Source organism: Caballeronia sp. A2-2 (assembly GCF_057612605.2).
Window position 1 is genome coordinate 115,343 of the sequence record NZ_JBVFIR010000004.1, and the last position, 57,671, is coordinate 173,013.

Annotated in this window: 52 protein-coding genes, 2 pseudogenes and 1 riboswitch (2 of these 55 running past the window's edge); of the genes and pseudogenes, 34 read left to right on the plus strand and 20 right to left on the minus strand. The window is 61.0% G+C overall.

The genetic code is table 11. The features are described from left to right. Positions 1-449, plus strand: the end of a protein-coding gene (locus tag ACZCWR_RS31455) for an amidohydrolase family protein (RefSeq protein WP_487306592.1). Its footprint begins 487 nt before the window's first position; the window shows 449 of its 936 coding nt (coding positions 488-936); its start codon lies off the left edge, out of view; its stop codon occupies positions 447-449. Here the strand turns inward: ACZCWR_RS31455 and ACZCWR_RS31460 are convergent. The 5 genes from ACZCWR_RS31460 to ACZCWR_RS31480 form a co-directional block, all read right to left on the minus strand. Further along, positions 446-2,020 carry a tetratricopeptide repeat protein gene (locus ACZCWR_RS31460; protein ID WP_487306593.1) on the minus strand — a complete coding sequence of 525 codons (1,575 nt, stop codon included), beginning with the start codon at positions 2,018-2,020 and terminating at the stop codon, positions 446-448. The genes ACZCWR_RS31455 and ACZCWR_RS31460 overlap by 4 nt on opposite strands. Positions 2,021-2,237: 217 nt before the next feature. Continuing rightward, positions 2,238-3,626: a tetratricopeptide repeat protein gene (locus ACZCWR_RS31465; protein WP_487306594.1), complete on the minus strand. Its 1,389-nt coding sequence runs from the start codon at positions 3,624-3,626 to the stop codon at positions 2,238-2,240. A gap of 364 nt (positions 3,627-3,990) precedes the next feature. Then, entirely contained in the window at positions 3,991-4,935 is a 945-nt protein-coding gene (locus ACZCWR_RS31470; RefSeq protein ID WP_487306595.1) for a 2-hydroxyacid dehydrogenase, read from the minus strand. Positions 4,936-4,937: 2 nt separating this feature from the next. Next, entirely contained in the window at positions 4,938-6,245 is a 1,308-nt protein-coding gene (locus ACZCWR_RS31475) for an MFS transporter (RefSeq protein ID WP_487306596.1), read from the minus strand. Positions 6,246-6,283: 38 nt separating this feature from the next. Then, positions 6,284-7,228, minus strand: a complete 945-nt coding sequence (locus ACZCWR_RS31480) for a dihydrodipicolinate synthase family protein (RefSeq protein WP_487306597.1) — start codon at positions 7,226-7,228, stop codon at positions 6,284-6,286. 54 nt (positions 7,229-7,282) lie between these two features. On the opposite strand from ACZCWR_RS31480, the gene ACZCWR_RS31485 reads away from it, so the two are divergent. Next, positions 7,283-7,558 (plus strand): hypothetical protein, encoded by a 276-nt coding sequence (locus ACZCWR_RS31485; RefSeq protein ID WP_487306598.1) that lies wholly within the window; start codon positions 7,283-7,285, stop codon positions 7,556-7,558. 668 nt (positions 7,559-8,226) lie between these two features. On the opposite strand, the gene ACZCWR_RS31490 is transcribed toward ACZCWR_RS31485, so the two are convergent. Then, positions 8,227-9,987 (minus strand): IlvD/Edd family dehydratase, encoded by a 1,761-nt coding sequence (locus ACZCWR_RS31490; RefSeq protein ID WP_487306599.1) that lies wholly within the window; start codon positions 9,985-9,987, stop codon positions 8,227-8,229. Positions 9,988-10,092: 105 nt separating this feature from the next. Continuing rightward, positions 10,093-10,998, minus strand: a complete 906-nt coding sequence (locus ACZCWR_RS31495) for a LysR substrate-binding domain-containing protein (protein WP_487306600.1) — start codon at positions 10,996-10,998, stop codon at positions 10,093-10,095. 100 nt (positions 10,999-11,098) lie between these two features. Between ACZCWR_RS31495 and ACZCWR_RS31500 the strand changes: the two genes are divergently transcribed. Further along, positions 11,099-12,229, plus strand: a complete 1,131-nt coding sequence (locus ACZCWR_RS31500) for a mandelate racemase/muconate lactonizing enzyme family protein (RefSeq protein ID WP_487306601.1) — start codon at positions 11,099-11,101, stop codon at positions 12,227-12,229. On the opposite strand, the gene ACZCWR_RS31505 is transcribed toward ACZCWR_RS31500, so the two are convergent. Further along, entirely contained in the window at positions 12,226-12,936 is a 711-nt protein-coding gene (locus ACZCWR_RS31505) for a response regulator (protein ID WP_487306602.1), read from the minus strand. The genes ACZCWR_RS31500 and ACZCWR_RS31505 overlap by 4 nt on opposite strands. 156 nt (positions 12,937-13,092) lie before the next feature. Here ACZCWR_RS31505 and ACZCWR_RS31510 point away from each other — a divergent pair, with 156 nt between their 5' ends. The 4 genes from ACZCWR_RS31510 to ACZCWR_RS31525 all read left to right on the plus strand — a co-directional run bounded on the left by ACZCWR_RS31510 (position 13,093) and on the right by ACZCWR_RS31525 (position 16,446). Beyond that, the gene (locus ACZCWR_RS31510) at positions 13,093-13,821 is read left to right on the plus strand and encodes a response regulator (RefSeq protein ID WP_487306603.1); all 729 of its coding nucleotides are present in this window, start codon (positions 13,093-13,095) and stop codon (positions 13,819-13,821) included. 5 nt (positions 13,822-13,826) lie between these two features. Continuing rightward, positions 13,827-15,182 (plus strand): ATP-binding protein, encoded by a 1,356-nt coding sequence (locus ACZCWR_RS31515; RefSeq protein WP_487306826.1) that lies wholly within the window; start codon positions 13,827-13,829, stop codon positions 15,180-15,182. Positions 15,183-15,192: 10 nt separating this feature from the next. Next, on the plus strand, positions 15,193-16,038 hold the full coding sequence (locus tag ACZCWR_RS31520; protein WP_487306604.1) for a tyrosine-protein phosphatase: 846 nt from the start codon (positions 15,193-15,195) through the stop codon (positions 16,036-16,038). 267 nt (positions 16,039-16,305) lie between these two features. After that, a complete protein-coding gene (locus ACZCWR_RS31525; protein ID WP_487306605.1) occupies positions 16,306-16,446 on the plus strand; it encodes a hypothetical protein in 141 nt (46 codons plus the stop codon). Positions 16,447-16,514: 68 nt separating this feature from the next. On the opposite strand, the gene ACZCWR_RS31530 is transcribed toward ACZCWR_RS31525, so the two are convergent. Next, positions 16,515-17,399, minus strand: coding sequence for a GNAT family N-acetyltransferase (locus ACZCWR_RS31530; RefSeq protein WP_487306606.1), 885 nt, complete (start codon positions 17,397-17,399; stop codon positions 16,515-16,517). 216 nt (positions 17,400-17,615) lie between these two features. Between ACZCWR_RS31530 and ACZCWR_RS31535 the strand changes: the two genes are divergently transcribed. The 11 genes from ACZCWR_RS31535 (at position 17,616) to ACZCWR_RS31585 (ending at position 30,040) form a co-directional block, all read left to right on the plus strand. Next, positions 17,616-19,094 (plus strand): aldehyde dehydrogenase family protein, encoded by a 1,479-nt coding sequence (locus tag ACZCWR_RS31535; protein WP_487306607.1) that lies wholly within the window; start codon positions 17,616-17,618, stop codon positions 19,092-19,094. A 174-nt stretch (positions 19,095-19,268) separates the two neighbouring features. Beyond that, positions 19,269-19,937 (plus strand): haloacid dehalogenase type II, encoded by a 669-nt coding sequence (locus ACZCWR_RS31540; protein WP_487306608.1) that lies wholly within the window; start codon positions 19,269-19,271, stop codon positions 19,935-19,937. A 27-nt stretch (positions 19,938-19,964) separates the two neighbouring features. Continuing rightward, complete coding sequence (locus ACZCWR_RS31545) at positions 19,965-21,239, plus strand: NAD(P)/FAD-dependent oxidoreductase (RefSeq protein ID WP_487306609.1); 1,275 nt, start codon at positions 19,965-19,967, stop codon at positions 21,237-21,239. Positions 21,240-21,315: 76 nt separating this feature from the next. Further along, the gene (locus ACZCWR_RS31550) at positions 21,316-22,938 is read left to right on the plus strand and encodes an ABC transporter substrate-binding protein (protein ID WP_487306610.1); all 1,623 of its coding nucleotides are present in this window, start codon (positions 21,316-21,318) and stop codon (positions 22,936-22,938) included. Positions 22,939-23,021: 83 nt separating this feature from the next. Continuing rightward, positions 23,022-23,978 (plus strand): ABC transporter permease, encoded by a 957-nt coding sequence (locus tag ACZCWR_RS31555; protein WP_487306611.1) that lies wholly within the window; start codon positions 23,022-23,024, stop codon positions 23,976-23,978. Further along, complete coding sequence (locus ACZCWR_RS31560; RefSeq protein ID WP_487306612.1) at positions 23,975-24,925, plus strand: ABC transporter permease; 951 nt, start codon at positions 23,975-23,977, stop codon at positions 24,923-24,925. The genes ACZCWR_RS31555 and ACZCWR_RS31560 overlap by 4 nt, the downstream gene beginning before the upstream one ends. A 1-nt stretch (position 24,926) precedes the next feature. Then, entirely contained in the window at positions 24,927-26,768 is a 1,842-nt protein-coding gene (locus ACZCWR_RS31565) for an ABC transporter ATP-binding protein (RefSeq protein ID WP_487306613.1), read from the plus strand. Further along, positions 26,765-27,079: a (2Fe-2S)-binding protein gene (locus ACZCWR_RS31570; RefSeq protein WP_487306614.1), complete on the plus strand. Its 315-nt coding sequence runs from the start codon at positions 26,765-26,767 to the stop codon at positions 27,077-27,079. Before ACZCWR_RS31565 ends, ACZCWR_RS31570 begins: the two co-directional genes overlap by 4 nt. Continuing rightward, complete coding sequence (locus ACZCWR_RS31575; RefSeq protein ID WP_487306615.1) at positions 27,064-28,455, plus strand: FAD/NAD(P)-dependent oxidoreductase; 1,392 nt, start codon at positions 27,064-27,066, stop codon at positions 28,453-28,455. The genes ACZCWR_RS31570 and ACZCWR_RS31575 overlap by 16 nt, the downstream gene beginning before the upstream one ends. Next, complete coding sequence (locus ACZCWR_RS31580; protein WP_487306616.1) at positions 28,452-29,615, plus strand: NAD(P)/FAD-dependent oxidoreductase; 1,164 nt, start codon at positions 28,452-28,454, stop codon at positions 29,613-29,615. The genes ACZCWR_RS31575 and ACZCWR_RS31580 overlap by 4 nt, the downstream gene beginning before the upstream one ends. A 2-nt stretch (positions 29,616-29,617) precedes the next feature. Next, a complete protein-coding gene (locus ACZCWR_RS31585) occupies positions 29,618-30,040 on the plus strand; it encodes a helix-turn-helix domain-containing protein (protein ID WP_487306827.1) in 423 nt (140 codons plus the stop codon). Here ACZCWR_RS31585 and ACZCWR_RS31590 read toward each other — a convergent pair. After that, positions 29,954-30,925 (minus strand): LysR family transcriptional regulator, encoded by a 972-nt coding sequence (locus ACZCWR_RS31590; protein WP_487306617.1) that lies wholly within the window; start codon positions 30,923-30,925, stop codon positions 29,954-29,956. The genes ACZCWR_RS31585 and ACZCWR_RS31590 overlap by 87 nt on opposite strands. Before the next feature lie 99 nt (positions 30,926-31,024). Here ACZCWR_RS31590 and ACZCWR_RS31595 point away from each other — a divergent pair, with 99 nt between their 5' ends. From ACZCWR_RS31595 to ACZCWR_RS31660, 14 genes and pseudogenes are all read left to right on the plus strand, one after another. Beyond that, positions 31,025-32,101, plus strand: coding sequence for an ABC transporter ATP-binding protein (locus tag ACZCWR_RS31595; RefSeq protein WP_487306618.1), 1,077 nt, complete (start codon positions 31,025-31,027; stop codon positions 32,099-32,101). A gap of 80 nt (positions 32,102-32,181) precedes the next feature. After that, the gene (locus ACZCWR_RS31600; protein WP_487306619.1) at positions 32,182-32,895 is read left to right on the plus strand and encodes an HAD-IA family hydrolase; all 714 of its coding nucleotides are present in this window, start codon (positions 32,182-32,184) and stop codon (positions 32,893-32,895) included. A 2-nt stretch (positions 32,896-32,897) separates the two neighbouring features. After that, positions 32,898-34,196, plus strand: coding sequence for an NAD(P)/FAD-dependent oxidoreductase (locus ACZCWR_RS31605; protein ID WP_487306828.1), 1,299 nt, complete (start codon positions 32,898-32,900; stop codon positions 34,194-34,196). Further along, positions 34,193-35,104 (plus strand): ABC transporter permease, encoded by a 912-nt coding sequence (locus tag ACZCWR_RS31610; RefSeq protein ID WP_487306620.1) that lies wholly within the window; start codon positions 34,193-34,195, stop codon positions 35,102-35,104. The genes ACZCWR_RS31605 and ACZCWR_RS31610 overlap by 4 nt, the downstream gene beginning before the upstream one ends. After that, complete coding sequence (locus tag ACZCWR_RS31615; protein WP_487306621.1) at positions 35,104-35,910, plus strand: ABC transporter permease; 807 nt, start codon at positions 35,104-35,106, stop codon at positions 35,908-35,910. The genes ACZCWR_RS31610 and ACZCWR_RS31615 overlap by 1 nt, the downstream gene beginning before the upstream one ends. Positions 35,911-35,929: 19 nt before the next feature. Continuing rightward, on the plus strand, positions 35,930-37,357 hold the full coding sequence (locus ACZCWR_RS31620) for an aldehyde dehydrogenase family protein (protein WP_487306622.1): 1,428 nt from the start codon (positions 35,930-35,932) through the stop codon (positions 37,355-37,357). A 127-nt stretch (positions 37,358-37,484) separates the two neighbouring features. After that, positions 37,485-39,947 (plus strand): annotated as a pseudogene (locus ACZCWR_RS31625) (DUF6531 domain-containing protein); the annotation flags it as partial. A gap of 164 nt (positions 39,948-40,111) precedes the next feature. Further along, a complete protein-coding gene (locus tag ACZCWR_RS31630; protein ID WP_487306829.1) occupies positions 40,112-40,831 on the plus strand; it encodes an RHS repeat-associated core domain-containing protein in 720 nt (239 codons plus the stop codon). 8 nt (positions 40,832-40,839) lie between these two features. Beyond that, positions 40,840-41,223, plus strand: a complete 384-nt coding sequence (locus ACZCWR_RS31635; protein WP_487306623.1) for an Imm50 family immunity protein — start codon at positions 40,840-40,842, stop codon at positions 41,221-41,223. A 226-nt stretch (positions 41,224-41,449) separates the two neighbouring features. Then, positions 41,450-41,632 (plus strand): annotated as a pseudogene (locus ACZCWR_RS31640) (RHS repeat-associated core domain-containing protein); the annotation flags it as partial. Positions 41,633-42,116: 484 nt separating this feature from the next. Beyond that, the gene (locus tag ACZCWR_RS31645; protein WP_487306624.1) at positions 42,117-42,407 is read left to right on the plus strand and encodes a hypothetical protein; all 291 of its coding nucleotides are present in this window, start codon (positions 42,117-42,119) and stop codon (positions 42,405-42,407) included. Positions 42,408-42,465: 58 nt separating this feature from the next. Next, on the plus strand, positions 42,466-43,011 hold the full coding sequence (locus ACZCWR_RS31650; RefSeq protein ID WP_487306625.1) for an RHS repeat-associated core domain-containing protein: 546 nt from the start codon (positions 42,466-42,468) through the stop codon (positions 43,009-43,011). Positions 43,012-43,127: 116 nt separating this feature from the next. Then, positions 43,128-43,523, plus strand: coding sequence for a hypothetical protein (locus ACZCWR_RS31655; protein WP_487306626.1), 396 nt, complete (start codon positions 43,128-43,130; stop codon positions 43,521-43,523). Between the two features lie 297 nt (positions 43,524-43,820). Next, entirely contained in the window at positions 43,821-44,225 is a 405-nt protein-coding gene (locus ACZCWR_RS31660; protein WP_487306627.1) for a hypothetical protein, read from the plus strand. A gap of 34 nt (positions 44,226-44,259) precedes the next feature. Here ACZCWR_RS31660 and ACZCWR_RS31665 read toward each other — a convergent pair whose 3' ends face one another. The 10 genes from ACZCWR_RS31665 to ACZCWR_RS31710 form a co-directional block, all read right to left on the minus strand. Next, on the minus strand, positions 44,260-45,936 hold the full coding sequence (locus ACZCWR_RS31665) for a GMC family oxidoreductase (protein WP_487306628.1): 1,677 nt from the start codon (positions 45,934-45,936) through the stop codon (positions 44,260-44,262). 17 nt (positions 45,937-45,953) lie between these two features. Further along, positions 45,954-46,991 (minus strand): ABC transporter substrate-binding protein, encoded by a 1,038-nt coding sequence (locus ACZCWR_RS31670; RefSeq protein WP_487306629.1) that lies wholly within the window; start codon positions 46,989-46,991, stop codon positions 45,954-45,956. A gap of 221 nt (positions 46,992-47,212) precedes the next feature. Then, positions 47,213-47,557 carry a cupin domain-containing protein gene (locus tag ACZCWR_RS31675; protein ID WP_487306630.1) on the minus strand — a complete coding sequence of 115 codons (345 nt, stop codon included), beginning with the start codon at positions 47,555-47,557 and terminating at the stop codon, positions 47,213-47,215. Positions 47,558-47,583: 26 nt separating this feature from the next. After that, the gene (locus tag ACZCWR_RS31680; protein ID WP_487306631.1) at positions 47,584-48,561 is read right to left on the minus strand and encodes a M14 family metallopeptidase; all 978 of its coding nucleotides are present in this window, start codon (positions 48,559-48,561) and stop codon (positions 47,584-47,586) included. Beyond that, on the minus strand, positions 48,558-50,030 hold the full coding sequence (locus tag ACZCWR_RS31685) for an NAD-dependent succinate-semialdehyde dehydrogenase (RefSeq protein ID WP_487306632.1): 1,473 nt from the start codon (positions 50,028-50,030) through the stop codon (positions 48,558-48,560). Before ACZCWR_RS31685 ends, ACZCWR_RS31680 begins: the two co-directional genes overlap by 4 nt. Positions 50,031-50,048: 18 nt before the next feature. After that, entirely contained in the window at positions 50,049-51,113 is a 1,065-nt protein-coding gene (locus ACZCWR_RS31690; RefSeq protein ID WP_487306633.1) for a tartrate dehydrogenase, read from the minus strand. Between the two features lie 97 nt (positions 51,114-51,210). After that, the gene (locus tag ACZCWR_RS31695; protein WP_487306634.1) at positions 51,211-51,708 is read right to left on the minus strand and encodes an Lrp/AsnC family transcriptional regulator; all 498 of its coding nucleotides are present in this window, start codon (positions 51,706-51,708) and stop codon (positions 51,211-51,213) included. 52 nt (positions 51,709-51,760) lie between these two features. Beyond that, entirely contained in the window at positions 51,761-53,179 is a 1,419-nt protein-coding gene (locus tag ACZCWR_RS31700) for an aminotransferase class III-fold pyridoxal phosphate-dependent enzyme (protein ID WP_487306635.1), read from the minus strand. A 139-nt stretch (positions 53,180-53,318) separates the two neighbouring features. Next, on the minus strand, positions 53,319-54,245 hold the full coding sequence (locus tag ACZCWR_RS31705; RefSeq protein WP_487306636.1) for a 2-hydroxyacid dehydrogenase: 927 nt from the start codon (positions 54,243-54,245) through the stop codon (positions 53,319-53,321). Positions 54,246-54,249: 4 nt separating this feature from the next. After that, positions 54,250-55,104 carry a GNAT family N-acetyltransferase gene (locus ACZCWR_RS31710; protein WP_487306637.1) on the minus strand — a complete coding sequence of 285 codons (855 nt, stop codon included), beginning with the start codon at positions 55,102-55,104 and terminating at the stop codon, positions 54,250-54,252. A 232-nt stretch (positions 55,105-55,336) separates the two neighbouring features. Between ACZCWR_RS31710 and ACZCWR_RS31715 the strand changes: the two genes are divergently transcribed. Next, the gene (locus ACZCWR_RS31715; protein WP_487306638.1) at positions 55,337-57,091 is read left to right on the plus strand and encodes an FUSC family protein; all 1,755 of its coding nucleotides are present in this window, start codon (positions 55,337-55,339) and stop codon (positions 57,089-57,091) included. 160 nt (positions 57,092-57,251) lie between these two features. After that, a riboswitch (guanidine-I (ykkC/yxkD leader) is annotated at positions 57,252-57,367 on the plus strand. Between the two features lie 57 nt (positions 57,368-57,424). Further along, positions 57,425-57,671: the 5' portion of a putative urea ABC transporter substrate-binding protein gene (locus tag ACZCWR_RS31720; RefSeq protein WP_487306639.1), read on the plus strand. 818 nt of this gene lie beyond the right edge of the window; only the first 247 of its 1,065 coding nucleotides appear in the window; the start codon lies at positions 57,425-57,427; the stop codon falls past the right edge of the window.

Below are 57,671 nucleotides of genomic sequence, written 5' to 3' on the forward strand. Positions count from 1 at the left end.
TCGCGCCGATGGGTTGGCATGTTCAGGTGAATGCGCCGTCGGCGTTTTTGCTTCAGGCGCGCAGCACGTGGTACGACTTGCCGTGCCCTGTCGTGTTCGATCACCTCGCGCATGTGCCGGAGCCGGATGCGGTACATCAACCGGGCTTTCAGATGGTGGCCGACTTGCTGACGAGTGGCAAGGCGTATGTGAAGCTCATCGGCTTCTATAACGAAACACGCGTGGGGCCGCCGACGTATGCGGACAGCGTGGCGCTTGCCTCGGCATTTGCGAAGGTCGCACCGGATCGCATGCTGTGGGGAAGCGACTGGCCGCATCCGACTGAACAGCCGCTCAATAGGATTCCCGACGATGCATTGCTCACCGATCTCTTCGCGCAGGTGGTGAGCGACGAAGCGACGCGGAAAATGATTCTGGTGGATACGCCGGCGAAACTCTATCAATTCTAGTTTCTATCAAGAACTCGAGCTTGATTGAATTCGGTATGCTCCAACTCATTCAAGACGCGTGCAAGAACCTCATCCCAGTTGCCGCGTTCTTTCTGCGTGAAGATACACATGCCGGGATACCACGGACTGTCGTCGCGATTGCGAAGCCATCGCCAGCAGCCGGCAAACCGATTCAATAGCCAGATCGGTTTGCCCATTGCGGCTGCAAGATGAGCAACGGACGTGTCGACTGAGATGACGAGATCCAGACATTCGATAAGTGCCGCAGTGTCGGCGAAATCCTTCATCTCGTCCATCCAGTCGATGATGTTTGCGCGCTGGTGGGGCTTGAGTGCCTTCTCAGGGCTCTCTGCTTTCTGCAAGCTCACCCAGCAAGCGCCAGGCCATTCGAGCAGCACGCCTATCTGGTCGAGAAAAATGCTTCTCCATCTGTCCGCCTCGTGGCTTCCATGCCCGCCCGCCCACGCGAGTCCGATTCGTGGTTGCTTTGAATTGCAGATCTTTTCGAGGCGCGATGAAAATTTCTTGACGGTGCGACGCTCCGCGAATAAATAGGGTACCGCGGCCGGTATGCTTTCCAGATCGGTTTCGAATGCCCTCGGCAATGACATAAGTGAGATGTATCGATTCCACGCCCAGAAGTCGCTGGGCATATCGCCGAGAAAAACCAGATTGGGCCAGTGCTTGCTGAATGAGTCGACAAGTAAGCGTCTCAACGGTTTGGGACATACGAATCCTACCTCCGCGAACAACGCCGACACCTTCGGCAAATAGCGACAAAATTGAAGTGCGTCGCCATACCCTTGCTCGGCCACGACGAGCAAGCGTTGGCTACTGCAATCGGCGCGCGTGCCGTCCCACGGTCGTATTGGGAACGCTGGCGTCACATTCTGCTCCTTCCCGGATTCCGAAAGCATGCCGGCCCAGCGATGTTCGAAATGCGGCCATGCTTGCTTGAATCGGCCCAAGGAAAGCAGGGCGCGGGCGAAATTCAAGCGCGTTTTGCCTTGGCTCGGATCGATTGCGACCGCCTGTTCATAGTGTGCGATTGCCGCTTCGACTTCATCCTTCTGAGACAGATAAAAGCCCAGATGGCGATGCGCATCGGCGTGTTCCGGTGTCAGACGCAGTGCCTGTCTGTAGGCTTCTGCTGCCTCGTCGTTTCGCTCATCGAGGCGAAGGGCGTCGCCCAAGCTGGAGAACAAACCCGATCTGCTCTGCGGCGAAGTGTGTTCGATCGGGATGGCGAGTCCGCTGCGCGCGACGGTCGCTGCGCGCTCGAACTCTCCGCATTGCACGAGCGCCACCGACAGGGCCAAAAGAGCGTCGGCGCCTGGAATACCCTGAGCGACTTCCTCGAAGCATACTTTTGCATCCCGTGGACGCTCAGTCGACAGCGCGATCATTCCCTTGAGATATAACGCCTGCATGCGTTGCTCGATTTCGCTGCACTTTGCAAGGCACGCTTCCAGATGCGTTGAGGCAGAATCCGACAAGCCCTTTTGATATGCCTCGACCGACAGGCGGTAGTGGCAATGACCACTATCACTAGAGAATTTCAAAACATTCATACACACACCACTCGTACTATGGATTGTTCCAAAAGTCACTGGAGCATGGGTGCCCCAACGAAATTGCGCTTATTGAATGTAGCTGCAGCAATGTTTCTATTCGACGCGACTATTTAATTCAGAGATCTGGGCCTCGGTCAGTATCGTATTCGATGAAACGCAGTTGAGTGGCGACTCGGCATTCGCGCTCGACCAGACGCAATCATAGGGCGTCGTTTCAGTTCGAACTCCGATTGAATTCGGTATGCTCCAACTCATTCAAAACGCGAGCAAAAACCTCATCCCAGTTGCCGCGTTCTTTCTGCGTGAAGATACGCATGCCCGGATACCAGGGACTGTCGTCGCGGTTATGTAACCATCGCCAGCAGCCGGCAAACCTATTTAATAGCCACACTGGTTTGCCCATTGCGGCTGCCAGATGAGCAACGGACGTGTCGACTGAGATGACGAGATCAAGGCAAGCAATGAGCGCCGCGGTGTCCGCGAAATCCTTCATCTCGTCCATCCAGTCGATGATATTTTCGCGCTGTTGGGGTTTGAGTGCCTTCTCACCGCTATCTGGCTTCTGCAGGCTCACCCAGCAAGCGCCAGGCCATTCGAGCAGCTTGCCAATCTGATCGGTAGCAATGCTTCGCCATTGGTCTGCATTCAGGCCTCCGCGTCCGCCTGCCCACACGAGGCCGATTTTTGGGTGTTTCGGTATCCCGATCTTTGCAAGCCGGGATGCGAATCTCTTGACCGCGCGAGGCTCGGCGAATAGATAGGGAATGGCGGCCGGTACGCTTTCCACATCGGTGTCGAACGCCATCGGCATCGAAAGGAGCGAGATGGTGCGGTCCCAGGCCCAGCATTCCGTGGGTATATCATCCAGAAGAATGAGATTCGGGCAATGCTTGCTGAACGAGTCGGCGAGCACGCGTTTCAACGGTTTGGGACATACGAAGCCCACTTCCTCAAATAATGCCGATGCCGTCAACAGATAGCGGCAAAACTGAATCGTGTCGCCCAATCCCTGCTCGGGCAATACGAGCAAGCGTTGGCTACCGCAACCCTCAAGCGCGCCCTCCCATCTTTGTATGGGAAAGGTGTGTGCCGTACCCACGCGCTCCCCGGATGGCGAAACAACGCTGACCCAGCGATGTTCGAAGTGAGGCCACGCTTCCTTGAACCGTCCCGTGGCCAGTAAGGCATAGGCCAGGTTCGTGCGCGTGACGAGTCGGCTCGGATCGATCTCGACTGCCTGTAGATAGTGTTCGATGGCGGCCTGAATCTCGCCTTGTTGATGCAGATAAAAGCCCAGATGTCGATGCGCATCGGCGTGTTTCGGCGTCAGATGCAACGCCTGTCTGTAGGCATCTGCGGCTTCTTCGTATTGTTCGGCAAGGCGTAGCGCATCTCCCAGGCTAACGAAAAGTTCCGATCTGCCTTGATCCGAAATTTGTTCGTGAGGAATGGCAAGTCCGCTGCGTGCCACTGTTGCTGCGCGTTCGAACTCGCCACATTTCACCAGCGCCAAAGACAAGGCTAAAAGGGCATCGGCACTGGGAAAGTGTTGCGCGACCTGCTCAAGGCAAACCTTGGCTTCCTGACCACGCTCCAAGATCAACGCGAGCGTTCCTTTGAGGTATAGCGACTGAATGCGCTGTTGGACTTCGCTGCATGTCGAAAGGCACGCGTCTATATGTGTCCACGCAGAATCCCACGAACCCTTCTGATACGCATCGACGGCCGAACTGTAGTGGCAATTCTCACTATGGCTGGAACAATTAAAACCATTCATACACTTGCTAACCGTTGCTATAAATTGTTCCGGAAATCACCGGAGCATGGGTGCTGCAATGACATTACGTTTACCGGACGTTTTCAACGCAACTGTTTCAGCGCGTTGAATTGTCTTGGAGTCGATGAAAATCAACTGCGTGCCCGATCCAGCGGAATTATAGGCGGTTGTTTCAGTACTTGGATGCGCGTCAGCCTGTCACCGGCGTAAGCGCCTTCCCGCTTGCGAAGAACGCCACCACGTTATCCACCGTCAGCCGCGCCATCGCTATTCGCGTTTCATGCGTGGCGCTGCCGATATGCGGACTCATCACGACGTTTTCCAACTCACGCAAGGCCGACATGCCGAGCGGTTCGTGTTCGAACACATCGAGCGCGGCGCCTGCGATGGCGTGACGTTTCAATGCATCGACGAGCGCGTTCTCGTCCACTACCGAGCCGCGCGCGATGTTGACGAGAAATCCCTTGGGCCCGAGCGCATCGAGCACGGTCGCATCGATGAGATGCCGCGTCTCGCTTCCGCCCGGACAGCTTGCGATCAACACATCGGACCAGCGCGCAAGCTCCACGACTTGCGCGAACCACTCGTGAGAAAGCGCCTGTCGCGTGCGGCCGAAATACGCGATCTCGACATCGAAGGGCAAAAGGCGCCGTGCGATTTCCCGACCGATGCGGCCCATCCCCACGATGCCCACCCGCTTGCCCGCAAGACTCGATCCGAGCGCGAACGCGCCGCGTTCCCATGCGCGGTCACGGACGAATCGATCCGCGCGTGGCAGTTGCCGCAGCAACGCCAGCAGCAGACCGATAGTCAATTCGGCAACGGCCGCATTGAGCAAGTCCGGCGTATTCGTCACTTCGATACCACGCTCACGCGCAAAGCCCACGGGAATGCGATCGAAGCCGACACCGCTCGTCGCGATGATCCTGAGCGATGGCAAGCGCTCGATCAACGCGTGATCGATGTCGTAGTTCGAGCGCGTGACGATCGCGCCTATGCGTTGACGCAACGCATCGTCGGCATCGATATCTTCCAGCTTGAAAAGATTCAAGCGTTCTTCGATCAATGCATGCGCAATGGAAGGAAATTCGCCGATCCGCAATACAGGCGGCAAGATGAAATCGTCGTTGTGCATGATTATTTATTGACGAGCCGTGCCGGCACGAACACGAGTATGAGCAGCGCCGACAACGCAAGAGAAGCCGCCACCACGAAAAGCCCCGACGACAGTGAATGCGTCATCGTCTTGAGCCAGCCGATCACGGCGGGACTGATGAAGCCCGCCAGATTACCCGTGCAATTGATGAGCGCGATGCCCGCAGCCGCGCCCGTGCCGCCGAGAAACGCGGTAGGCAGCGCCCAGAACATCGGCAGCGCGGTGATGACACCTGCGGTTGCCAACGTCAGTCCCGCGACCGACATCGCGGAGGACGACCCGAACATCGCGCAGATCACGAACCCGCAACCGGCGAGCAATGCAGGTGCAGCGACATGCCAGCGCCGTTCGCGTGTCTGGTCGGCGTGTTTGCCGGTGACGATCATGGCGACGAGTGCCACGGAGTAGGGAATCATCGTCAGGAGTCCGATGATGAACGCGTCCTCGATACCCGTCGAGCGAAGAATCGTCGGCTGCCAGAAGCCGATGGCGTACGAACCCATCACGATGCCAAAGAGGATCAGGCACATGAGATAGACGCGCGCCGAGGTGAACACGGCGCGCACGGAGCCGTGCGTTTGCGTGGCCGTATCGGCGGCGATTTCATCGAGAATCACGCGCTTTTCCGGCTCGGAAAGCCATGTTGCATCGGCCACGCGGTCATCGAGATGACGCAGGATCAGAATGCCGAGCACGATCGACGGCACCGCCTCGATGATGAACAGCCATTGCCAGCCGGCGAGCCCGCCTGCATTGTGCATGGAATGCATGATCCAGCCCGATGCGGGACCGCCGATCAGCCCCGACACGGGATTGCCCGCCATAAGCAGCGCCACCATTTTCCCGCGCCGGTGCGACGGAAACCAGTACGTGAGATACAGCACCATGCCCGGAAAGAAGCCCGCTTCCGCCACGCCGAGCATGAAGCGCACGGCGTAAAACTCCATGGGCGTGGAAACCCAGGCGGTAGCCATCGACAAGAGCGCCCACGTAATCATGATGCGCGCAATCCAACGCCGCGCACCGATCTTATGCAACAACAAATTACTTGGTACTTCGAAGAAGAAATAGCCGACAAAGAAAAGCCCCGCGCCCAAACCATAAACCGCTTCGCTCAAATGCAATGCATTGAGCATCTGCAACTTGGCGAAGCCGACATTCACGCGATCCAGATACGCGACCACATAACCCACGAACAGCAGCGGCATGAAGCGCCATGCGACACGGCGAAAGAGTGAATCGGCCTCGCTCGATTCGATGGAAACAGGCAGTGAGGAACTGTCGGACAAGGTTGTCTCCGTGTTTATGTTTTTATATGGGGTGCTGCTCAGTGCGACGTTTCCGCGTGCAACGCAAGCCTGTCTGCATGTGGAATGCGAAAGCCGATCGCTTCCAGCGCGCTTTCGAGTTGAGCGCGCTGCGTGGCATCGAGTTCGACCAGCGGCGCGCGTAGGTTCGCCCACGCTTCGTCGCCCGATTGCCATGCAATGGCCGCTTTCATCGCGGCGATCATCGGAAAGCGCTGGAACACGGCGCGCGTTTCGTCGAGACGGCGTTGTTGCGCGGGTGCATCGACGGCTTGCCACTCACGCGCGAGCTTCGCGATGGCCGCTGCATTCACGTTGCCCGTCGCGGTAATGCAACCTGCGCCGCCCGCTTCGAGCGTGCGCAGCAAGAATGTCTCGCTGCCCGCGAAGACTTCGAAGCCCGCTTGCGCGAATGCATCGATCATGGCGGACGTGTTGTTCCAGTCGCCCGAACTGTCCTTGATGCCTGCAATGGTTCCCGGATAAGCCTTCAACAATCGTTCGATGAGCGAAAGACTCAAGGGCACCTGTGCGACGGGCGGAATGTGATAGAGATAGATCCTGAGACGGGCATCGCCGACGGCATCGATCACGGTTGAGAATGCGCGATACAGGCCTTCGTCGCTGACGCCCTTGTAGTAGAACGGCGGCAGCATGAGCACGCCGCCGCATCCGTTTGCGACTGCATGGCGCGTGAGTTCGATCGTGTCCGGCAATGCGCATGCACCGGTGCCGGGCATCATGCGTGTGGCGGGCAAGCCTGCGCCGATCAACGCATCGAGCAAGCCGCGCTTCTCTGCGACGGACAATGAGTTGGCTTCCGAATTCGTGCCGAAGACCGCGAGACCCACATCGTCGTCGAGCAAGGCGCGGCAATGGCGAATGAAACGCTGCGCCGATGGCGTGCCGTCATGCTCGAAGGGCGTGAGAACGGGCGATAAAGCGCCATGAAAGGTGGCGGACATGAGGGCGTCTCCCTTGATTTGTGGATGATCGCGCTCAGTATCGCTTTGGGTTGAATGGAGATGAATCGAGGGGGGCTTGCTTCAAAGGCAAAAAATTTTTATGTCTTGGAGGTGGGTTTGGGGGTGTTAGTCGATGCTTGGCCTTATCGGATCGCGTTGGGTGAGGTGTTGTTGACTTGTTATGGAAAGGGCTTCTGTTTTTTGTGCTTTTTGTTCAGTAGCCGCCTCCCCGGCGGGGGGGTAACTTTCTTTGCTGCTGCAAAGAAAGTCACCAAAGAAAGCAGCTTTTCAACCCATGCACGATGGCTGGAAAGTGTTGGTCTGGATTAACCCATACATTGGCCGCAATAGGACCTGCCACGCATGACAAGCCGCTTAGGCAACCTCGCGATTACGCGCTCCAACTCTCTAGTCTAAGTGGACCGCATTCATTCAATCGGCCATGCGCTGCGCGCGCCGAGAGCTTTAGAACGGAATCCCGCAGCGTATCAGCGCCCAGCCACATCACGCTTCTCCGCTCTTTTGCTATTCGGCCCTACCTTAGTCAGCACTTCGAGCAAAACCTAACGCTTTCGGTGTGCCGCTTTACGGAAGTGCTAACCAAGGTAGTGCCCGATGGGATGGGGGCGATGTAGTTTGATGTAGCTGGGCGCTCATACGCTGCGGGGTTCCGTTCTTACGTTCTCGGCGCGCGCAGCGCATGGCCGAAAGCATGAGCGCGGACCACTGAGCGTTGGTTATTTGAGCGCGTGATCGCTAGGTTGCCTAAGCGGCGAGTTATGCGCGAGAGGTTCTATCGCGGCCACCGCATGGTTAATTCAGACCACACTTTCCAGCCATCGTGCATGGTGTAAAAAGCTGCTTTCTTTGGTGACTTTCTTTGCAGCAGCAAAGAAAGTTACCCCCCCGCCGGGGAGGCGGCTACTGAATAAACAGCACAAAAACCAGCAGCCCCTTGCAAAAAAGCACAACCAAGACCAAATCGCCAAAAGAAAAACTCAACGCTTAGGCGTAACCCCACGCATCTCCACCGCACGCAAAAAATCAAAATCGACGCCTTTATCCGCTTGAGTAACCGTATCAAGAAAGAGCTTGCGATACCCACGCTCCGCTGTCGGAACAGAAACCGGACCCTGTGCCGCCCGCGCTGCGAGTTCTTCATCGCTAACTAAAAGACTAATGTCCCGCTTAGCCACGCTTAAACGAACACGATCACCACTCTGCACATAAGCAAGCGGCCCGCCTATGGCCGATTCCGGCGTCACATGCAGCACGATCGTGCCGAACGCGGTCCCGCTCATGCGGCCATCGGAAATACGCACCATGTCTTTAACGCCTGCGGTTGCGAGCTTGCGTGGAATGGGAATGTAGCCCGCCTCAGGCATGCCGGGCGCACCTTTGGGGCCGATATTCTTGAGCACGAGAACATCATCGGCGGTCACGTCCAACTCGTCGGAATCGATGCGCGCAGCAAGGTCCGCCGCATTCTCGAACACAACCGCACGGCCTTCGTGCTCCATGAGTTTCGCATCGGCCGCAGACTGTTTGATGATCGCACCACCCGGCGCAAGATTGCCTTGCAGCACCGCAATGCCGCCTTGCGGAAAGATCGGATTATCGAAAGGACGCACCACGTCCTGTTTGAACGCAGGCCCGGCCGCTTCGATTTCCTCGCCGAGCGTGCGGCCCGTGATCGTCAAAGCATCCAGATTCAGCAGGGGCTTGAGCTCACGTAGCAACGTGGTCATGCCACCCGCCTTATGAAAATCCTCCATGTAATGCGCGCCCGAAGGCTTCAGATCGACGAGCACGGGCGTCTCGCGTCCCATGCGGTCCAGCGCCTTCAGATCGACGTCATAACCCATGCGCCCCGCAATCGCCGTCAGATGTACGATGCCGTTCGTCGACCCGCCAATGGCAAGCAATACGCGCATGGCATTTTCAAACGCTTCCGCAGTCAAAATCTTGTCGATGCTCAAGCCGTCGCGCGCCATCTGCACGGCCTGCGTGCCGCTCATTTCCGCAATGCGCATGCGGTCCGATGTCACCGCCGGCGGCGATGCACCGCCCGGCATCGTCATGCCGAGTGCTTCCGCTATGCAGGCCATCGTGCTGGCCGTGCCCATCACCGAACATGTGCCCACGCTCGCCACGAGCTGATTGTTGACGGCGGCGATCTCCGTCTCGTCGATCTCTTCCGCGCGAAAACGTCCCCAGTAGCGGCGGCAATCCGTGCATGCGCCGACTCTTTCACCGCGATGCGCGCCCGTCAGCATCGACCCCGTTATGAGTTGAATGGCCGGAATGCCTGCGGAAGCCGCGCCCATCAATTGCGCGGGCACAGTCTTGTCGCAACCGCCGATCAGCACGACCGCGTCCATCGGCTGCGCGCGGATCATCTCCTCGGTATCGATCGACATGAGGTTGCGCAAATACATGCTGGTGGGCTGCGAGAACGATTCCGCAATCGAGATGGTAGGGAAGTCCATCGGCAGGCCGCCTGCGAGCATCACGCCGCGTTTGACGGCTTCAATAAGCTGTGGCGCGTTGCCATGACACGGGTTGTACGCGCTGCCCGTATTGACGATGCCGATCACCGACCTGTCCAGCGCGCTGTCCGTATAGCCCGCGCCTTTGATGAACGCCTTGCGCAAAAAAAGCGAGAAGCCGTTGTCTCCATAGCTCGTCAACGATTTGCGCAAACCGCCGGGTTGCGCGGCTTGTTCATCGTCGGGCTTCTTCTTGAATGTGTCGGTCATGATGCCGCCGTCTCCTGTGGGGTTGAGCGCATTATCGCGGCTGGCGCGTGCTCTCGCGACCCGCTCGCGCTTGCTTCAAAGCATAGAAGTTTTATTGTCCCAACGTCACGATCGCTTGAGTCTCGGTTGACCTTGACGCGCATGTTCGATGGATTCCGCCGCGCCCAGAAACGCCTGCACGAGCCGAATACGCGCGCACGACCGTCCCCATAACAAGCCAACGAGGCGTCTCGGCGCGATATGCGGCAAGCTCCATTTGCGCACGGAAATGCCCACATATTCGTTCGGCGCCCAGTCCGGCACGAGCGATACGCCGAGCCCGCGATCCACCAGCGTGGCGATGGCGGCCAGCCCGTCGAGTTCGCATCGCTGATGCGGCTTGATGCCGTGCTGACGCAAATACGCATCCGCAAGCTGCCCGCCCACGACATTACGATCGTAACGAATAAAAGGTTCTGACAGCAGCGTGGCATGAACATCGGTGACATGCATGGATGCAGGCGTGAGCAGCACGAGCGGTTCCGAGCGGAACGTGTGCCAGTCGCAACTCTTGGGCATGTTGAACAACGGTTGCGCGATGACCGCAGCATCGAGATCGCCGGTCGTCACCTTGCGATAAAGATCGAGCGATGTGCCCGGCTCCAGATAGAAATCCATCTGCGGATGACGGTCCAGCAGCACGGAAAGCGCATCGGGAATGAGGCTGCCCATCATCGTCGCCATGCCGCCCAGGCGCAGTTGCCCGGCAAGCTGACCCGTATCTTCGATATCCGAGCGCAGATCGCGTATATCGTGAAGCACGGCGCGCGCACGCGCCAGAATACGCTCGCCCGCTTCGGTCGCGCCGACCGTGCGGCCCGAGCGGCGCACGAGCGTGGTGCCGAGTTCGGCTTCGAGCATCTTGACGCGCTGCGCGACAGCGGCGGGCGTCAGATCGAGCCGGCGCGCGGCCTCCGCGATGGAACCGAGTTCGACGACGAACACGAAACTCTGCAGATAGCGCGAGTCCATCGATAAAAAAAGTTGGGTTTGAAGAAGCCAAAGGATACTTCTTCCAAGGCCTTCATGCCTGCACACTAGGGACATCCATAAGACGAAGGAGACGAACGTCATGCCCATCATCGAATCGATTGCTGTATGCACGGCCGCCGTGCCGCTGGATCGCGTCACGTCGTTTTCCACGCGCACCGTGTCCGAGCGTCACTACGGCTTAGTGAAAGTGCGTTCGACGGATGGCGTGGAAGGCATCGGGTTTTGTTATGTCGGCAGCGCAGCGGGCGAGTTGCTGACGATTGCCGTCGAACAATTGCTTGCGCCCGTGTTGATCGGCAAGGACTCGTATGCCGTCGAAGCGCTCTGGCAGGCGATGTACAACGAAGCCTTGCTGCAAGGTCGAGCGGGTACGGTCATGCGCGCGCTTTCGATTCTCGACATCGCGCTGTGGGATTTGAACGCGCGCACGCATAACGTGGCGCTGCATAAATACCTCGGCGCGAACGAACTCGAAAGCGTGCCCGGCTATGCAAGTGGCGGTTATTACCTCGATGGCAAGACGCCTGAAAAGCTCGGCGAGGAAATGGCGGGTTACGTCGAAAAGGGCTTTCGTGCAGTGAAGATGAAAGGCGGACGCCTCTCGCCGCAGGAAGAAGAACGCCGCGTGAAAGCCGCGCGCGAAGCCGTCGGTCCCGATGTAGAACTGATGATCGACATGAACAACGGCTGGACCGATTTAACGCAGGCCTTGCAGCACGTGCGCCGCTTCGAGCAATACGATCCGTATTTCATCGAGGAACCGTTTTCACCCGACGATATCGATAATCACGCGCGCCTCGCCAAAGCCACGCGCATTCCGGTGGCGACAGGCGAGATTGGTTACGGGCGCTGGTATCACAAGGAATTGCTGGACAAGAGCGCAGCAGCCATTCTTCAAACCGATGCGGCCGTGTGCGGCGGCATCACCGAATGGCGCAGGATTGCGGCGACGGCGGCGAGTTACGGTGTCGTGATGTGCCCGCACTGGTTCCACGATCTTCACGCGCCGCTCGTTGCCGCAACGCCGAATGCGCGTTACGTCGAGTTCTTCTGGGACGATCAGGTGCTCAACTTCCGCAAGCTCGTGGACCGGCAGCTATCGCACAAGAATGGACGCATCACGTTGCACGATGCGCCGGGACTCGGCTTCTCCTTCGATGAAAAACAAGTGTCGAAGTACGGGCAATGGAAGCAGGTCAAACGCGCTTAATGTCCCGTGTCGCCTAGCGGCACGAAGATATACCCTTGTCCCCACACCGTCTGAACATAACGCGGCTGCGACGGATCGGTTTCCAGCAAGCGACGCAGCCGCCAGATGGACACATCCAGACTCCGGTCACGATATGAATGGCTGCCACGCATGCGCTCGTTGAGTTGCGCACGCGTGAGCACCGTCATTTCGTGATTGATGAGCAACTTGAGCAGCGCGAATTCCGCCGAACGCAGCGGCACGCGCGCGCCATCGCGACGCATTTCCCGCGCGCTGAAATCCACCTCGAACGGACCGAAACGATAAGCCGGACGCAACTCCGGCGCAGCGAGCGCATCCGGCCGGCGCCGACGCAAAATCGAGCGGATGCGCGCATGCAGTTCGCGCGGATCGAAAGGTTTCGGCAGGTAATCGTCCGCGCCGAGTTCGAGGCCAATCACGCGGTCGATCACATCCGAACGAGCGGTCAGAAGAATCACCGGAATATCCTCGCCCGCCGCGCGTAATTCGCGCAGCGCGGTAATGCCGTCCTTGCCGGGCATCATCACGTCGAGCACGATCATCGAAGGCCGCTCGGTTTCGATACGGCTCTTGATTCCCGCACCATCGTGCAGCACCGACACGGCGTAACCGTGTTCCTGAAGATATTCGCGAACGTGGTCGCGCACCACGGGGTCGTCATCGACCATGAGCACATGTTGGTTCATGCGGCGCATTCTAGGGCGCTTCGCCTTACTTGCGCGATACGTCGAGGCTTCCCGAATCTTTCTACTTAACGCATCGTGACGCCTCGTAAGAAACGGTAATCGCCCGGCATTTCATTAGACGTGCGTGATACCCGCGCACGCCCTTACAATTTCAAGATGGCTATCTCCGTCCTTATCGTCGATGACGATCCCGTGGTGCGCGATCTGCTGCGCGGCTTCCTGCATGAACATGACATGCAGGTGTCCGTGTTGCACGACGGCAGCGGGCTCATGCGGCGGCTCGAACTGGAGCGGCCGTCCATCGTCGTGCTGGATATCATGATGCCGAACACGGACGGCCTGCGTGCCTTGCGCGAACTGCGCGCAAGCGGCGACGATATTCCTGTCATCTTTCTGACGGCGCTCGGCAGCGTGAACGACAAAATCGCCGGTCTGTCGCTCGGCGCGGACGATTACCTCGCCAAACCTTTCGATCCACGTGAATTGCTTGCGCGCATCGAGACGGTGCTGCGGCGGCGCGCGGTCGTACCAAGCAGGCCGGAGCGCGTCGCGCGCGAACGTATCGGGCGTTTCGAACTGGATTTCATGACGCGTTCGCTCGTGGATGGAGACGAGCGCATTCCGTTGCGCGACAGTGAATTCGCGCTGCTGAAGATTTTCATCAAGCATCCGTACAAGGTGCTGTCGCGCGTGCTCATTCACGATTTGCTGCGTGGCGGCGATATCGAATTCCGCGATCGCGGGCTGGATGTGCCGATCTGGCGTCTGCGCCGTCTCATCGAGGACGATCCTTCGAATCCGCGCCATGTTCAGACCGTGCGCGGGCAGGGCTACGTGTTCGTGCCGGATGGAGATGACGCCGTGTCCGATCCGCGCGTCGCGTGAATGCCATGACCGCGTTTTTGAGGTCGCTTAAACGTCGTCCCTCACGGTTCTTCAACACGTTGTTCGGGCGCACGGCGCTCATTTCCATCCTCGTGCTGCTGATCCTGCAACTCGGATGGTTCGCCATCCTGATGAGTCAGGGCCGCCGCAACGAAGCCGATGGTTACGCACGCGGCCTGTTGCTCGTGCTCGAAGCCGCGCACAGCGATATCGCGCTGGATGGGCGTCTTGCGCGCGCCATGCATGTGCATATCGTGCCGGAATGGAACATGCCGAAGTCCATCGTGCTGAATCCGCCGAGCGGGTCGCGTCACGCGCATCTTGCGCGTCAGCTTGCGGATGGTTTGCCCGCGGGCACGCGTATCGCCTTCGATACGGATGCGCAGCGCACGTCGCGCATCTGGGTGCGCTATCCGGCAAGCGATCTGTGGATCGTCGCGCCTATCGATGTGCCGCATCCCGCGCCCTTCGTGCCGGAATCCGTGCTCATGTTGCTCGGCGCGGTGCTGCTTTCGTTAATCGCGACATGGCAATTGCAGCGCCCGCTCGCGCGCGTGGCGCAGGCGGCGCAGCGTTTCGGCGATGGCGAGCGGCCCACCGCCGTGATCGAACGCGGGCCGCGCGAGTTGCGTGAACTCATCGGCGCGTTCAACCGCATGATGCGCCGCGTGTCGGATGCCGAGGACGAGCGCACCGTCATGCTCGCGGGCGTCGCGCACGATCTGAAGGCGCCGCTCACGCGTATGCGGCTGCGGGCGAGCGTGTCGCACGGCGAGGGCGCCGCGACCCGCGCGGACACGTTGCGCGATATCGATTCGCTTACCCGCATCGTCCAGCAATTTCTGGAATTCGCGGCGCGCACGCCGGGCGACAGCACGGACAGCGGCGTGGATGATTTCATCGCCGAACAGTTTCCCGCGCCGGACGAGGGCGGCGACGCGCTCTTTCTGCTGTCGCGCGGCGCGGGCGATGCCTTCCGTTTGCCGCGCACGTTCATCGACCGGCTGATGACGAACTTGGTGGACAACGCGCTCGAACACGGTGAGCCGCCGGTGGAGATACGCACGGCGCGCATCGACGACGAATGGCTGATCGAGGTGCGCGACCACGGTCCGGGCATTCCCGACGAGCGGATCGAGGACGCGCTGCGGCCCTTCGTGCGGCTCGATCCCGCGCGCAACGGCGACGGACATTGCGGGCTGGGACTCGCGATCGTCGCGCGGCTGGCGCGCGAGCGCAACGGGCGCTGCGAGATCGGCAATGCGCCGGATGGCGGGCTGATCGTGCGCATCTATGTGCCGGTTTTCGACCGGCATGCGCGCGTGTCGAACCGGCCAATCTCTTACATCGATGCCGCGTGAGCGACGAGACATGGCCCTCACCTCGTTATCGCGCCGGACGTTTCTGAGCACGATTCTATGCGCGGGTCTCGTGTCCGCATGCGGCGGCGCATCCGACAACGACGATACATCCGCGACGCCAACGCTTCACTCGGTCGAAAACTTTCGCGACATGGCGGGCACGGGCGACGGCTACCCGACCGCCGATGGCCGTCGCGTCAAGCGCGGCGTGTTCTATCGTTCCGGCGCACTGATCGCTGACGATGCGGATGCCATCGCGCTCTCCGCGCTCTCGCTTCGCACCGTCCACGATCTGCGCACGGCAAGCGAGGTCACGCTCGCGCCGGATCGCGTGCTGGCGGGCGTCATGCGCGAGACGCATCCCATCGCGCCCATCGATGCAACCGCCGCCACGCCCGCCGATACCTTCGACGCCAGCGCGTGGATGATCGATCAGCAACGCCACCTGATCGGCGATCCGGCCGCGCGTGCGCAGTTCGGCGCGCTGCTGTCGCGGCTCGCGCAGACGGCGGGGCGGCAGGTCGTGCATGGATCGACGGGGAAGGACCGCACCGGCTGGGCGGCGGCGTTGATTCTGGCGATTGCGCAAGTGCCGCTCGATGTCATCATCCAGGATTACTTGCTGACGAACGTCGTCGCGCAGACGCAGATCGATGCGCGCATCACGGCGCATGCGGCGCTGCTCGGTGTCTCGCGGCAGACGGTGACACCGTTGCATCAGGCGCAGAGCGCGACCATCGAAGCTGCCTTCGACGAGATGCAAAAGCGCTTCGGCACCCTGAACGACTATCTGACGCAAGGCCTCGGGCTGGGACCGGAGGATATCGGCATGTTGCGGGCGAAATTAGCATCGTAAAAAACGGCTCGCCACGACACTCGTAGCGAGCCGAAAACGAGGACGCTGCCAAAGGCCTGCGCAGGTTATCACCGTGCTCTCGCGCCGCGCGCGTGGGGAAAGGCCGCGAAAGGAATGCGCATAACGCGGCCCGGACGCTTTGCAAGTGATTGTGGACGGAAAGCGACACGAACCGCGCGATTGATGCATCCGTCAGACGACATTAACGTGCCCGTAAAGTCGGACTGTTACGATACCGGCTCGTTCATCCTCATAGTTACCGAACTCATGAAAAAGGTCGTCCTCGCAGCTCTGGTTGCTGGTTCCACGTTGTTCGCCGCCGCTTCGGCATTCGCAGCACCGCATCATCACCACCCGGTTTGCCACAAGGTGAAGGTGCATCATCATTGGGAAAAGCGCTGCCATTAAGCGGGTTGGCGATACAGAAAGGCCCCGTGCATCGGTGATGACGGGGCCTTTCGTTTATGCGGACCTTTCTACCAAACCGCCTGACTCGTCAGCGCAAATTGCGTCAACTCTTTCCCGCGTTCAGGCCGCCCGTTGCGCGCCATCTGCCCGATGCTATCGACCATCGGCAATCCCAGTCCTTCGAGCCACGCGGACAAGCCGTATTCCACAGGCGTATCCACGCGCACGAACATGCCCGCATTCGATGCCAGCCAATAGCTGATCAACGCCTTCGCGCGACTTTGATCGGGCGCATCCGGCGCGATCACGGGGCCAATTACATGCCCGTCGCCAAACCGGCGAAACAGCGCAAACCCGAGCAACTCGCCTTCGCGATCCAGCGCAATCCCGCTCGACACTTCCAGCAGCTTCGGAATCAATTCCCCGCGATCCAACCCGCTCGCCCGCGATGCCAGATCGACCAGACGCGGCGTATCTTTCGCGCCGATGGGCCGCAGCCGCTCTCCCGGCGGCAGAGAAACGAGCGGCGGCTGAAACGCCGCGCCCTGATGCTGGTTGATCGTGCCGATGGCGTCGAACCCGGCCTTCTGGCACATCGCGCGGCCATCGTCGGATGCGTGAATCAGCAGCAAACGCGAACCGCATTGCTCCGTCAACCGCTCCAAAAGCGCCCGTCCGATGCCGCGCCGCTGATACTCCGGCGACACGATGAACATGCCGAACGTCGCCGCCTGCGCACCGAAAGAAAACGCGAGCGCCGTGCCGATCAGCGCGCCGTTTGCATCGACGGCGGCGAAGCCCTTGCCCAGCCGCGCCGCGAAACGCCAGTCGTCCGCGCGATGCCGCCATTTCACCGACGCCGATAACGCGTGCGCCGCGGGAATGTCGTCGGGCGTGAAGGCGCGGTAGGTCACCGCAGCGGGGTTCACGCCGGTCTTGCTTGAGTCGGGCACGCCGGCCTCCTCGGGTTTCGACAGTTATCGTGACTCTGACATCGCCCGCGCCGCGTGGCTAGGACGATCCTCCTGTTTCGTGGTGCAACGCAAAAGCAGGCGTAAGCGCGTGCAGAACGCGCACATTCTGCTGTCCCGGCAATTTTGTCGGCGCAATATGCCGCGCCTTCGGACCTACGATTTCACCATGACATCGCATTCTGGAGACTCACGCACATGAACAAGTTCGATCCCGCGAGCATCGTCGTCAAGAGCGGGCATTTCATCGGCGGCGAACTGATCGATGCAGGCGCGTCGCGTATCGAAGTCACGCGCCCATCGGATGGCGTGGTGTACGCCTCCGTTCCCGTCGCCGACGAAGCGATGATCGATTACGCCGTGCAGAACGCGTGGAACGCCTTTAAAAAGAGCGACTGGGCACGCCGCGCCCCGCGCGAACGCGCCCGCGTATTGCGCAAATGGGCCGATCTCGTTGAGCAGGACGCCGCCACGCTCGCGCCGCTCGAAGCGCTCGGCTCCACGCGCCCGATTCGCGACGCGTTCAACTGGGACGTGCCGTTCACCGCCGAAGGCATCCGCTTCTATGCGGAATTCGCGGACAAGATCGGCGGCGAAGTGGCGGCGACGGATCACCGGCATCTGGGAATGACGATTGCCGAGCCGTATGGCGTGATCGGCGCCATTGCTCCGTGGAATTTTCCGCTGGTGATGGCGTCGTGGAAGATCGCGCCCGCGCTTGCCGCTGGCAACGCGGTCGTGCTCAAGCCTTCGGAGATGACGCCGTTTTCCGTGCTGCGCCTCGCGCAACTCGCCATCGACGCAGGCGTGCCGCCGGGCATCTTCAACGTCGTTCAGGGCGATGGCCGCATCACCGGTGACGCGCTCGTGCGGCATCCGCGCATCGCCAAGGTGACGTTCACCGGCTCCACGCGCACCGGCGCGGCGATCATGGCGGCGTGCGCGGAAACGGGCACCAAGCCCGTCACGCTCGAACTCGGCGGGAAAAGTCCGCAAATCGTTTTCGCCGATGCCCCGCGTATCGACGAAGTGGCACGCCGCATCGCGGGCGCGATCACGGGCAACGCGGGGCAAGTGTGCGTGGCGGGCTCGCGGCTTCTGGTCGAACGTTCGGTCGCGGATGCGCTGACGGATCGCATCGCGCATGCATTCGCCGAACTCAAGGCCGGACCGACATGGACCGAAGGCACGACGCTCCCGCCGATCATCTCGGAGACGCAGGCGCAACGCATCGACGCCATCGTGCAGCGGAGCGTCGCAGGCGGCGCGACGTTGCGCACCGGCGGCCGCCGCGCCGATGCCGCGACGCCCGGCGCGTTCTATGCGCCCACGCTCTTATGCGACGTCACGCCCGAGACAGACGCCGTGCGTCAGGAAATCTTCGGCCCGGTCCTCACCGTGCAGACCTTCGACACGGAAGAAGAAGCGCTCGCTTTGGCCGCGCACGCCGAATACGGTCTGGCGGCGGGCGTCCACACAGCCGACATCGGACGCGCCCTGCGCCTGGTACGCGGCATCGAGGCGGGCACCGTCTGGGTGAACCGCTACGGCCGCACCAGCGATTTCGTGATTCCCACGGGCGGCTACAAGCGCTCGGGCATCGGCAAGGATCTCGGCAAGCAAGCGTACGAGGCCAATCTGCGCTTCAAGAGCGTGCTCATCGATACAGAAAGCTGACACCGCATTTTGTGCTGCGGGCGGCCGTGAAAACGCATCGGATATGTCGCCCGCCCGCATGGATTCGACGCAAGCCGGTATTTTTGCCCTGTTCAAATTCTCTTAACGCAACGCGTTTTTCTCTTTCAGCCAACGAACTCCAATGCGGGTTCATTCAACGACAGGATAGACACCATGATCGATTTCGAGCCGAAGTACATCACGTTCGACTGCTACGGCACGCTGACGAAATTCCGCATGGCGGACATGGCGCGCGAGATGTACGGCGACCGTCTGCACGGCGCGGAACTGGAGCAGTTCGTCGCGTTCTTCGCGGGTTATCGCCGCGATGAAGTGCTTGGCGCGTGGAAGCCGTATCGCGACGTGATCGTCAATTCGGTGCGCCGTGCGTGTGCGCGCATGAACATCGAATTCAAGGAATCCGAAGCGGAACAGTATTACCTCGCCGTGCCGACGTGGGGGCCGCATCCGGACGTGCCGGAAGGTCTGTCGCGTCTGGCGAAGAAGTACAAGCTGGTGATTCTCTCGAACGCATCGAACGATCAGATTCAAAGCAACGTCGATAAGCTCGGTGCGCCGTTCCATCGCGTGTTCACGGCGCAGCAGGCGCAGTCGTACAAGCCGCGCATGCAAGGCTTCGAGTACATGTTCAACGAACTCGGCTGCAAACCGGAAGACGTGCTGCACGTGTCGTCGAGCCTGCGTTATGACCTGATGACCGCGCACGACATGGGCATCAAGCACAAGGCGTTCGTCAAGCGCGGCCACGAGCCGAGCACGCCGTATTACGACTACGTGGAAGTGGACACCATCGGCGATCTCGCCACGCAACTCGGTCTTTGATTCTCCTTCCCCACGCGAGCGACGCCGATGAAACTCGATTCCTACTGGCTCGATACCGCGCCCGCCATGACCTCGGCGTGCGAAGGCCCGGTGGAAGGACAAGCCGATGTCGCCGTGATCGGCGGCGGCTTCACGGGCCTGTCGGCGGCGCTCGCGCTGGGAAGACGTGGCGCGTCGGTGGTTGTGCTCGATGCGGGCCGCATCGGCGGCGGTGCATCCGGGCGCAACGGCGGCCAGTGCAATACCGGCGTCGCGCAGGATTACGCGGCGCTGCGCGCGCAGCTCGGCGTTCAGCGCGCGCAAGGCTGTTATCGCGCGTATGCGGCGGCGGTGGATACCGTCGAGCGGTTGATTCGCGAGGAGGGCATCGATTGCGATTACCTCGCGTCAGGCAAGCTCAAGCTCGCGGCGAAGGCGCATCACCTCGAACATATCGCGAAGACTGCCGAACTGATCCGGCGTGAAGTCGATCCGGATGTCGCGCTGCTCGACCGCGAACAGGTCCGCAGCGAAGTGCATAGCGATGTCTTTCACGGCGGCCTGCTGCAACGTCACGGCGGTCAGATGCACATGGGCAAGTTCGCCGTGGGTCTGGCGAAGGCGGCGGCGAGCAAGGGCGCGCGGCTGTACGAGCATGCGGAAGTCACGGGCATCGCGAAGGAAGGCGGCGGGTATCGTATCGACACGAAGCGCGGCAGCGTGCGCGCGAAGCAGGTGTTGATCGCGACCGGTCCGTCGAAACACGGCCCGTTCGCGTGGTATCGGCGCAGGCTGGCGCCGGTCGGGTCGTTCATCGTGGTGACGCAGCCCTTGCCCGAAGCGACGCTCGCGCAACTCGTGCCGAACCGCCGCTCGTACACCACGAGCCGCCTGATGCACAACTACTTCCGCGTGACGCCCGACTCGCGCTTGCTGATGGGCGGCCGCGCACGCTTCACCGCCTCCGAGCGCCCGTCGGATGCGAAAAGCGGCCGCATCCTGCAAGCCAATCTCGCGGCGATTTTCCCGAGTCTTGCGGATGCGCGCATCGACTATTGCTGGGGTGGTCTGGTGGATATCACCGCAGACCGCTTGCCACGCGCGGGCCAGCACGACGGCATCTATTACTCGATGGGCTACAGCGGCCACGGCACGCAGATGTCCACGCACATGGGCCAGGTCATGGCCGACGTGATGGACGGCAACGAAGCCGCGAACCCGTGGCGCGATTTCGACTGGCCCGCCATTCCGGGCCATACGGGCAAGCCATGGTTTCTGCCGCTGGTCGGCGCGTATTACTCGATCAAAGACGTTTTCTATTGAATATCGAAGCAAAAGAGAGGCAGCCGGAAAGCCCGAGCTGTCCTAACGAATCAGCCCCTTTGAAGCGGAGAAGTCCATGAGCATCGATCGATCGACTGAAGCAGTGGCCCACGCCGATGCCGGCACACGGCTCGAAGAACTGACGCGGCGCGGTGCGTCGCGTCGCAGTGTGCTGCGTGCGATGGCCGCGGGCGGCCTCATGTCGGTGACGGGCGCGGGCCTGCTGTCGGCGAGCGGCGCGGCGCTCGCGCAAGCCAAGCCGAAGCAGGGCGGCCGCATTCGCGTGGCGACGCAATCGTCATCCGCCGCCGATACGCTCGACCCGGCCAAGGGCGCGCTCGGCACCGACTACGTGCGCGGCTTCATGTTCTACAGCGGCTTGACGGAACTGGATTCGCACCTCGGCGCGAAGATGGCACTGGCCGATTCGCTCGACACGAAAGATGCCACCGTGTGGGTGGTCAAGCTCAAGAGCGGCGTGCAGTTCCACGACGGCAAGGCGCTCACGCCCAACGACGTGATCTTCTCGCTGATGCGCCATAAAGACCCGGCGATTGGCTCGAAAGCCAAAACGCTCGCCGACCAATTCAAGGAAATCAAGGCCACCGGCCCGAACGAAGTCACCATCACGCTGACAGGTGCGAACGCCGACTTGCCGGTGATTCTCGCGGATTCGCACTTCCTCATCATCAAGGACGGCACGACCGACTTCAAGACGGCGGTCGGCACGGGTCCGTTCAAGGTCAAGGAATTCACGCCGGGCGTGCGCACGGTCGGCGTGCGCAACGAGAAGTACTGGAAGCCGGGCATGCCGCATCTGGACGAAGTGGAACTGATCGGTATCGGCGACGAACCGGCGCGCGTGAATGCGCTGCTCTCCGGCGACGTGCAACTCATCAACGCGGTGAGCGCGCGTTCGACCGACCGCATCAAGGGCACGCAAGGTTTTGCCGTGCTGGAAACGAAGACCGGTCAGTACACCGACCTCATCATGCGCGATGAAGGCGGCATTACCGGCACCACGGATTTCCGTCGCGGCATGATGTACCTCATGGACCGCGAGCAGATGCGCAAGACCATCTTCCGTGGCTATGGCGCGATCGGCAACGATCAGCCGATCGATCCGACCAACAAGTACTTCATGGCGGGCCTGCCGCAGCGCGCCTTCGATCCCGACAAGGCGAAGTCGTACTTCCAGAAGGCGAAGATCGGCAGCGCGCCGGTGCAGTTGTTCGCCTCGCCCGCCGCCGAAGGTTCGGTCGAAATGGCGATGCTGCTCCAGCAAGTCGCGCCGCAAGCGGGCCTGAATCTTCAGGTCACGCGCGTGCCCGCCGATGGCTACTGGTCGAACCACTGGATGAAGCATCCGCTGGGCTTCGGCAACATCAATGCGCGCCCGAGCGCGGACGTCATCTTCACGCAGTTTTTCAAGTCCGATGCCCCGTGGAACGAAGCCAACTGGAAGAACACGCAGTTCGATCAGATGCTCGTCACCGCGCGCGGCGAACCGGACGACGCGAAGCGCAAGAAGATCTACGGCGACATGCAGCAACTCGTGCACGAAGACGGCGGCGTGGGCATCCCCATGTTCCAGAGTTCGCTCGATGCCTACACCAGCAAGCTCAAGGGCCTCGGCTCCATTCCGCTCGCCGGTCTGATGGGCTTCATGTTCGCGGAGAACGTGTGGCTGGAAGCCTGATCGCATGAAAAGACGCGCGCGGTGCGATGTGTGATTCGTGCCGCGCGCGATGTCGAAACCTCCCACGAAGGAGGCGATTCCCCATGAAAGCACACGCGCAAAGACTCATCCTCGCGCGACTGGGACTCACGCTGCTGACTTTGCTGATCGTGTCGGCGGTGGTGTTCCTGATCACTGGTCTCTTGCCCGGAGACGCCGCGCAACAGGCGCTGGGCCAGGCGGCCACGCCCGAACAGGTGACCGCGCTGCGTCATCAGTACGGTCTCGATCAACCGGCCGTCACGCGCTACGTCCACTGGCTGGTGCATGTGGTGAGCGGCAACTTCGGCACGTCGCTGTCGAACAACCTGCCGGTGAGCGATCTGATCGCGACGCGTCTGCCGAACTCGCTGGTGCTGGCCGGTCTCACGACCATCGTGTCCGTGCCGTTGGCGCTGGTGATCGGCATCGTCTCGGCGATGTATCGCGGCTCGCTGCTCGACCGCACGCTCAACGTGCTCACGCTCTCGACGGTGGCCGTGCCCGAGTTTCTCGTCGCCACCATCGCGGTGCTGATTTTCGCGGTGAAGCTGCGCTGGCTGCCCGCGCTGTCTTATCTCTCGGATGTGTCGTCGTTCGGCGCGCTGCTGCGCATCTACGCCATGCCGGTGATGACGCTGTGCTGCGTGATCGTCGCGCAGATGGCGCGCATGACGCGGGCGGCGGTGCTCGATCAGCTCGGTTCGTCGTATGTGGAAATGGCCTTGCTGAAGGGCGCGTCGCCGGTGCGCGTGGTCATGCGGCATGTGTTGCCGAACACCATCGGTCCGATTGCGAATGCGGTCGCATTGAGCTTGTCGTATCTGTTCGGCGGCGTGGTGATCGTCGAATCGATCTTCAATTATCCCGGTCTCGCGAGCCTCATGGTCGATGCCGTCACCAACCGCGACATGCCGCTCGTGCAGGGCTGCGTGATGGTGTTCTGCGTGGCGTATCTCGTGCTCGTGCTGATTGCCGACCTGTGTCAGATCGTATCCAACCCGAGGCTGCGTCAACGATGAACGACAACGTTACTCACGCCTCGACCGTGTTCTACGCGACCGACGAGGACAAGAAGCCCTGCTCCGACATGCCGCAGGAAGAACTGGCACAAGCGCCCGCAGCCGAACTGAAACGCGGCCCGGTCAGGCGCTTTCTGCGCCGCTTTTCCGTGCTCGGGCTGATCGGTCTTTTCCTTGTCGTGTTCTGGGTGCTGGTGGCCTTCGTCGGGCCGGTCGTCGCGCCGTATAAAGGCGGCGCGTTCACCTCGACGGAAGTGTTCGGCTCGTACAGCCCGGCGCATTTGCTCGGCACCGATTATCTCGGCCGCGACATGCTGAGCCGCATTCTCTACGGCACGCAGTACACGGTCGGCCTCGCGCTCGCCGCGACGGTGCTGGCGAGCGTCATCGGCACGTTCTTCGGGTTGCTCGCAGCCGTCTCGAACCGCTGGGTCGATGAAGTCCTGAGCCGCCTGTTCGATGCGCTCATCTCCATTCCGAGCAAGATTCTCGCGCTGGTGGTGATCGCCGCGTTCGGCTCGTCCATTCCCATGCTGATGATGGTCGCCGCGCTCGCCTACATTCCCGGCGCGTTCCGCATCTCACGTTCGCTTGCCGTCAATCTGATGACGCTCGAATACGTGCAGGTGGCCCGCGCACGCGGCGAAAAGCTGTTCTACATCGCACGCGTGGAAGTGCTACCCAACATGATTCATCCGATGCTCGCGGACTTCGGCCTGCGCTTCGTCTATATCGTGCTGTTGCTGAGCGGCCTGAGCTTTCTGGGGCTGGGCGTGCAGCCGCCGAACGCGGACTGGGGATCGCTCGTGCGCGAGAACATCGGCGGGTTGGCGGAAGGCGCGCCTGCCGTGCTGATGCCAGCGGTCGCCATCGCCACGCTGACGGTTGGCGTGAATCTCTTGATCGACAGCCTGCGCCGCCACGGTGCGCGCTCGCACGGAGGCTGACATGAACACCACGGCGAACATGATCGAAGTGAAGGGCCTGCGCGTGGTCGCGGGACGCGCGCCCGATCCGGTGATCGAGATCGTGAAGGGCGTCGATTTCTCGGTGAAGAAGGGCGAAGTGCTCGCGCTCATCGGCGAATCGGGGTCGGGCAAGACGACGATCGCGCTGTCCTTGCTGGGGCATGCGCGCGGCGGCTGTTCGATCGCGGGCGGTTCGGTGATGATCGGCGATGTCGATGTGCTTTCCCTCGATGAAAAAGGCCGTCGCGCGTTGCGGGCGCGCACAGTGGCTTATGTCGCGCAGAGCGCATCCGCAGGCTTCAATCCGGCGCGCACGATCATGGATCAGGTGACCGAGCCCGCGTTGTTGCACAAGCTCATGACGCCCGCTGCCGCGCGTGAGAAAGCCATCGGTTTGTTTCGTGCGCTGGCGTTGCCGTCGGCGGAAAGCATCGGCGAGCGGTATCCGCATCAGGTGTCGGGCGGGCAATTGCAACGGCTCATGGCGGCGATGGCGCTCATCACCGATCCCGCCGTCGTCGTGTTCGACGAACCCACGACCGCGCTCGACGTGACCACGCAAATCGAAGTGCTCGCCGCGTTCAAGCGCGTGATACGCGAACTCGGCACGACTGCCGTGTATGTGTCGCACGATCTGGCCGTGGTCGCGCAGATGGCGGACCGCATCGTCGTGCTCAATGGCGGACGCGTGCGCGAGAACGGCGCGACCGCGCAAGTGCTGGATGCCCCTGCCGATGACTACACGCGTCAACTGCTCGCGGCCACACGCCGCCCTGACGTGGAACTCGCCACGCCCGACGGCCAGCACGACACGCCGCTGCTCGAAATCCGCAATCTGAGCGCGGGCTATGGACGCATCGACGCCAACGGCGTGCCTGCCGTGCGTGTGCTCGATGACGTGAGCCTGAAGATCGCGCGCGGCGCGACGCTCGGTGTGATCGGCGAATCCGGTTCGGGGAAGACGACGCTGGCGCGCGTGGTCGCGGGCCTCGTGGACCGTGCGCGCGGCGACGTGTTGCTCGACGGCAAGCCGCTGCCCGCGAAGCTCTCCGAACGCACGCTCGATCAATACCGCCGCGTGCAGATCGTGTTCCAGAACGCGGATACCGCGCTGAACCCGAGCCGCACCATCGCCGATATTCTCGCGCGGCCGATGAATTTCTATCACGGCCTGCGCGGCGCGGCGGCGCAAAAGCGCATGCTGGAACTGCTCGATCTCGTGAAGCTGCCTGCCTCGATTGCGAAGCGTCAGCCGGGCGGTTTGTCGGGCGGACAGAAGCAGCGCGTGAATCTGGCGCGCGCGCTCGCGGCCCAGCCCGATCTCATTCTCTGCGATGAAGTCACTTCCGCGCTCGATACGGTCGTCGGCGCGGCCATTCTCGATCTGCTCGCGGAATTGCGGCGCGAACTGAACGTGTCGTACATGTTCATCAGCCATGACATTTCGACGGTGCGCGCCATCTGCGATGAAGTCATCGTGTTGTATGCGGGTCAGTGCGTGGAAGCCGGCCAGCGCGATGCGCTCACGCATCCGCCGTATCACCCGTACACCGGTTTGCTCGTGGATTCGGTACCCGAACTTCGTCAAGGCTGGCTCGATTCGCGATGCGCCACAGCGGTGAGCGCGTTGCCCGTGCTCGGCGCGGAAAGCGGCACGCCGGAGTTGTGCAGCTTCCGTTCGCGTTGCGCGGCGCGCATCGACGGCAAGTGCAATGTCACGCCGCCATCGAAGAAGAAGCTGCCGGGCGGCGCGGAAATTTTGTGCCATCACTCGGCGGCGGATCTCATGCGCATGCAATCGACGGACACGGTGGCGGCATGAACGGACGTTTCGTGAGAGTCGCGGAGAAAAACCGCGAGACCTTCGAGATCGTGATCGACGGACGCCGGACGCTCGCGGCCAAAGGCGACACGCTGATGGTCGCCTTGCTCACCGCGCAGGACACGCTGCGTGATTCCGAATTCGGCGATGGCCGCCGCGCCGGTTTCTGCGCGATGGGCGCATGTCAGGACTGCTGGGTGTGGACCGCGAGCGGCGAGCGCGTGCGAGCGTGCACGACGCAGGCGGTTGCGGGCATGTCCATCGTCACGCGTATCGCGTCGCTCGGGGAGGGCACATGGCCGCACGCGTGATCGTCATCGGTGCGGGACCGGCGGGCGTGCGCGCGGCGCAGGCGTTGGTGCAGGCGGGCTTGCGTCCCATCGTGATCGATGAAGGGCGGCGCGATGGCGGGCAGATTTATCGTCGTCAGCCGGAGGGTTTCACGCGCACTTATGAAACCTTGTACGGAACCGAGGCGCAGCGTGCGCGCGCCTTGCACGAAGACTTCGATGCGTTGCGTGCGCAGATCGAATATCTGCCGGATACGCTCGTGTGGAACATCGCGCCGAACGCGGTGCATGTGGCGACGGGCACGCGGCATCGCGAGATCGCGTTCGATGCGCTGATCGTGTGCAGCGGCGCGACCGATCGTGTGATGCCCGTGCCGGGATGGCATCACGCGGGCGCGTACAGTCTGGGCGGCGCGCAGGTCGCGCTTAAATCGCAGGGCTGCGCAATCGGCTCGCGCGTGACGATGATGGGCAGCGGGCCGTTGCTTTACCTCGTCGCCGCGCAGTATGTGAAAGCGGGCGCGACGGTCGCTGCGGTACTCGATACATCCACGTTCGCGCAGCGAGTGCGCGCGTTGCCGCAATTGCTGGCGATTCCTTCGACGTTATGGAAAGGCATCGCGTTGATGCGTGTTTTGAAGCGTGTGCCGGTGCATCTTGGCATCACGCCTGTGGCAATTGATGGCGCGGCGGAACACGGCGTCACGGGCGTTCGCGTGAAGCAGGCGAATGGCACGACGCTGGAAGTCAAGTGCGATGCCGTCGCGCTCGGCTATCACCTGCGCTCGGAAACGCAGCTCGCCGATTTGGCAGGCTGCGAGTTCCACTTCGATCAGGCCTTGCAGCAATGGCTTCCCCGCGCCGATGAAGACGGCCGCAGCAGCGTGCAAAACGTCTATCTCGCAGGCGACGGCGCACGCGTGCGCGGCGCGGATGCCGCCGAACGTTCGGGACGTCTTGCTGCGCTCGCGGTGCTGAAAGACCAAAAGGTCACGGACAACGCAAACGAAATCGCGACATTGCGCGCCCAACTCGCCCGTTTCACGCGATTCGCCGCTGGCTTGCGCACCGCGTTCCCGTGGCCCGCGAAGTTCGCCGCCACCTTGCCCAACGAAACCATCGTCTGCCGATGCGAAGCCATCACCGCAGGCGAACTCAGGCGCGTCGTCAACGAGATGGGCGCGCGGGAAGCGAATCGCGCGAAGGCGTTTTCGCGCGTCGGCATGGGCCGATGTCAGGGGCGTTTCTGCGCGCACGCGGGCGCTGAAGTAATCGCCGCCGAAGCACGCGTGCCGCTCGAAGCGGTCGGGCGGTTGCGCGGACAAGCCCCCGTCAAACCTTTGCCGATGACGCTCTCACCACGCACCACAGACGCACAAAAGGAGTTGAGCGAATGACCGAACGCGCCGATGTGATCGTGATCGGCGGCGGCATCGTCGGCACGACGACCGCGTTTTTTCTCGCGCGCCGCAAGCGTTCGGTGATCGTGCTCGAACGCGGCTTGACCGGGCAGCAGGCATCCGGCGTGAACTTCGGCGGCGTGCGTCGTCAAGGGCGCGCGTTGTCGCAACTCGCGATGTCCAATCGTGCGCTCGAAACGTGGCGCAATTCACGCGAACTGCTGGGCGAGGACGTCGAGTTTCTCGCATCGGGACACACGCGTGTGGCGTATCACGCGCATGACGTGGCTTACTTTCATCGCTATGCAGAAGAAGCGCGCGCTTATGGTTTGAGTCTCGATGTGCTCGAAGGCCGCGCCATGTTCGAACGCTTTCCGTTCCTTGGCCGCGATGTGCTGGCCGCATCCATTTCCCCGCTCGATGGTCATGCGAATCCGCGTCTGGCCGCGCCTGCGTTCGGGCGTGCGGCGGCGCGGCTGGGTGCGCGCATCGTCGAGAATACGGAAGTGGTGCGCGTGGAAAAGGAAGCGGGCGGTTTTCGCGTGGAAAGCGCGACGGGCGATGTCTATCGCGCGGAACAAGTGCTGATTTGCGCGGGCGCCTGGGCCGATACGCTCTCCACGCAATTCGGCGAACCCGTGCCGCTCGAAGCGCGCGGCCCGCAAATGGCGGTGACAGAACCCGTGCCCTACGTCTTCAAGCATTCGATGGGCGTCTATACCTCCGTGAAAGCCGAAAGCGTGTACTTCCGGCAGATTCCGCGCGGCAATATCGTGCTCGGCGGCGGCCCGGCCGGTCCCGCTGATGCCACCACGCGTCGCGCCTCCGTGCTGCCAGAAAACACCCTCGCGCAAATGGCGCAGTTCCGCCGTCTGGTGCCCGCGTTCGGCCCGCTGCATGTGATTCGCGTATGGAGTGGCGTCGAAAGTTATCTGCCGGACTACGAACCGGTGATCGGTCCAAGCTCGACAACAGATGGCCTGTTCTACGCGTTCGGTTTCAGCGGCTCCGGTTTTCAAATCGGCCCGGGCGTCGGCGAAACGCTCGCCGAATTGCTCGACACGGGCAGCACGCCCATTCCGCTCGATTCGTTTTCCATCCGACGCTTTCAGCGCGCCGCATCGACCTGCGCGGAATCCGTCACATCAGAGACCTGATGATGAGCCAAGCCAATCTCGTCGATGCCCGCGCGTTCATCGAAGCGAATTACGACAAGACCGTGAGCCTCGCGCAGCTTGCGGACCTCGCGGATTTGAGCGTGTCGCGTTTTGCCACGGTGTTTCGCAAGCAGTTCGGTTCGTCGCCGTATAAGTATCTTTGTGAGTTGCGTGTTCGGCGTGCGCAGACTTTATTGCTCGCGGGCGTGCCGGGTTCGGTTGTCGCGGCGGAAGTCGGGTTCTTCGATCAGAGCCATCTCGCGCGCCATTTCAAGCGGCTATGCGGCATGACGCCGAGTGCTTATATCGACCACGCGCGCAAGCGAGCGTTGATTCGTTCAGCCGAGTTCGATGCCAGTCGTCGCGAGCGTTTCGCGCAAGCCGAGGCGCGGATATTTGCGCTCGACGACGCGCATGTCGCGTAAGGCTTCATCGAGAATCCAGTCGCGCACATCGGCGACGATGGGCCGCAACGGCCGGTTCGGCGGCGTGAGCAGACAACAGCGCCGGCTCGTCATGAAGAGTTCCTGCTCGGTCGGCACGAGCGCGCCATCCGCGAGCCAGTGCGATGTCACATTGAGCCAGCCCAACGCGACGCCTTGCCCGAGCAACGCCGCCTGCACGACGATGGCGTAATCGTTGAAGCTCTGCGTGCCCGCCGTGTGCCGCTCCTTCTCCGCGAACGCACTGAAGCGTTCGAGCCAGCCGCGCTGTTCTTCATCCATCACGATCACGGTATCGCCATGCGCGCGGCCTTCTGCCGTCACCGCCTGTTCGTGATAGCGCGCATTGCACACCGGCAGTAGCAGTTCGGGCATGACGAGCACGGCGTTTTCATCGATTTCTTCATCATGCAAAAAACGCATGCCGAGATCGACATCCACCAGCGGCCCGCCAATACGCCCCGAGATCAACTGAAATCGCAGATCGATGGAAGGAAACGCCTGATTCAGCCGACTCATGCGCGGCATGAGCCAATGCGTGGTAAACCCTGTGGACACCGACAACGTGACACTTTCAACGCCAGTGGCGCGCGCCTCGATCTCACGTATGGCACTCTCGATGCCATTGAAGCCTTCCGAAATCTTGCGATAAAGAATCTTGCCGTCTTCCGTCAGTTCGATGCCGCCGCGCACGCGCTCGAACAAGCGCACGCCGATATGGTCTTCCATGCGCGCGAGCATGCGGCTTACGGCGGGCTGGCTCACGTAAAGCTCCTGCGCCGCGCGCGTGAAGTTTCCGCAGCGCGCGGCGGCCTCGAATACAAAAAGCGCGTTGGCGCTGGGCAGTTTCTTGCGGAGGTTTGGCATGACTTCATGTTATGCCCGATCCAACAATTTTGGAATTGCCGTCAAAAACATCGCGCCTTATATTTTTCCTAACCTATGCATTCAAGCGAGACGAACGACATGGACGCACGCGCGACAACCGGAGTGTCGATCAGATCGGCGACGAAGCGCTACGGCGCGGTCACGGCGCTCGACAACGTATCGCTCGACATCGCGCCGGGCGAGTTCGTGTCGCTGCTCGGACCGTCGGGTTCGGGCAAGACGACGCTGCTCGGCATTCTCGGCGGTTTCGTTCAGCCGAGTTCGGGAAGCGTCTGGGTGGGCGAGCGCGACATTACATTTGCGCCGCCTCACAAACGCAATATCGGCATCGTGTTTCAGAACTACGCGCTCTTTCCGCACATGACGGTGGGTGAGAACGTGGCGTTCTCGCTGCGTGCGCGGCGCGAGCCAAAATCGACATGGGCCAAACGCGTGGCGGATGCGCTCGCCATGGTCGAACTCAAGGGCTACGAAGGACGCAGCGTGCATCAGCTTTCCGGTGGCCAGAAGCAGCGCGTGGCGCTGGCGCGGGCCATGGTGTTCAAGCCGCAACTCATTCTCATGGACGAACCCTTGTCCGCGCTCGACAAGCAACTGCGCGAGACCATGCAGATCGAATTGCGACGCTTGCACCGGCAGCTTGGCGCGACCATCGTCAATGTCACGCACGATCAGCGCGAGGCGCTCACCATGAGCGATCGCGTTGCCGTGCTCAAGGACGGCAAGCTCGTGCAGATCGATACACCCGAGCGGCTTTACGACCGCCCGTGCGATGCCTTCGTCGCGAGCTTCATCGGCGAGGCAACGATGCTTGGCGTGACGCGCGCCGGCGACGATGCCGTGCGTCTCGGCGATACGCTCCTGCGCACCGCACACCCTTTGCCGCGCGGCGAAAAACTTTTGTTGGCTGTCCAAACGGAAAAGCTCGTGATCGATCCCGAGAACCGTCACGCCAACGCAAATCGTCTCACGTGCCGCGTGACCGAAGTGCTGTATCAGGGCGAAAGCCTGCGCGTATTCGCATCGCTGGCGGACGGCACGGCCATCAGTCTTCGACAACCCGGCGGCCACGAAGCGCGCCGCAGGATTCCCGAACCCGGCGCGGCGATGATCGTCGCACTCGATCCGCAGGACACCATCGTCGTGCCCGCGTGACATTGGATTTTTTTAAAACGAGCGCCTGTGCACGGGCGATTCGACTTCAAACGCAGATGCAAAACCCAAAGGATGAAGCAATGAATCTCACCGATTTCAAGGTCCTGACGTTCGATGTCGTCGGCACGCTGATCAACTTCGAAAAGGGCGTGCTCGATTCGGTGCGCCGTCTCGGCGGCGCGAAGGCGAAGGACCTGACCGACGATCAAATTTTCGAGCCGTACATGGAAGGCCGCGCGACGTATCCGGGCCGCTCCAGCCATGAAATGGCCAACGTGTACCTGCATTTGGCAAAGAAACTCGGCCTGCCCGACGATGCGCAAACCGCCGCCGCCTTCCAGCGCGATGTGCTCGACTGGCCCGCATTCGACGATTCCGTCGCGGCGCTCAAGCGTCTGCGCAAGCACTTCCGTCTGGTCGCGATGACCAATGCAGACCGCGTCGCGCTGTCGGCTTATGCGCACACACTCGGCAATCCGTTCGACGACACCGTGTGTTGCGATGAAACCGGCGTCGCCAAGCCCGACCCGCAATTCTTCGCCTATAACCGTGGACGTCAATCCGCGTTCGGCTACAAGTTCGGCGATATTCTGCACACCGCACAGAGCCAGCATCACGATATCGGTGTGGCGACGAAGCTCGGTTACGCGACGTGCTGGATCGAACGGCGTCAGGGCATGAAGGGTTTCGGCGCGACGCCGGTTCCCGAAACCGTCACCACGCCGACCTTCAAGTTCGCGACGCTCGGCGCGCTCGCGGATGCCGTGGACGCCGAACTGCGCGCCGCCGCCTGATGATGCGCGCCCCGACCACGCCCGAATCCCTGTGGCGGGCGATGGCCGCGCCGGTCACGCCGCGCGCGCCGCTCGCACGCGACATCGATGTGGAAGTGGCGATCATCGGCGCGGGTTACTCGGGTTTGAGCGCGGCTCATGCGTTGCAGAAGCGCGGCGTGGAATGCGCGGTGCTCGATGCGAATCCGGTCGGCTGGGGCGCGAGCGGGCGCAATGGCGGCGTGGTGTCGTCGAAGTTCCGGCTGTCGTTTCCGGCGATTGCGAACATGCATGGGCTGGAAGTGTCGAAGCGCATGCATCGGCTGGCGCATGATGGCGTGCGCACGGTCGAAGCGCTGATCGACGAATTCGGCATATCGCAAGCGCGTTTCGAGCACACAGGCAGTTTGCGGTGTGCGCATACGGAGCGCGCGTTGGCGTCGATCGTCGCGGAAGCGGACTGGGTGCGCACATCGCTCGGCGATGCTTCGATGTCCGTACAATCGCGCGCCGAGATTGAACACGAGACCGGTTCGAAGGGCTTCGTCGGCGGCGTGTTGAGCGCGGATGCAGGCACTATTCTGCCGCTCGAATACGTGCGCGGCATCGCAGCGGGACTCACCGGGCGCGGTGTGCCGATCTATGAGGCCACGCCCATCATCGACATGATGCGTGCCGACGATGGCCGCGTCGTATTGAAAGCACCGGGCGGCACGGTGCGCGCGCGGCAAGTGATCGTCGCGACGAATGCGTATTCGAATCTAACCGATGCAACGGCTTCGTTTCATCGCGAACTCGTGCCGTTTCGCAGCGCGATGATCGCGACCGCGCGTTTATCTCCCGAACTCGATGCGCAACTCATGGTCAATCGCCGCAGCTACACGGAAACGCGGCGCATGATGAAGTGGTTCCGCAAGGTCGATGGCCGCATGCTGTTCGGCGGGCGCGATGCGTTCGGCAAGGAAGGCGAGCCGACCGGCTTCGATGCGCTGCAACGCGCGATGGTCGCGCTCTTTCCGCAATTGAAAGATGTACAGGTGGATTACCGCTGGTCGGGTTATGTTGGGATGACCTTCAACGCATTGCCGCACGTCGGACGCGCCGACGATGCCACCACGTTCTGCCTCGGCTATAACGGCGCGGGCGTGGCGATGGCGAGCCTGATCGGCCAGCACGCGGCAGCGCTCGCGCTGGGCGAGAAGCCGGAACTGTCGCTGCTGGCGCAGGACGGCTTGCGGCCCGTGCCGTTTCATTCGTTGCGCGCGCCGGGCGTGAGGCTCGTCGCTGCGTGGTATCAGTTTCTAGACGCCGTGGGTGCATGATGACGACAGCCAAACGGATACTTCAGGATCACACCGTGATGCACGCCGCCACCATCGACCCGTCGGTGCGTTATCAGCAGCGCGAAGATCGCATGATGTTGTTGCTCATGACGCCTGCGCTGCTTGTTATCGTCGTATTGCTCGTGGTGCCGCTCGCGTGGCTCTCGTGGCAATCCATCTATCACGATGGTGGCTTCACACTCGCGAATTACCGGCGCATTTTCACGGGCGCTTATCTCGATACGTTCTTGCTCACGTTCAAGCTGTCGCTGATCGTGACTGCGATTACGTTGCTGCTTGGTTATCCGGTGGCGTATTTCGCGGCGTCGATTCCACCGCGATGGAGCGCGCTCGTGCTCGGCATGGTCATTCTGCCGTTCTGGACCAGCGTGCTCGTGCGCACGTATGCGTGGCTCGTGCTGTTGCAGCGGACCGGTCTCATCAACAAGGCGCTGCTCGGCATGGGGCTGATCGAGCGGCCTTTGCAGCTTTCGTATAACCAGTTGGGAACCATCATCGCGATGGTGCATATCCTGCTGCCGTTCATGGTGCTGCCGCTTTATTCTGCCATGCAGAAGATTCCGTCCAATCTTTCTCAGGCGGGCGCGAGTCTCGGCGGCTCGCCGGTACATGTGTTTTTGCGGGTGTTTCTCCCCTTGTCGATGAGCGGCGTGCTCGCGGGCGTCACGCTCGTGTTCATTCTTTGCCTCGGCTTCTACATCACGCCGGAACTCATGGGCGGCGGCAAGTCGATGATGGTATCGATGATCGTGAGCCGCAACATCGAGATCTATAACAGTTGGGGCGCGGCGAGTGCGGTGAGTGTCGCGCTGCTGGTCTGCGTATTCGCGATCTTCTATGCCGTAAGCCGCGTGATTCCGCTGGAAAAGACCTTGGGAGCGAAATAATGGAACTGCGCAATCAGCTCTCTTTTGGTCGAATCACGCTCGGTGCATCCGTTGCGCTGATCCTCGCGTTTTTGATGATTCCCGTCATCATTGTGGTGCCGCTGTCCTTCTCGGATGCGCGCTTTCTCACGTTCCCGCCGCCTGCGTATTCGCTGCGCTGGTATCACGCGTTCTTCGATAACCCCGCCTGGATCGATGCCGCTAAAACGACCATCGCGGCATCTACTTGCGCTGCATTGATCGCGACGCCGCTTGGAATAGCGGCGGCTTATGGCATTCAATACGGTTCGCACTGGTCCATGCGTTATCTGCGCACCGTGCTCATGCTGCCATTGATGGTGCCCATCATCATTGTGGCGGTGGGCGTGTTTTTCGTGTTCACGCAGGCGGGGTATGTGAACACGCTGACGGGGTTGATCGTGGCCGACACCATGCTTGGATTGCCTTATGTGCTCATTTCCGTGGGCGCGGATTTACGCACCTTCGACCGCACGCAAGAGATGGTCGCGCGCAGCCTCGGCATGAACCGCTTTCGCGCCTTCATGACGGTGACGCTGCCGCAGATCAAGGCGAGCGTCATCTCCGGCGCGGTGTTCGTTTTCATTCAGGCGCTCGATGAAACGGTCGTCGCGTTGTTCGTGTCCGGCGGCACCAATCAGACGCTCACGCGACGCATGTTCGTGACCTTGCGCGATGAGATCGATCCGACCATCGCCGCGATCAGCACGATGCTGACTGCCATCACGTTATGTCTCGTGATGATCGTCGTCGTGAGCCGGCGTTCGTCGGCGGCGGCGCGCGCTTAACTTTCTTCTGGCGTATTCAATGCGACATCTACAGCAGTTTTATATCGATGGCCAATGGGTCGAGCCTTCGGGCCAGTCGCGTCTCGCGGTGATCGATCCTTGCACGGAGGAACCGATCGACGAAGTCGCCATGGGCGATGCGGTCGATGTCGATCGTGCCGTGGCGGCGGCGAAGCGTGCGTTCGTATCGTTCTCGCAAACGACGGTGGCGGAACGCGTCGCGCTGCTCGAACGCATTCTCGAAGCGTACATGTCGCGCTATGACGAGATGGCCGATGTCATCAGCAAGGAAATCGGTGCGCCGACGAAGCTCGCGCATGCGTGGCAAGCGGGACTGGGCCAGCGACATCTTGAAGAAACGCTTCGGACTATGGAGCGTTTTCCGTGGCAGCGCAAGAAAGGCACGACGTTCATCGATCACGCGCCGGTCGGCGTGGCCGCGCTCATCACGCCTTGGAACTGGCCGATCAATCAGATCGTGTGCAAGGTCGCGCCTGCGCTCGCGGCGGGCTGCACGGTCGTGCTCAAACCCAGCGAAGTTTCGCCGATGAATGCGGTCCTGTTCGCCGAAATACTCGATGCGGCAGGCGTGCCTGCGGGCGTGTTCAATCTCGTCAACGGCGATGGCCTGACGGTCGGCGCTGCGCTGTGTGCGCATCCTGATGTGGACATGGTGTCGTTCACCGGATCGACGCGTGCGGGCGTGGAGATCGCCAAGCTCGCCGCGCCGACGGTCAAGCGCGTGCATCAGGAGTTGGGCGGGAAGTCGGCCAACATTCTGCTGGACGATGTGGATTTCGAAGCGGCGGTTACCGCTGGCGTGAACTCGTGCTTTGGAAATAGCGGGCAGTCGTGCAATGCACCTACGCGCATGTTGGTGCCGGCATCGCGTCACGATGAAGCGGTGGAGATCGCGCGGCGCGCGGCTTCGGCGCAGCGTGTGGGCATGGCTGATGATGTGGCCACGACGATGGGGCCTGTCGTTAGTGATGTGCAGTTCAGGCGTGTTCAGCGGTTGATCGGTGTGGGGATCGAGGAAGGTGCTGAGTTGGTGGCGGGGGGTGTTGGGCGTCCTGATGGATTGGAGCGTGGATACTTCGTCAAGCCGACTGTGTTCGCGGGCGTCACGCCGGATATGACGATTGCGCGTGAGGAAATCTTCGGGCCCGTTCTTGCGATCATGCCTTATCGCGATGAGGAAGAGGCCATTGCGATTGCTAATGACACGCCGTATGGGTTGGCGGCTTATGTGCAATCGAAGGATCAGGAAAGGGCGCGGAAAGTGGCGTTTCGCATGCGCGCGGGGAGTGTTTATGTGAATTATCCGGCTTGGGATCCGGGGTCGCCGTTTGGTGGGTTTAAACAGTCGGGGAACGGGCGGGAGTATGGGGAGTGGGGGTTGGATGCGTTTTTGGAGGTGAAGGGGATTGTGGGGTATGGGGAGTAGTTTGATCGCAATTTGGTCATATTGTGCAGTGCCGGTATCGATTCGATGCGGTCGGCCCCTATAATCCGGCCGGCTTTTTACCGCCTCACTCGTTACCTCGAATCACCGCATCAAGCACTGACCCGAAATGGCAATACCCGCAGAACAAGAAGCTAAAAATCGTCCGTCGCAGTCCGCAATCAAACCCCTCAACACAATCGACCTCGAGGACATCAAGGTCGCCGCGCAGCACTTCGATCAGTGGCTGCAAAGGATCACGAACGGGGTCGTGTCGCTGGAGCGCCTCGAGAGTGTCGCGGGCGGATTGCCCGTGGTGGGCAATGTCATCGCGCTGGTGTCGGTGGCGCTGGATCTCAAAGAACTCTACGACAAGCAGCAGAAGAACATCCCGATCGATGTGCTGGACTATGTGTTCATCGGCATCGACGGCATCGGCTTGATTCCAGTACCGCCCGCCTTCACCGCGATGCGCGCGAGCCTGCGTCCAATGCTGGCCGAGGTGCGCAGCGAGTTGGTGTCGCAGGGCAAGGCGCTGGTGAAGGACTATGCCAGGGCGACGCTGGGCGACTCGCTGGTAGCGCTGTTCGGCAATCACCTGAACGACACGATCATTGGCGACCTCGAACGATTTCTCGCGGAGGCCGAAAGCCGGCTGGAAGAGATTCTTAAGGATACCGGCGTATTTCTCGACGAGTTGCTGGATCACCTCGCCCGCGGCTTGGAAAGTGCCGCCACGGGTTCGCTCGACGCGACAGGCACCGCACAGCAGTCCGCGCGGGAGAGCAGGGAAGCGGTAGAGATCTTCGTTCACGATCCCGGCAAGAGCATCGGCAAGGGGATTGCTTCGCTGTTTCACGCTTACGAAGCGACGGCGCAGGCCGCCGTGAACGCGGGCGCCCGGCAGTTGAGCGATGAGCAGCGCGCGACGTTGATCGCCGCCATCAAGGCTGATATCGGGAAGCTCGGCGCGCTTTGCCGCAAGGCCATGACCGAGTTGGCGGACCCGAAAGTCGGTGCCATCGCGAAGTTGCTGACGATTTTGCTTGGCGTCGTCAAGGCCTATCGCAAGAAACACGGCAAGGGCCGACACGCGAATGTGCCGACTGATCAGACCGGTCATGCGAAGAAAAACCACGATCAGGGGTCGGTTGAGACTACGCGGTTTGAGGCGCAATGCGCGGGTGACGGTGGGTGCAAGAACTGTCCGGACGGCACCTCTAACAGCATCAGCTTCGCGCGGGGTGCGGAGCGTATCGCGCATGGCGACTTCTTGTTGCCGGGTCTCTTCGCGCTTGACTGGGAGCGTATGTATCGCTCCGATCTGGCTGCTTACGATTCAGGTCCGCTGGGCGCGCGCTGGACTTCGGCCTTTACCACGCGACTCGATATCGTGCGGCATGGTGCGCGGCCCGAGACGTTGCGCTATCACGCGGTCGATGGTCGCACGCATGACTGGCCGTTGCCGAAGGTCGGTGCGTTTCACTACGATGCCATCGAGAACGTCACGCTCGTCCGGGTGGCGGAGAACAGCGTCGCGGTCGCGCATGGCTTCGATGTCAAGGAAACCTACGAGCGTCACGGCAACCACTTTCGGCTGATCAACATCGCGCTGCGCAATGGCGCGATGGTGGCGCTTGCGTATGAACACGAAGGCGAGGCCAACGCGCTCACGCCTTCAGATTTGATGAGCTGTCACGGCGACACGATCAATGCGCACGTGCAAAGCGCGACGGATGATGCAGGCCGCATCACCGAACTGTGGCTTATCGAAGAGGGCAAGCCGGTGCGCCCGCTTGCTGCTTATACCTACGATGATGCTGGCGATCTGATTAAGGCAATCGACGAGAACGGGGCGACGCGCACGTACGCCTACGATCATCACCTGGTCACGCGCTACACAGATCGCACCGCACGCGGCATGAACCTGCGCTGGAACGGCACGGAGCCCACCGCGAAGGCAGTACGCGAATGGGCCGACGACGGCAGCTACGACACCACGCTCGAATGGGATCCGAACATCCGCCTGACATACGTCACCGACGCCCACGGCAATGAGACCTGGTACTACTACGACATTCTCGGCTACACGTATCGCATCCGTCACGCCGATGGGCTGTCGGAGTGGTTCTTCCGTGATGCGGCAAAGAACGTCACGCGTCATTTGCATGTCGATGGCAGTTCCGACTATTACACGTACGACGATCGGAGCAATCAGGTTTCACATACACGCGCTGATGGCACAACCGTGCACTTCGCTTACGACGAGCGCGACAATCTGATCAAGATCCGCGATGCCGAGGCCGGCCTGTGGACACGCGGTTACGATCAGAAGGGATACCTCACCGAAGAGACCGATCCGCTGGGCAACACCACGCAGTATGAGAACGATGCAGCGGGCCTGCCGGTGCAGATCACCGATGCGAAGGGCGGCGTCAAGGCGCTGGTCTATACCGCGAGCGGGCAACTGGCCACCTACACCGACTGCTCGGGCAAAACGAGCCGCTGGCACTACGACGAACGCGGCCGTTTGACGAGTTTCACCGATGCTGCAGGCGGTGAAACACGCTATCGCCACGAGGCAGGACAGCTACGCTCGCGTGGGAAAGCGGTCGAGGACGCACGACGCATTACGTGTATGAGCCGGGCAGTTTCGTGCCGCTGGCGCAGGCGAGTCGCGATGGCGCGATCACATTGCACGCACAGTCGGACTACGCGGGACGATACGACATCGATCGGGATCCGCTGTGGGTGGATGTGCCTGAACCACAAGCGTTCGCGGAGATCGGGTATTACCAGTGCGATCATCTGGGCACGCCGCAGGAGATCACGGATAGCCGTGGGGAAATGGCGTGGAGTGCGCAGTATCGGGCGTGGGGCGCGGCCAAGGAAGTCATCAGCGAAGCGGCGCGTCGGGCGGGGATCGTCAATCCGTTGCGCTTCCAAGGGCAGTACGCAGATGATGAGACGGGGCTGCACTACAATCGGCACCGGTATTATGATCCGAGCACGGGACGTTACGTTTCGAAAGATCCCATCGGCTTTGCTGGCGGGATCAACCTCTATCAGTTTGCTAACGCAAATCCGGTGCGATGGAGCGATCCGTTTGGCCTCGCTCCATGTCCCGGTCGTAAAGGGGCATTCCGCCAAGCGAAACGTGATCTGGGGATTCCATTAAGTCAACAACCTGACCGGGTTCTTAACGAGAAAACTGGCCAGATGGGGCAATACAATCAAGTCATGATGACGGGTTCAGACGGGTCGCCGGTGCTCGATAAGAGTAATCAACCGATCTGGACGAAAGAATATCAATTCACCCGCTCTGATGGGAGCGTGGTCTTAGTTCAAGATCATGGTGCTGGCCATTATTATGGTGAGGGAGGGGCGGGCGACCAAGGACCGCACTTCAATGTTCGGCCATGCTCAAATCCTCGCACGGGTAAGGTGCCTGGCACTCAAGCCCACTATCCGTTTTAGGAGTGACAGTGAACCTCGTTGATTTTTCTGGTGCAGAGTTATTGCGTCGAGTCTTTAGCTATAGCCCGACGATAGAGAAGATCGATTTGTTTGACATCTCTTTGAAGAGGGACGGAAAGTTGTTCATGGCGAACTTCGACCTTATTGACCAACTTCCTGATCGCCCTCCCGAAAAATGGAAAAATTTCAATCGGTGTCGCGTAGGGATTCACTGTGCGGTAGTTAGTGAATTGAAAATATCTGGTTGGAATGCACGAAATTTGGCGAGTCTTCACATTGATAAAGCAGAGGACGGATATGACGTTCAATTTTTCGGAGAAGCGGTGCAGATCCATTTTATTTGTCAGTTTATTTCTTTAATTGGCCCGACAGTTTATCTTGATGGAGAATAATTTCCTCGAAGAGTAGGGTACCAGATGAACGAAATGCCGCTCACGCAGCCCTTCGTACTTTTGGTAATGGTATTTCGCCCGTGCTCTATCTGAACGTCTTCTGGGCATGCCGCAGTAGATGCTGGATGAGAAGTGCAGGATCGTTTGGCTGACGCGAATAAAGTGTGAGGCGCACGTAACGCCACGCCTTACGGCAAGACGGACCGCGGTGGAGACGGACCGCGCGATCCGTTTGCGAGGGCAGTACGCAGATGATGAGACAGGGCTGCGCTACAACCGGCATCGGTACTATGATCCGCAGACGGGCGGTTCGTTAGCCGCGATCCAATTGGGTTGCGAGGCGGCATCAACCTCTACACTTATGGGCCCAACCCTATTGAGTGGGTCGATCCGCTCGGACTCGCTGGTAACAGAGCGAATTGCCGAGCCGGAAGTATCTTAGGCGATATGGATGCTTCTGGCGGTAGCCATGCGTATTCGCGCCATGGCGCAGGAACAACAATGTCACAGCAAGAACATCGCGCGAAAACAGGCATACCGCCAGATAATGCATGCCCAAGACGTCCGCGTCCGGTCGATTCAACTCGGTTTCTTAGCAACATTGATCAGTTGGATGCGATCCAGCGTGGTACGACATTGATGAACGTACGTGGGACGAATGTTGAGACGTTGGATATGGGTCGAATAGTTGGGGAAGGCTATAAAGCGGGCGGTGGCTGCCCGACAAGTACGTCAAAAGTCACCGTGGTTCGACGCAATGGGAATATCGTGACGGCATATCCTCAGTTATGACTAAGCAGATTAACTTCAATTATGTTCGTCCTTTGTATTACTTTCTTCTGTCTATGACGGATGAGGAGTTGGACGACTTCTATATCGACTCAGACGCGTCCATGAAGAAGGTCTACGAAGAGGCGAGGGCTGAATTTGACCGCTTTGGGCCGATATCTCGAAAACGTGTACTCGACGCATTGGAGTACGTACTCGCTTCGAATACTTGGCTGAAACACTGGCCGAAAATCATCCCGCAGGAAGTTCCATTAGATGAAGTGACGGATAAGCGGAGGTATGTTCACGATCTCTTTGTATCACTGGCAAGGCGCGAGCCGAGCCTTAATCTTGATACAGATGGCGTTGAAATTATTGACGTAGTTGGGCCAGAAGGATTGGCTCTTAACAAGTAATAAACAAGGGGGCCGCAAGCGGCCTCTTGGTTTATTTGGCGGTTACGGTAAGTCGTCCGTGTTCTATCACGACGATCATCTGGGCACGCCGCAGGAGTTGCTGGATGAGTCCGGGAAGGTGGTTTTGCTGGCGCGGTGTAGGGCGTGGGGCACAAGGAAGCCAACGCCCTACGGCAAGACGGATGCACGAGACACGGACAATGCGATCCGTTACCAAGGGCAGTACGCAGACGATGAATTGGGCCTGCATTCCAATCGGCATCGGTACTATGATCCGCAGACGGGGCGGTTCATCTCGAAATATCCGATTGGTTTGGCGGGTGGGATCAACGTTTATCAATACGCGCCTAACCCGGTTGAGTGGGTTGACCGTTTCGGCCTATCACAGAGTTCGGCGACTGCGGGAAGAAAGCAAACATCCCAAAAGCCGAATCAAAATGCTAAGTGTCCGTGCAGGAAAAAGTGGCAAATGAACCGCTTTGATCGGGTGTGCGCAGGCAATGTGCCAGCCGTTGGTCACGCTAAATATGTATGCGATCCAGCTACAGGTATGTGGTGGTCCGAAGATCAAACCGGACATGGAGCTAGTGCCTGGAAGGTGTAAGACAAAAACGGCGCATGGGTGGCAGATGCTGATGTGTATGGTGACTACATGAGCAAGCACAAGAGTGACGTCGGTAAGAACGTCAACTTTGATTCACTGAAGTGCAAGGATTCAAAATGATCCAGTCTGCTGAAGAATTCATCGCGTTGAGAGGTAGTCTCAACAAAGAAGAATACGACCGAGCAGCAATTGACGAAGCGCCTGTTTCAGTGTGGAAGGATGTCATTGAACCGTTCCCAGACTACAGGAAATGGGTGGCTCATAACAAGACGGTCCCCTTGGAAAGCTTAACGGAGCTTTGCCGGTTTGATTCCGATGTGAGACGCAGTGTCGCGGTTAAGCGAAAGCCCTCTGTGGAGTTATTTGAGCTTCTTGCCCGAGATTTGGATCCAGTAGTACGACAAGGGATTGCATCGAACAAGAAGACGCCAATTTCGATAATTAATAAGCTGGTGCTGGATGAAGATGAGGATGTTTCAAGGGTAGCAAGATACAATTCTGAGAATCGCTAAATAGCAAAGACTCTATCGGCCTTTCTGGTGGAGTCAACCTCTTCCAGTACGCCCTCAACCCGGTGCAGTGGATCGATCCGCTTGGGCTGGCTCGTATTTTTTCGAATGCGCCATACCACGGAAAAACCGATAACGCTGAAAGCAAAGCACCAAGTAACGGGCAAGCTGCACCTGATAACTCAGTGCCGGTCAAAGACACAACGCCTAGACGTGCGGGTGTCGGCGCAGACAACGAAGAATTCGTCGTGCTAGATAGAACCAGAACACATCCTAACGGCGACGAAGAGTTGCACGGACATGTTCGTTGCTAGTGCGATTCGCCAACGATCAGCAATCTGCGCTGCGGAAAGTCGGAAAGGTTACGAGCAAGGGAAAAATAAAATGAGCGAATACAGTAAGCAAAAACTTGAGGATCAGTTAAAGGCTAACGATAAGGATGTCGTTATCAACGCGTTGATGTATTTGTGTTTCAACATTGAAGATCCGAAGTGGATCCAAGACAGATGTATTGAAGCAATTGAAAGCGGAAAGGATGAGGACGTGAGGGGGCTGGGTATAACTTGTCTTGGTCACGTGGCCAGAATGCACTTGAAAATCAATCGGGACAAAGTGCTGCCGGTTCTGGAAAAGTGCCTTAAAGATCCTACGTTGTCTGGAAGAGCCGAAGACGCTCTTCAAGACATTGAGATGTTTATTAAGTAAAAATGAAGGGCCGTTAACACGGCCCTTCGTGCATTTATTCCCGCCGCAACCCATCCGCCACCCTCTCCGCGATCATAATCGTCGGCACATTCGTATTCGCGCACGGAATCGACGGCATCAGCGAAGCATCGCAGACGTGGAGATTTTCAACGCCATACACTGCACCACGCGCATCCGTCACTGCGAGCGGATCGTTAGCCGCACCCATGCGGCAAGTCCCCGACGGATGCCACGTCCCGCCCACCGAGCGCTTCACGAAATCCGTCATCGCGAGGTCATCGGCGAGCAACTCATCGATGGTCACGCCCTGCGTCACCACGCCTTTAACAAGGGCAGCACGCAACGGCCCGGCGATGTCAAGAAGCCCGCTCAACGCACCGCGCTGCATCGCATTCCACATACCCGGCACCGCCACCGCCGCCACACGCGGCGAATAGCTCGACGGAAAGATCGTCCCGCGATGCGCATCCATCGAAGGCGAAGCAAGCGTGGCCGCACCGAAGCGCAACGCAAGTTTGATCCGTTCGAGATCGCGCGAATCGGAGAGCATCGCGAAGTCAACGTTCGGCTCATCCGATGCATGCGCCGTTGCCAACGTCACCCGTCCACGCGAATACGACTTGTTGACCCAAAAGAAAATGGTCCCGAGCCGATAACCCACCGAATGCCAGCCCGAACGCGAGAGAATCGCACCGTGCATATCGCCAGGCGCGATACCCGGCAGTCCCGACGAAAATCGCACGATCGCCTGTTCATGATGCTCGTCACGAAACGGCGTGCGCGCACCGGGCGGCAGAAACGCCGACACGGCAATCGACGGATGTTCCATCAAATTGCGCCCCACGCCCGCACGATCCGCACGTACTTCGATACCAAGCGCCTTCAGATCATCCGCAGGCCCGATACCGCTACGCAGCAGCAACGCCGCGCTATGAATCGCTCCAGCGGAAACGACCACACGCCGCGCCATTACATCGTCATGCGAACCATCTGCGCGATGCACACGTGCGCCAGTCGCACGCACGCCATCGAACAGGATACGTTCGACGGTTTCATCCGTGCGTATTGCAAGATTCGGCCGGGCGCGCACCGCATCATCGAGATAACAGACGGATGTCGGAATGCGTTCACCCTTGGCACTCAACGAAAGCGAACCAATGAACGTGCCATCTTCCCAAGGACCATTTTGATCCTCATGCAACTCATGTCCACTCTCACGCATGGCGCCCAGCACCGCCCGCACGAACGGCGAAACACGCGCCCACGGCGTGCGTTGAATGCGCAAAGGCCCGCCATCGCCATGTAATGGCCCGCTGAAATCGCTATCGGTTTCCAGCTTGATGAACCACGGCAGACACGTGCGCCAGTTCCATCCTTCTGCACCCAGCGCTTCCCATTCGTCGTAATCCGCGGGCGCGCCGCGATTGGCCATCAGCGCATTGATCGCAGAACCGCCGCCCAGAATGCGCGCCTGCTCATAACGACGCATTGGCGCAATGGCACCCATCCGCGCTTTGAGTTGCTGCCAGATATTGCGCGTGTCGAGATAGGCGCGGCCGGGATAACGGCTGCGCACAGCATCGGGCATGGAGTGCGAGGAGATATCGCGGCCCGCTTCGATCAGGCACACGTTCGCGTTCGGATCTTCGGACAGGCGCGCGGCCAGCACGCAGCCCGCCGAGCCGCCGCCCAGTATGAGAGTGTCGATCACGTCTCAAAGACAAGCGCTTATTGCATGAACTTGAGCCAGCGCGCTTTCGCCTGAATGCCCGGCTCCGACGCCCACCATTCCTCGTCCATCAGTGCTTGCTTTGCAGCGTTCGCAGGCGAACTCGGCAACTCACTCGCCCGTTGCGCGGTGATCTTGCCCGTCTTGAACGCAGCCGGATTGCCCGGACCGTAATCGATATAAAGCGGCAGATTCGCCTGCAATTCCGGCGACAACGCGACGTTGAGGAAGCGCACGGCATCGCTCAGATTCGGCGCGTTCTTCAGAATGCACAACTGCGTGTTCTGCAGAATGCCGTCGTTATACGTGAAGGCGACATCGGGATTGTCCTTCATCACGGCGCTGGCGCGGCCGTTCCAGATCATCGTCATGTCCACTTCGCCGTCGTGCAGCAATTGCGCGGACTGACCGCCCGAGGTCCACCACACGGTGACATCCGGCTTGATCTGTTCGAGCTTCTTGAACGCGCGGTCCACATCGAGCGGATAGAGTTTGTCGCGCGGCACGCCGTCCGCGAGCAACGCGGCTTCGAGCACGGTTTGCGGGTCGTTGCGCAGCGCGCGCGTGCCGGGGAAGTTCTTCACATCCCAGAAGTCTTTCCAGCTTTGCGGCACTTTCTTGAGCGTCTTCTTGTTGTAGCCGATGACGGTCGAATAGAACTCATAGGCCACGGAATAAGGCGTGCGGTATTTCTCCGGCACGGCGGCGGCATTCGGGATCTTCGAGAAATCGAGCTTCTCAAGCAGGCCTTCGCGTCCGCCGCGCAGACAATTGGAAGTCGGCGTATCCACCACGTCCCAGATGGGCTTGCCGGTGGCGGCCTGCGCCTTGATCTGCGGCCATGCATCCGGAATGCTGTCCTGATTGATGGTGATGCCCAGTTCCTTCGCGGCAGGATCGAGAATGGCCTTGGTCTGCGCTTCCTGATACGCGCCGCCCTGCGACACGAACGTGATCTTGCCAGCGGCGAAAGCGGAAGCGGGCGCGGTGGCGGCGAACGCGGCGCCGAGCATCAATGTCATGGCCAGCGGGCGCATGTTGGCGCCAAGACAGCGGAATCCTGCAAATTTAATCACGGCGTTTCCTCGACAGGGATTGAAGCGCTGAATGAACCTCTGATCTTTTCGCCGCGCCGTTTCTGACGCATTGCACGATGACGCGAAACGGCGCGGCCTGTCAGAAAATATATTGAGTCAAATAGCCCGGAGCAACGCCGGAATTGTTTGAGCCGCCATGACCTGAGGTTATGTCTTCATCCTCAGAAGATCACGTAGACCTTGCGCATGGTCTCGATCACTTCCCAGGTGCCTTCCGTGTTCGCCGCGAAGAACAGCGTGTCGCCGCCGGTGAAGTGGATGGTGTCCTCGCCATCGGGCGTGAAGCGTCCGTGGCCCGCCAGAAAATGCATGACTTCGGCTTCTTTCACGGAACGGCGATAGGTGCCGGGCGTGCATTCGAACACGCCCGTGTCGATCTTCTCGCTGCCCGGAATCACGCGCTGCACGCCGGACACCTGAATGGGCGTCGTGCCCGGAAGACCTGCCGTGCCCCAGTCTTCGAGGCCTTCGAGCGCGATGCTTTGCTTGATCTGCTGCACTTTCATCGAAACGTTTCCAGATAGAGAGAGTTTTATTGCGCGATGGGAATGCGCCGTTCGATCTTGCCCAACCGCACGACCGTGACGCCCGGCCGCAATTGCCTGAGCGAGGGCATGACGAGCATGCAATCGTCGTAAGGCGTGCGCACAGGCTCGCCGTTCGACCAGCCTATCGTGCTGCCTGCCTTGGCAAAGACTTCGAGGCCGGTGTAATCGTCGGTGAAACGGAAATCCATGCTCGGCGCGACTACGGGTTGCGTCACGCGCACGATCAGCATTTCTTCGGGCAAGGGCTGGAACCAGTCGTCGGGCAACGCGTTTTTTTCGATGACGCCGGAGAGCACGAGAAAGCGCGCCGTCACATCGCGCGCGACTTTCAGGGCGCTCGCTTCCCAGTGCTGTCCGCATTCGATGAGCAACGCATTCTTCGCGCTCGATGCATCGCCGAAACCTTCGTAATCGCGCATGCGCTGGCCTTCGGGATGGCCTTCGTCGCAGATCACGGTGGCGGGCGTGCCGAGCCGCGCCGACAATTCGATGCCTTTGTCCAGCGGTCCGGCCACGATCAAAGGCCGGCTTTTCTCATGCATCGAATGCAGATCGAGCAGCATATCCACTGTATCAATGACAGGACGCATGGCACGCGCGCGGCGCAGTTCGCTCGAATCGAGCGATGCATCGTCGAGCTTCTGCGCGGTCCACACGCGGTTGAAGTCCTGATCGACGAAGCGCGAGGCATCGGGTTTAGCGGGATCGAAGCGCGCGTAGGCGTCCACGTTGGCGAAGGCGAGCGTGAGCTTGCCGCGCGTGGGACGCACGTTCGCGCGCAGCAACGCATCGACGACAATCGCGCCGCAGACTTCGTTGCCGTGCGTGAGCGCATTAATCATCACGTGCGGGCCGTCGATACCCGAATCGAACGTATGCACGTACGGAACGCCCGCGTTGCCGCTTGCATGCACGGCGATATCGGGAAACTCCAACTCGATGGGATAAGCCGCCGCGTTCATTCCAGACCGCCCTGACAGAGATATTTGATCGACAGGTAATCGTCGAGGCCGTACTTCGAGCCTTCGCGGCCATAGCCCGATTCCTTCACGCCGCCAAACGGCGCGGCTTCGCTGGCAAGCGCGCCTTCGTTGATGCCGACGATGCCCGCCTCAAGCGCCCGCGACACACGATCGATGCGCCTCACGTCCTGGCTATAGAAGTACGACGCCAGCCCGAACGGCGTGTCGTTGGCTGCGCGAATGCCTTCGGCTTCGTCATCGAAGCGAAACAGCGGCACGACCGGGCCGAAGGTTTCCTCGCAGCTCAATTGCATCTCGGGCGTGGCGTCGGCGAGCACGGTCGGCGCGTAGTAGTTCGGGCCGAGGTTGGTCAGGCGCTTGCCGCCTGCCAGCGCCCGTGCGCCGCGCGCGATGGCGTCATCCACATGGCGCTCGATCTTCTCCACGGCGCGCGCGTTGATCATGGGGCCGATCTGCGCGTCGGCGTCGGTGGCGGGTGCGACCTTCAAAACCGCGACGCGCTTGGCGAGCTTGTCCGCGAACGCTTCGTAGACTGACGACTGCACGAACACGCGATTCGGACACACGCAGGTCTGCCCGCCGTTGCGGAACTTCGCGGCCATCAGACCGGCGACGGCGGCATCGAGATCGGCGTCGTCGAACACGATGAACGGCGCGTTGCCGCCGAGTTCGAGCGAGAGCTTCTTGAGCGTGCGCGCCGATTCGCGCGCCAGATGCTTGCCCACGGGCGTCGAACCGGTGAAGGTGATCTTGCGCACGCGCGCATCTTCGAGCCAGTCCGCCACCGCGCTCACGCCGTTCTCGCGCGACGCAGCGATCAGATTCAGCACGCCCGCCGGCACGCCCGCTTCATGCGCGAGCATGACGAGCGCCAGCGCCGTGAGCGGCGTGTCTTCCGCAGGCTTGCCGACCACCGTGCAGCCCGCCGCGAGCGCGGGCGCGATCTTGCGCGCGATCATCGCCAGCGGAAAATTCCACGGCGTGATGGCCGCGACAATGCCGATCGGCTCCTTCACGGCGCTCATGCGCTTGCCGCGCTGCTGCTGCGGAATGATGTCGCCGTAGATGCGCGTGGCCTCGTCCGCGAACCACGCGACATAGGACGCGCCGTACATGACTTCGCCACGGCCTTCCGCGAGCGGCTTGCCTTGTTCGAGCGAGATCAGGCTGCCGAGCGCATCCGCGTTCTCGACGATGAGCGCATGCCAGCGATGCAGCACCGCCGCGCGATCCTTCGGCAAGGCATCGCGCCAGGCGGGGAAGGCGCGGGCGGCGGCGTCGGTGGCGGCGCGGGCATCGGCGGGGCCGCTGTCGGCCACTTGCGAGATGGTTTCGCCGGTCGCCGGATCGGTCACGGCAAAGCGTTTGCCGCTCGCCGCCGCGACCCATTTTCCGTCGATGAAATTGTCCGCGCGAATGAGATCGGCGAGGGTGTGTTTTTCAGCCATGATCGTCTCCTTCGATGTTCAGGCAAGCCGCTGCGCAATCGCCGCGCCGACTTCCGTCGTGCTCGCGCGTCCGCCGAGATCGCCGGTATGCGGGCCATCCTTGAGCACGTCGGTGATTGCCGCGAGGATCGCGTCGTGCGCGTCTTGTTCGCCCAGGAATTCGAGCATCATCGCGGCGGACCAGATCATCGCAATCGGATTCGCAATGCCCTTGCCCGCGATATCCGGCGCGGAACCGTGAACCGGTTCGAACAACGAAGGAAACGTGCACTCAGGATTCATGTTCGCTGACGGCGCAATGCCAATCGTGCCCGTACATGCAGGCCCGAGGTCCGAAAGAATATCGCCGAACAAGTTGGTGGCAACGACGACATCGAACAGATCGGGACGCAGCACGAAGCGCGCGCACAGAATGTCGATATGCTGCTTATCCCATTTGATCTCCGGATACTGCTCCGCCATTTCCGCCGCGCGTGCATCCCACCACGGCATGCTGATGGAAATGCCGTTGCTCTTGGTCGCGACCGTGAGCTTCTTCTCACGGCGTTGCGCCAGTTCGAACGCGAACTTGAGCACACGTTCCGCGCCCTTGCGCGTGAAGATGGAAGTCTGCGTGACGAACTCGCGGTCGGTGCCTTCGAACATCGCGCCGCCGATTGCGGAGTATTCGCCTTCGGTGTTCTCGCGCACGATCATGAAGTCGATGTCGCCCGCTTTTCGGTTCGCGAGCGGCGAGGGCACGCCTTCGAACAGACGCGCGGGACGCAAGTTGATGTATTGATCGAACTCGCGCCGGAACTTGAGCAACGAGCCCCACAGCGAGATATGGTCCGGCACCTTCTCCGGCCAGCCGACCGCGCCGAACAGAATGGCATCGCAACGGGTGAGTTGCGCTTTCCAGTCGTCGGGCATCATCTGCCCATGCGCCAGGTAGTAATCGCAGCTCGCCCAGTCGATATGCTCGTATTCCAGTTCAATGCCAAAGCGCTTGCTGACGGCATCGAGCGCGCGCACGGCTTCGGGCATCACTTCGACGCCGATGCCATCTCCCGGAATCACGGCGATACGATAAGTGCGAGACATGAATCACTCCAATATGGTTGAGCCGAAAGGAACGGGCGCGCAAGAACGCATGCCCGCATTCCTGCGAGCATGACCGACAAAAAACGAGGCGCGCGCCTCAATGATGGTGCTGCGAAAACAGCGTTTCGAGCGGATAGCTCGTCTTGACGAACGACGTCTTGATGATGACGTAGCTGAAGTATTTCTCGATGCCGATGCCCTGTTCGAGCAAGCCCTCGACGATGCTTTGATAATGGCTGACGCTGCGCGTGACGAACTTGAGCAGATAGTCGTAACCGCCGCTCGCGAGATGACACTCGACGATCTCGTCCACGTCCTTCACTGCATTCACGAACTTGATGAAGTCCTCGCGGCGATGATCCGCGAGCGTGACTTCGGTGAAGACCACCTGCACATCGCCGAGTTTTTCCAGCGCGATCTGCGCGCCGTAGCCCACGATATAACCCGCCTTTTCCAGACGCTTCACGCGGATCAGGCAAGGACTCGGCGACAGGCCGACCGCATCCGCAAGCTCGACGTTGGTGATCCGCCCGCGCTTTTGCAACTGCGCGAGAATGCGCAGATCGATACGGTCCAGCTTGGCGTCGGTGCTCATCACGGGTGGGTCGGTCTCGCATGTCGGCCATGTCGGCGGTCGATCGATGTTATCACGCAGCCGCGCGTGAACTTAATGCGTGAGTGTCTTTCAATGCGGCGCGCACGTCGCTTTGAGCGAGCACATCGTCGAGCGTTTTCTTCAGGCGCTCGAACATGAGTTCGAAGTTCGCTTCCGTGTAGCACAACGCGGGCGCGAAGCCGAGAATGTTGTCGCCGAACGCGCGGAACACGAGGCCGTTCTGATAAGCCGCCGTGGCAATTCGGTCCGGCAGTTTGAGCGATGCATCGAAGCCCTGCTTGCTCGCCTTGTCCGACACGAGTTCCAGCGCGCCCAGCAAACCGCGATGCCGCGAATCGCCCACGAGCGGATGCGCGAGCAGCGCATCGAGCCCATCGGCGAATTGCTGCGCGCGCGCCTGACCGTTCGCCAGCAGCCCGCCTTCGTGATAGAGCCGCATGACTTCGAGGCCGATCGCCGCGCTCACCGGATGCGCCGAATACGTGTGACCGTGACCGATGGGCGCGGCTACATCGCCGCCATCCGCGATGCCTTGATAAACGGCATCGGACATGAGCACCGCGCCCATGGGCGCGTAACCGGCGGTGAGGCCCTTGGCGACCGTCATCAGGTCCGGTTCCACGCCTTCGCCTTCGCACGCGAACAGCGGGCCGGTGCGGCCGAAACCGGTGATGACTTCATCCGCGACGAACAGGATATCGAGCGCGCGGCAGGCATCGCGCATGGCCTTGAGCCAGCCTTTCGGCGGCACGATCACGCCGCCCGAACCTTGAATCGGCTCGCAGAAGAACGCGGCGACGTTTTCCGCGCCGAGTTCTTCGACCTTCGCTTTGAGCGCGGCGACGGACGCGGCGATCAGCGCGGCGTCATCGGCGAACGTGTTGCGATATGCATAAGGCGACGGAATGTGATGCTGCGTCGGCAGCGGCAGATCGAAGTTGCGATGAAACGCGGGCAGCGCCGTCATGCCCGCACCGACCGACGACGAGCCGTGATAGCCGCGTTGCAGCGCGATGAAATGCTTCTTCGACGGACGGCCCGTGGCGTTGTAGTAATGCGTGATGAAGCGCAGCGCGGAATCGACCGCATCCGAGCCGCCGAGCGTGAAGTACACGTGCTGAAGCGATGCCGGCGCGCGTTCCACGAGCTTCGCCGCCAGTTCGATGGCGGGCTCCGAGCCGAAGTGGAAGTAGCCGGTGGCGTAGGGCAGCTTCGCCATTTGCTTGGCGGCGGCCTCCACGATGCTCGCGTGACCGTAGCCGGTGTTCACGCACCAGAGGCCGGAGAACGCGTCGAGCAGTTCGTGGCCTTCGATATCGCGCAGGAACACGCCATCGGCGGAATCGAGCACGGTGACGCCACGCGCTTCGTGCGCGCGATAGCTGACGACGGGGTGAATCAGATGCTGGCGGTCGGATTCAATGAGCGACTGGATCGACGGATTCGGCATGGTGCGGCTCTCGGTTCGGAAAGGGGGCGTTGACCCTGTCCATACTACGGTCGAGCCACGCGCGATGCATCGCCTTCAAAAATCCTGAAAGGTGAAAATACAGCGTTTTGCGGGGGTCGCGCAGCATTTTGTGCTGTGCTCAGTAACCCCGCGTCCGGTCGATGACACCGGTCATCGGCTCGCCCGCCCGATGCCGCCGCAGATTGTCCAGCACCACGTCCACCGCGGTTTCCGGGCGCGTGGCGCTGGCGATATGCGGCGTCAACCGCACCCGCGGATGCGTCCAGAACGCATGCGTGGGCGGCAGCGGTTCGGGGTCGGTCACATCGAGAATGGCGGCGTGGAGCTGGCCGCTGTCGAGCGCACCGAGCAGGTCTTGCTGGACGAGTTGCGGCCCGCGTCCCACGTTGATGAGCGATGCGCCCTGCGGCAATGTATCGAAAACGCGTTTGTTCAGCAGGCCGCGCGTGGCGTCCGTCAGCGGCAGCAGGCAGACGAGAATATCGGTGCGCGCGAGGAAGGCATCGAGCGAATCCGCGCCTGCGTAGCATGCGATGCCTTCGAGTTCATGCGGCGAACGGCTCCATCCCGCGCACGCGAAGCCGAACGAACGCAGTGTTTTAAGCACCGCCGTGCCGAGCATGCCCAGCCCCAGCACGCCGACGCGCCGCGTCGATGCCGCGCGCACCGGCATTTCGCGCCACACGCGTTCGCGTTGCTGCGCGACGTAATCGAAGATGTCGCGATGCAGCGTGAGCACTGCCTGCGTGACGTATTCCACCATCCCCTCGACGATGCCCGGCTCCGTCATGCGCACCACGGCGACATGCGGCGGCACGCCCGACAAATCGAACTGGTCGATGCCCGCGCCCACCGAGAAAATCACTTCGAGATTCGGGAATGTTTGCATGACGTCGGCGGGCGGCTGCCAGGCGGCGAGATAGCGCACGGTGGCGGCATCGCCGATATCGGGCCATACGCGAAAGTCCAGTTCGGGCGCTTTTTGCGCGATCCATTGCGCCCATTGGCGGCCGCGTTCGGGATCGGCTTTGTAGAGGAGCGTCATGACGTCAGCCCATGGCCTGATTGATGATGGCGTATTGCGCGATGTCGGCATCGCGCGGCGGCGTGCCATTGCGCGCCATGCGGATCGACGTATCCACCTTCCTGAGCCCGATGCCTTCGAGCCACGGCGACAACCCGCTTTCGTGCGGCGTGTCGATGCGCGTGAAGCGGCCTTCGTTGGCATCGAGCCAGTGCGCGACGAGAGCCTTGGCGCGGTGATTGTTCGGATCGTTCAAGGTCGAGGCGACGACCGGGCCGATGGCGTGACCGCGTCCGAATTCGCGCATGAGCGCGAAGCCGAGCACCTCGCCCTTGCGTTCGATCACGACGCCCGGCGCGACGTTCATCAACGCGGGCAAAAGTGCGGCACGGTCGAAGCCGCAAGCGCGTGAGGCGAGGGCGACGAGCGCGGGTTTGTCGGCGTGGGTGATCGGGCGGATGTTTTCATCGGCGGCGAGTTCGATGTTCGGCACCACGAAATCCGCCGATTGATGCTGATACAGCGTGCCCGAACGTTCGAAGCCAAGCTTGGCGTAAAGCGGCTCGCCAGCGGGCGTGGCGTGCAGCATGGTGATGCGATCGCCGAGCGCTTCCAGCAGCATCTCCATCAACTTGCGGCCGATGCCGAAGCCCTGACGATCCGGCGCGACGATCACCATGCCGAGCGAACCGCCGCGCTCACCGTACTTCCAGCACAGCGCCGTGCCGACGATACGCTCGCCATCCTGCGCGATGAAACCTGTTCCGGCGGCGAGCACGAAACGCCAGTCGTCGGCGCGATGCGGCCATTTGACTTCGACCGATAGCGCGTGAGCGAAGGGGATGTCGGCGGGGGTGAAAGAGCGGTAGGCAATGGGCACGGCGGGCTCCGTGGAGGGAAACCGGGGTACTTTGGCATGGTGGGGCTGCGCGTGGCTAGGATGATCCTGCTGTGCAACGGCACATGGACCGCAACGGATTTTTGACCAGCTATCATCCGGGAAAACCCGCATCTTCCGCACACCGGCGATCCCGGCATGCGAAAGCGGCGCGTCTCTCAATCCCTGACCGAAACCCGCCAAAAGCCCGTTTCCGTCATCGACCGGATGACTTATGTTTGCGATCGCCTTTCAGCGAGCGGCCGACCGTCTGCTCGTCGTTGATCCCGGACTGACCCGCTTCGTCACCGCCTTGCGCGCGACGCTGGCGACGTTGCTCACCGCGATTTTCTCCATCCACGCCGCGTCTTTTGTTGGCGCACCGCTGGTTTCCGCAGGCCTTGGCGTGCTGTTCGGCATGATCGCACCGCTCTTCCTGCGTGATGCCACCGCGCGCGGCTGGCGCGTCTCGCTGCTCTCCATGTATCTCGTCGCCGTGCTGAGTTTCGGCGCGGCCTCCGCGCTCGAAGCCACGCCGCTCGCTGCCGATATCGCGTTCATCGCATTGCTGTTCGCGGGCATGCTCGTGCAGGCATGCGGGCCGCGTTTGCTCGGCTGCGCGCTCGTCGGGCTCGTCGCGTTTTATCTCGGGCTTTATCTGCATCAGACGCAAGCCGACGCGACATTTACGCTCGTGCTGTCGCTCATCGGGCCGTGCGTGGTGGCAAGCGTTGGACGATGGATCGTGCCGCCACGCCGCCGCGCCGCGCTTCGACTGGCGACGCGCACCGTCGTCCTGCGCGCGCTCGACGTGCTGCGTCCGACACGGCACACGCACGCCGCGCTGTCATCCATGAACGAAGCAGCAATGGCGTTCGAGGATCGTCTGGCGCTGCTCGGTCCCGAAACCGCCGCCGAACTGCGGACCGCGCTGATCGAACTGGAAGTCGCGGCAGGACAATATGTATTCGATGAAACCGATCGCCCCGCACGCGAAGCGGCCTTTCGCGAATGCATTGCGCGGCTCGAAGCGCTGGCTGCATCGGGGCTGCATGGCGATGCGCCTTCGCATGCAAGCGCAGTCGCATTGCGCCAGAACCTCACATGGCTTCCGGCCACACGCGTGGCTGTCGCTGCATTGCTCGCCATGTTCGCAGGGCAACTCATTTCTTCGGAGCGCTGGTTCTGGGCGGTCATCACGACCTTCGTGGTATTTCTCGGCACGCGTTCAGTGGGCGACACGCTGTATCGCGCGTTGCAGCGCACCTGCGGGACGTTTGCAGGCGCGCTCGTCAGCACGTTGCTTGTGGCGGGCCTCGGGCATGCGCCCGCCGTGCTCAGCATCGCGATGCTGCTGTGCGTGTTCGGATGGGCGTACTTCGTCATGAACGCCTACGGACAGGGCGTATTTTTCGTCACCGTGCTCGTGGGGCTTGTGTACGGCGCGCTCGGCCATGCGGTGCAGCCGCTGGTGGAACTGCGTATCGAGGAAGTGGCGATCGGTTGCGTGGCAGCGGCGCTTGCGGCGTGCATCATTCGTCCGCTCGATACGACGCGCCATGTGGAAGCACGCTTCGTCGCCGTGCTGGATGCATTGATCGCCGGCGTGAACGCGGCATCGTCCGATGCGAACGCGGGCCTCGCCATGCGCACGCTCGACCGTCAATGGCACGACTTCAGAATCGCGCTCAGACCGCAGCGCATGTTCATGTGGGAGCCGCGCTACGAACGTGTGGCGGGCGCGTTGCAGTGCTGCGTGCATCACGTTCGGATGATGCTCGCGGGGCAGGCTCCGGTGGATCACGCATCTTCAGTGATCGATGGCCTCGAAGCGATCCGCGCGCGCTACACGCAAGCGCGTGCGCCTGAAATCGCGATGGGTTCTACAGCACTCGAAGGCGCTGTCGCATTACTCGCGCAACGCCTGAGCGAGCCGAACCCCGCACGCACGATCACGCGTTTCTGGCGCACCCACGCAGTAGCCAAATAAACGCACTTCGATGGTGCGCGCATGCGCCCGCAGCTTGCGTCGCACGCGCTGTCATCGTGCATGAAAAGCGTGAACCCACGGCGCAACAGGCTTGGCATGCAATTCGCATAAAGAGGAAAAGGAGCCGGTGCAGCATCCCGGTTTGGTGGTCACAATCTGGCAAATGGATGACTAGGGTTCCGGTCCGTATCGATGCACACCGCACGATGCGCGACGCTGGTCCGAGAGTTGTCGACCTCGTACGAGGTTACACGGCGGGATAAAAGCCCGGGAGAGAACGCGATGCGTCGCGCCGCTCCTGCCGTCGATAACCTTAACCGCGAGGTCTCCCTCATGCGCGTCCGTCTCTTCGCCGCCGCTGCCGTCGCTCTCTCCCTCTGCTTTTCCACGCCTGCATTTGCTCAAGCCCGCAAGGACTTCAAGGTCTGCTGGACCATCTACGCGGGCTGGATGCCGTGGGGTTATGCCAAGACTCAGGGCATCATGACCAAATGGGCGAAGAAGTACGGCATCAATGTCGATGTCGTGCAGCTCAACGATTACATCGAATCGATCAACCAGTACACGGCCGGCAAGTTCG

Excerpts from the sequence above, each read along its gene's own strand:
- ACZCWR_RS31460 (WP_487306593.1), bottom strand. The coding sequence starts at position 2,020 with ATGAATGTTTTGAAATTCTCTAGTGATAGTGGTCATTGCCACTACCGC.
- ACZCWR_RS31470 (WP_487306595.1), bottom strand. The coding sequence starts at position 4,935 with ATGCACAACGACGATTTCATCTTGCCGCCTGTATTGCGGATCGGCGAA.
- ACZCWR_RS31480 (WP_487306597.1), bottom strand. The coding sequence starts at position 7,228 with ATGTCCGCCACCTTTCATGGCGCTTTATCGCCCGTTCTCACGCCCTTC.
- ACZCWR_RS31485 (WP_487306598.1), top strand. The coding sequence starts at position 7,283 with ATGGAGATGAATCGAGGGGGGCTTGCTTCAAAGGCAAAAAATTTTTAT.
- ACZCWR_RS31490 (WP_487306599.1), bottom strand. The coding sequence starts at position 9,987 with ATGACCGACACATTCAAGAAGAAGCCCGACGATGAACAAGCCGCGCAA.
- ACZCWR_RS31495 (WP_487306600.1), bottom strand. The coding sequence starts at position 10,998 with ATGGACTCGCGCTATCTGCAGAGTTTCGTGTTCGTCGTCGAACTCGGT.
- ACZCWR_RS31500 (WP_487306601.1), top strand. The coding sequence starts at position 11,099 with ATGCCCATCATCGAATCGATTGCTGTATGCACGGCCGCCGTGCCGCTG.
- ACZCWR_RS31505 (WP_487306602.1), bottom strand. The coding sequence starts at position 12,936 with ATGAACCAACATGTGCTCATGGTCGATGACGACCCCGTGGTGCGCGAC.
- ACZCWR_RS31510 (WP_487306603.1), top strand. The coding sequence starts at position 13,093 with ATGGCTATCTCCGTCCTTATCGTCGATGACGATCCCGTGGTGCGCGAT.
- ACZCWR_RS31515 (WP_487306826.1), top strand. The coding sequence starts at position 13,827 with ATGACCGCGTTTTTGAGGTCGCTTAAACGTCGTCCCTCACGGTTCTTC.
- ACZCWR_RS31520 (WP_487306604.1), top strand. The coding sequence starts at position 15,193 with ATGGCCCTCACCTCGTTATCGCGCCGGACGTTTCTGAGCACGATTCTA.
- ACZCWR_RS31525 (WP_487306605.1), top strand. The coding sequence starts at position 16,306 with ATGAAAAAGGTCGTCCTCGCAGCTCTGGTTGCTGGTTCCACGTTGTTC.
- ACZCWR_RS31535 (WP_487306607.1), top strand. The coding sequence starts at position 17,616 with ATGAACAAGTTCGATCCCGCGAGCATCGTCGTCAAGAGCGGGCATTTC.
- ACZCWR_RS31540 (WP_487306608.1), top strand. The coding sequence starts at position 19,269 with ATGATCGATTTCGAGCCGAAGTACATCACGTTCGACTGCTACGGCACG.
- ACZCWR_RS31545 (WP_487306609.1), top strand. The coding sequence starts at position 19,965 with ATGAAACTCGATTCCTACTGGCTCGATACCGCGCCCGCCATGACCTCG.
- ACZCWR_RS31550 (WP_487306610.1), top strand. The coding sequence starts at position 21,316 with ATGAGCATCGATCGATCGACTGAAGCAGTGGCCCACGCCGATGCCGGC.
- ACZCWR_RS31555 (WP_487306611.1), top strand. The coding sequence starts at position 23,022 with ATGAAAGCACACGCGCAAAGACTCATCCTCGCGCGACTGGGACTCACG.
- ACZCWR_RS31560 (WP_487306612.1), top strand. The coding sequence starts at position 23,975 with ATGAACGACAACGTTACTCACGCCTCGACCGTGTTCTACGCGACCGAC.
- ACZCWR_RS31565 (WP_487306613.1), top strand. The coding sequence starts at position 24,927 with ATGAACACCACGGCGAACATGATCGAAGTGAAGGGCCTGCGCGTGGTC.
- ACZCWR_RS31570 (WP_487306614.1), top strand. The coding sequence starts at position 26,765 with ATGAACGGACGTTTCGTGAGAGTCGCGGAGAAAAACCGCGAGACCTTC.
- ACZCWR_RS31575 (WP_487306615.1), top strand. The coding sequence starts at position 27,064 with ATGGCCGCACGCGTGATCGTCATCGGTGCGGGACCGGCGGGCGTGCGC.
- ACZCWR_RS31580 (WP_487306616.1), top strand. The coding sequence starts at position 28,452 with ATGACCGAACGCGCCGATGTGATCGTGATCGGCGGCGGCATCGTCGGC.
- ACZCWR_RS31585 (WP_487306827.1), top strand. The coding sequence starts at position 29,618 with ATGAGCCAAGCCAATCTCGTCGATGCCCGCGCGTTCATCGAAGCGAAT.
- ACZCWR_RS31590 (WP_487306617.1), bottom strand. The coding sequence starts at position 30,925 with ATGCCAAACCTCCGCAAGAAACTGCCCAGCGCCAACGCGCTTTTTGTA.
- ACZCWR_RS31595 (WP_487306618.1), top strand. The coding sequence starts at position 31,025 with ATGGACGCACGCGCGACAACCGGAGTGTCGATCAGATCGGCGACGAAG.
- ACZCWR_RS31600 (WP_487306619.1), top strand. The coding sequence starts at position 32,182 with ATGAATCTCACCGATTTCAAGGTCCTGACGTTCGATGTCGTCGGCACG.
- ACZCWR_RS31605 (WP_487306828.1), top strand. The coding sequence starts at position 32,898 with ATGCGCGCCCCGACCACGCCCGAATCCCTGTGGCGGGCGATGGCCGCG.
- ACZCWR_RS31610 (WP_487306620.1), top strand. The coding sequence starts at position 34,193 with ATGATGACGACAGCCAAACGGATACTTCAGGATCACACCGTGATGCAC.
- ACZCWR_RS31615 (WP_487306621.1), top strand. The coding sequence starts at position 35,104 with ATGGAACTGCGCAATCAGCTCTCTTTTGGTCGAATCACGCTCGGTGCA.
- ACZCWR_RS31620 (WP_487306622.1), top strand. The coding sequence starts at position 35,930 with ATGCGACATCTACAGCAGTTTTATATCGATGGCCAATGGGTCGAGCCT.
- ACZCWR_RS31645 (WP_487306624.1), top strand. The coding sequence starts at position 42,117 with ATGAAGAAGGTCTACGAAGAGGCGAGGGCTGAATTTGACCGCTTTGGG.
- ACZCWR_RS31655 (WP_487306626.1), top strand. The coding sequence starts at position 43,128 with ATGATCCAGTCTGCTGAAGAATTCATCGCGTTGAGAGGTAGTCTCAAC.
- ACZCWR_RS31660 (WP_487306627.1), top strand. The coding sequence starts at position 43,821 with ATGTTCGTTGCTAGTGCGATTCGCCAACGATCAGCAATCTGCGCTGCG.
- ACZCWR_RS31670 (WP_487306629.1), bottom strand. The coding sequence starts at position 46,991 with ATGCGCCCGCTGGCCATGACATTGATGCTCGGCGCCGCGTTCGCCGCC.
- ACZCWR_RS31675 (WP_487306630.1), bottom strand. The coding sequence starts at position 47,557 with ATGAAAGTGCAGCAGATCAAGCAAAGCATCGCGCTCGAAGGCCTCGAA.
- ACZCWR_RS31680 (WP_487306631.1), bottom strand. The coding sequence starts at position 48,561 with ATGAACGCGGCGGCTTATCCCATCGAGTTGGAGTTTCCCGATATCGCC.
- ACZCWR_RS31685 (WP_487306632.1), bottom strand. The coding sequence starts at position 50,030 with ATGGCTGAAAAACACACCCTCGCCGATCTCATTCGCGCGGACAATTTC.
- ACZCWR_RS31690 (WP_487306633.1), bottom strand. The coding sequence starts at position 51,113 with ATGTCTCGCACTTATCGTATCGCCGTGATTCCGGGAGATGGCATCGGC.
- ACZCWR_RS31695 (WP_487306634.1), bottom strand. The coding sequence starts at position 51,708 with ATGAGCACCGACGCCAAGCTGGACCGTATCGATCTGCGCATTCTCGCG.
- ACZCWR_RS31700 (WP_487306635.1), bottom strand. The coding sequence starts at position 53,179 with ATGCCGAATCCGTCGATCCAGTCGCTCATTGAATCCGACCGCCAGCAT.
- ACZCWR_RS31705 (WP_487306636.1), bottom strand. The coding sequence starts at position 54,245 with ATGACGCTCCTCTACAAAGCCGATCCCGAACGCGGCCGCCAATGGGCG.
- ACZCWR_RS31715 (WP_487306638.1), top strand. The coding sequence starts at position 55,337 with ATGTTTGCGATCGCCTTTCAGCGAGCGGCCGACCGTCTGCTCGTCGTT.